This is a genomic window from Aquimarina sp. RZ0 (assembly GCF_008370685.1).
Classification (GTDB): Bacteria; Bacteroidota; Bacteroidia; order Flavobacteriales; family Flavobacteriaceae; genus Aquimarina.
This window is the reverse complement of the sequence record NZ_VTZU01000002.1, coordinates 1-57,671: the sequence shown is the minus strand read 5'-3', so window position 1 is coordinate 57,671 and position 57,671 is coordinate 1. Positions and strand designations below refer to the sequence as shown.

General features: G+C 32.7%; 45 protein-coding genes (1 of these 45 running past the window's edge). 18 read left to right on the top strand and 27 right to left on the bottom strand.

The features are described 5' to 3' along the window. Positions 1 to 665, top strand: partial view of a hypothetical protein gene (locus tag F0000_RS01110; RefSeq protein ID WP_149622853.1) — the 3' portion only. 295 nt of this gene lie to the left of the window's left edge; only the last 665 of its 960 coding nucleotides appear in the window; its start codon lies beyond the left edge, outside the window; it ends in the stop codon at positions 663 to 665. A 107-nt stretch (positions 666 to 772) separates the two neighbouring features. Here the strand turns inward: F0000_RS01110 and F0000_RS01105 are convergent, their stop codons facing one another. Both F0000_RS01105 and F0000_RS01100 read right to left on the bottom strand, forming a co-directional pair. Next, the gene (locus F0000_RS01105; RefSeq protein WP_149622852.1) at positions 773 to 1,879 is read right to left on the bottom strand and encodes a glycosyltransferase family 4 protein; all 1,107 of its coding nucleotides are present in this window, start codon (positions 1,877 to 1,879) and stop codon (positions 773 to 775) included. Position 1,880: 1 nt separating this feature from the next. After that, positions 1,881 to 2,810, bottom strand: coding sequence for a glycosyltransferase family 2 protein (locus F0000_RS01100; protein ID WP_149622851.1), 930 nt, complete (start codon positions 2,808 to 2,810; stop codon positions 1,881 to 1,883). Between the two features lie 224 nt (positions 2,811 to 3,034). Between F0000_RS01100 and F0000_RS01095 the strand changes: the two genes are divergently transcribed. From F0000_RS01095 to F0000_RS01075, 5 genes are all read left to right on the top strand, one after another. Then, the gene (locus F0000_RS01095) at positions 3,035 to 3,859 is read left to right on the top strand and encodes a hypothetical protein (RefSeq protein WP_149622850.1); all 825 of its coding nucleotides are present in this window, start codon (positions 3,035 to 3,037) and stop codon (positions 3,857 to 3,859) included. A 73-nt stretch (positions 3,860 to 3,932) separates the two neighbouring features. Beyond that, complete coding sequence (locus F0000_RS01090) at positions 3,933 to 4,580, top strand: bifunctional 2-polyprenyl-6-hydroxyphenol methylase/3-demethylubiquinol 3-O-methyltransferase UbiG (RefSeq protein WP_149622849.1); 648 nt, start codon at positions 3,933 to 3,935, stop codon at positions 4,578 to 4,580. 2 nt (positions 4,581 to 4,582) lie between these two features. Beyond that, positions 4,583 to 5,380, top strand: a complete 798-nt coding sequence (locus F0000_RS01085) for a lipopolysaccharide kinase InaA family protein (protein ID WP_149622848.1) — start codon at positions 4,583 to 4,585, stop codon at positions 5,378 to 5,380. 44 nt (positions 5,381 to 5,424) lie between these two features. Next, on the top strand, positions 5,425 to 6,447 hold the full coding sequence (locus tag F0000_RS01080; RefSeq protein WP_149622847.1) for a glycosyltransferase family 4 protein: 1,023 nt from the start codon (positions 5,425 to 5,427) through the stop codon (positions 6,445 to 6,447). Between the two features lie 511 nt (positions 6,448 to 6,958). Continuing rightward, positions 6,959 to 7,579, top strand: coding sequence for a hypothetical protein (locus F0000_RS01075; protein ID WP_149622846.1), 621 nt, complete (start codon positions 6,959 to 6,961; stop codon positions 7,577 to 7,579). 232 nt (positions 7,580 to 7,811) lie between these two features. On the opposite strand, the gene F0000_RS01070 is transcribed toward F0000_RS01075, so the two are convergent. From F0000_RS01070 to F0000_RS01060, 3 genes are all read right to left on the bottom strand, one after another. Continuing rightward, positions 7,812 to 8,582 (bottom strand): glycosyltransferase family 2 protein, encoded by a 771-nt coding sequence (locus F0000_RS01070; RefSeq protein WP_149622845.1) that lies wholly within the window; start codon positions 8,580 to 8,582, stop codon positions 7,812 to 7,814. Between the two features lie 138 nt (positions 8,583 to 8,720). Further along, a complete protein-coding gene (locus tag F0000_RS01065; RefSeq protein ID WP_149622844.1) occupies positions 8,721 to 9,797 on the bottom strand; it encodes a glycosyltransferase family 9 protein in 1,077 nt (358 codons plus the stop codon). 75 nt (positions 9,798 to 9,872) lie between these two features. After that, positions 9,873 to 10,688 (bottom strand): 2,3,4,5-tetrahydropyridine-2,6-dicarboxylate N-succinyltransferase, encoded by an 816-nt coding sequence (locus F0000_RS01060; protein WP_149622843.1) that lies wholly within the window; start codon positions 10,686 to 10,688, stop codon positions 9,873 to 9,875. 126 nt (positions 10,689 to 10,814) lie between these two features. Between F0000_RS01060 and ruvX the strand changes: the two genes are divergently transcribed. From ruvX to yidC, 5 genes are all read left to right on the top strand, one after another. Beyond that, positions 10,815 to 11,225, top strand: coding sequence for a Holliday junction resolvase RuvX (gene ruvX, locus F0000_RS01055; protein WP_149622842.1), 411 nt, complete (start codon positions 10,815 to 10,817; stop codon positions 11,223 to 11,225). A 429-nt stretch (positions 11,226 to 11,654) separates the two neighbouring features. Then, the gene (gene def / locus F0000_RS01050; RefSeq protein ID WP_149622841.1) at positions 11,655 to 12,245 is read left to right on the top strand and encodes a peptide deformylase; all 591 of its coding nucleotides are present in this window, start codon (positions 11,655 to 11,657) and stop codon (positions 12,243 to 12,245) included. A 109-nt stretch (positions 12,246 to 12,354) separates the two neighbouring features. Further along, the gene (locus F0000_RS01045) at positions 12,355 to 12,774 is read left to right on the top strand and encodes a DUF5606 domain-containing protein (RefSeq protein WP_149622840.1); all 420 of its coding nucleotides are present in this window, start codon (positions 12,355 to 12,357) and stop codon (positions 12,772 to 12,774) included. A gap of 210 nt (positions 12,775 to 12,984) precedes the next feature. Further along, complete coding sequence (locus F0000_RS01040; RefSeq protein WP_149622839.1) at positions 12,985 to 14,619, top strand: CTP synthase; 1,635 nt, start codon at positions 12,985 to 12,987, stop codon at positions 14,617 to 14,619. 106 nt (positions 14,620 to 14,725) lie between these two features. Further along, positions 14,726 to 16,606, top strand: coding sequence for a membrane protein insertase YidC (gene yidC / locus F0000_RS01035; protein WP_149622838.1), 1,881 nt, complete (start codon positions 14,726 to 14,728; stop codon positions 16,604 to 16,606). Positions 16,607 to 16,672: 66 nt separating this feature from the next. Here the strand turns inward: yidC and F0000_RS01030 are convergent, their stop codons facing one another. Beyond that, positions 16,673 to 17,680, bottom strand: coding sequence for a fasciclin domain-containing protein (locus F0000_RS01030; RefSeq protein ID WP_149622837.1), 1,008 nt, complete (start codon positions 17,678 to 17,680; stop codon positions 16,673 to 16,675). A gap of 248 nt (positions 17,681 to 17,928) precedes the next feature. Here F0000_RS01030 and F0000_RS01025 point away from each other — a divergent pair, with 248 nt between their 5' ends. From F0000_RS01025 to F0000_RS01010, 4 genes are all read left to right on the top strand, one after another. Then, positions 17,929 to 18,615: a toxin-antitoxin system YwqK family antitoxin gene (locus F0000_RS01025; RefSeq protein WP_149622836.1), complete on the top strand. Its 687-nt coding sequence runs from the start codon at positions 17,929 to 17,931 to the stop codon at positions 18,613 to 18,615. 142 nt (positions 18,616 to 18,757) lie between these two features. Next, a complete protein-coding gene (gene mnmA / locus F0000_RS01020) occupies positions 18,758 to 19,945 on the top strand; it encodes a tRNA 2-thiouridine(34) synthase MnmA (protein ID WP_149622835.1) in 1,188 nt (395 codons plus the stop codon). Between the two features lie 120 nt (positions 19,946 to 20,065). Continuing rightward, a complete protein-coding gene (locus tag F0000_RS01015; RefSeq protein ID WP_149622834.1) occupies positions 20,066 to 21,679 on the top strand; it encodes a S8 family serine peptidase in 1,614 nt (537 codons plus the stop codon). Next, on the top strand, positions 21,679 to 22,623 hold the full coding sequence (locus F0000_RS01010; RefSeq protein WP_149622833.1) for a nitronate monooxygenase family protein: 945 nt from the start codon (positions 21,679 to 21,681) through the stop codon (positions 22,621 to 22,623). The genes F0000_RS01015 and F0000_RS01010 overlap by 1 nt, the downstream gene beginning before the upstream one ends. 437 nt (positions 22,624 to 23,060) lie before the next feature. Here the strand turns inward: F0000_RS01010 and F0000_RS01005 are convergent, their stop codons facing one another. Then, the gene (locus tag F0000_RS01005; protein ID WP_149622832.1) at positions 23,061 to 25,058 is read right to left on the bottom strand and encodes an RICIN domain-containing protein; all 1,998 of its coding nucleotides are present in this window, start codon (positions 25,056 to 25,058) and stop codon (positions 23,061 to 23,063) included. Positions 25,059 to 25,206: 148 nt separating this feature from the next. Between F0000_RS01005 and mazG the strand changes: the two genes are divergently transcribed. After that, positions 25,207 to 25,980 (top strand): nucleoside triphosphate pyrophosphohydrolase, encoded by a 774-nt coding sequence (gene mazG / locus F0000_RS01000; RefSeq protein ID WP_149622831.1) that lies wholly within the window; start codon positions 25,207 to 25,209, stop codon positions 25,978 to 25,980. Positions 25,981 to 26,344: 364 nt separating this feature from the next. On the opposite strand, the gene F0000_RS00995 is transcribed toward mazG, so the two are convergent. From F0000_RS00995 to F0000_RS00955, 9 genes are all read right to left on the bottom strand, one after another. Beyond that, positions 26,345 to 29,251: an alpha-amylase family glycosyl hydrolase gene (locus tag F0000_RS00995; protein ID WP_149622830.1), complete on the bottom strand. Its 2,907-nt coding sequence runs from the start codon at positions 29,249 to 29,251 to the stop codon at positions 26,345 to 26,347. A 402-nt stretch (positions 29,252 to 29,653) separates the two neighbouring features. Further along, positions 29,654 to 30,292 carry a class I SAM-dependent methyltransferase gene (locus tag F0000_RS00990; RefSeq protein ID WP_149622829.1) on the bottom strand — a complete coding sequence of 213 codons (639 nt, stop codon included), beginning with the start codon at positions 30,290 to 30,292 and terminating at the stop codon, positions 29,654 to 29,656. 5 nt (positions 30,293 to 30,297) lie between these two features. Further along, positions 30,298 to 32,358 (bottom strand): DUF349 domain-containing protein, encoded by a 2,061-nt coding sequence (locus tag F0000_RS00985; RefSeq protein WP_149622828.1) that lies wholly within the window; start codon positions 32,356 to 32,358, stop codon positions 30,298 to 30,300. 223 nt (positions 32,359 to 32,581) lie between these two features. Then, positions 32,582 to 33,310, bottom strand: a complete 729-nt coding sequence (locus tag F0000_RS00980) for a shikimate dehydrogenase (RefSeq protein ID WP_149622827.1) — start codon at positions 33,308 to 33,310, stop codon at positions 32,582 to 32,584. Then, positions 33,307 to 34,335, bottom strand: coding sequence for a DUF368 domain-containing protein (locus F0000_RS00975; protein ID WP_255452584.1), 1,029 nt, complete (start codon positions 34,333 to 34,335; stop codon positions 33,307 to 33,309). Before F0000_RS00975 ends, F0000_RS00980 begins: the two co-directional genes overlap by 4 nt. A 3-nt stretch (positions 34,336 to 34,338) precedes the next feature. Then, complete coding sequence (locus F0000_RS00970) at positions 34,339 to 35,304, bottom strand: DUF368 domain-containing protein (RefSeq protein ID WP_149622826.1); 966 nt, start codon at positions 35,302 to 35,304, stop codon at positions 34,339 to 34,341. A gap of 145 nt (positions 35,305 to 35,449) precedes the next feature. Continuing rightward, a complete protein-coding gene (locus F0000_RS00965; protein ID WP_149622825.1) occupies positions 35,450 to 36,844 on the bottom strand; it encodes a tetratricopeptide repeat protein in 1,395 nt (464 codons plus the stop codon). 327 nt (positions 36,845 to 37,171) lie between these two features. Next, positions 37,172 to 38,371 (bottom strand): aspartate aminotransferase family protein, encoded by a 1,200-nt coding sequence (locus F0000_RS00960; protein WP_149622824.1) that lies wholly within the window; start codon positions 38,369 to 38,371, stop codon positions 37,172 to 37,174. 88 nt (positions 38,372 to 38,459) lie between these two features. Continuing rightward, positions 38,460 to 40,364, bottom strand: coding sequence for an OstA-like protein (locus F0000_RS00955; protein ID WP_149622823.1), 1,905 nt, complete (start codon positions 40,362 to 40,364; stop codon positions 38,460 to 38,462). 663 nt (positions 40,365 to 41,027) lie between these two features. Here F0000_RS00955 and F0000_RS00950 point away from each other — a divergent pair. Beyond that, complete coding sequence (locus tag F0000_RS00950) at positions 41,028 to 42,203, top strand: PD40 domain-containing protein (RefSeq protein ID WP_188111986.1); 1,176 nt, start codon at positions 41,028 to 41,030, stop codon at positions 42,201 to 42,203. Between the two features lie 130 nt (positions 42,204 to 42,333). Here F0000_RS00950 and F0000_RS00945 read toward each other — a convergent pair whose 3' ends face one another. The 5 genes from F0000_RS00945 to F0000_RS00925 all read right to left on the bottom strand — a co-directional run bounded on the left by F0000_RS00945 (position 42,334) and on the right by F0000_RS00925 (position 48,665). Further along, entirely contained in the window at positions 42,334 to 43,605 is a 1,272-nt protein-coding gene (locus tag F0000_RS00945) for an adenylosuccinate synthase (RefSeq protein ID WP_149622821.1), read from the bottom strand. A gap of 5 nt (positions 43,606 to 43,610) precedes the next feature. Further along, positions 43,611 to 44,072 carry a Fur family transcriptional regulator gene (locus tag F0000_RS00940; RefSeq protein ID WP_149622820.1) on the bottom strand — a complete coding sequence of 154 codons (462 nt, stop codon included), beginning with the start codon at positions 44,070 to 44,072 and terminating at the stop codon, positions 43,611 to 43,613. A 140-nt stretch (positions 44,073 to 44,212) separates the two neighbouring features. Then, positions 44,213 to 46,423 carry a bifunctional (p)ppGpp synthetase/guanosine-3',5'-bis(diphosphate) 3'-pyrophosphohydrolase gene (locus F0000_RS00935; protein ID WP_149622819.1) on the bottom strand — a complete coding sequence of 737 codons (2,211 nt, stop codon included), beginning with the start codon at positions 46,421 to 46,423 and terminating at the stop codon, positions 44,213 to 44,215. Positions 46,424 to 46,560: 137 nt separating this feature from the next. Next, positions 46,561 to 47,793, bottom strand: a complete 1,233-nt coding sequence (locus F0000_RS00930) for a M48 family metallopeptidase (RefSeq protein WP_149622818.1) — start codon at positions 47,791 to 47,793, stop codon at positions 46,561 to 46,563. A gap of 65 nt (positions 47,794 to 47,858) precedes the next feature. Then, the gene (locus F0000_RS00925; protein ID WP_149622817.1) at positions 47,859 to 48,665 is read right to left on the bottom strand and encodes an RNA methyltransferase; all 807 of its coding nucleotides are present in this window, start codon (positions 48,663 to 48,665) and stop codon (positions 47,859 to 47,861) included. Positions 48,666 to 48,919: 254 nt separating this feature from the next. On the opposite strand from F0000_RS00925, the gene F0000_RS00920 reads away from it, so the two are divergent. Continuing rightward, positions 48,920 to 50,596: a T9SS type A sorting domain-containing protein gene (locus tag F0000_RS00920; protein WP_149622816.1), complete on the top strand. Its 1,677-nt coding sequence runs from the start codon at positions 48,920 to 48,922 to the stop codon at positions 50,594 to 50,596. A gap of 31 nt (positions 50,597 to 50,627) precedes the next feature. Here the strand turns inward: F0000_RS00920 and F0000_RS00915 are convergent, their stop codons facing one another. From F0000_RS00915 to thrS, 6 genes are all read right to left on the bottom strand, one after another. Beyond that, complete coding sequence (locus tag F0000_RS00915; RefSeq protein ID WP_149622815.1) at positions 50,628 to 53,420, bottom strand: ATP-binding protein; 2,793 nt, start codon at positions 53,418 to 53,420, stop codon at positions 50,628 to 50,630. A 6-nt stretch (positions 53,421 to 53,426) separates the two neighbouring features. Next, a complete protein-coding gene (locus F0000_RS00910) occupies positions 53,427 to 53,831 on the bottom strand; it encodes a hypothetical protein (protein WP_149622814.1) in 405 nt (134 codons plus the stop codon). 162 nt (positions 53,832 to 53,993) lie between these two features. Continuing rightward, complete coding sequence (gene rplT, locus F0000_RS00905) at positions 53,994 to 54,338, bottom strand: 50S ribosomal protein L20 (protein ID WP_149622813.1); 345 nt, start codon at positions 54,336 to 54,338, stop codon at positions 53,994 to 53,996. A 114-nt stretch (positions 54,339 to 54,452) separates the two neighbouring features. Continuing rightward, positions 54,453 to 54,650: a 50S ribosomal protein L35 gene (gene rpmI, locus F0000_RS00900; protein WP_027394180.1), complete on the bottom strand. Its 198-nt coding sequence runs from the start codon at positions 54,648 to 54,650 to the stop codon at positions 54,453 to 54,455. A 93-nt stretch (positions 54,651 to 54,743) separates the two neighbouring features. Next, positions 54,744 to 55,259, bottom strand: coding sequence for a translation initiation factor IF-3 (infC, locus tag F0000_RS00895; RefSeq protein ID WP_255452592.1), 516 nt, complete (start codon positions 55,257 to 55,259; stop codon positions 54,744 to 54,746). 77 nt (positions 55,260 to 55,336) lie between these two features. After that, the gene (gene thrS, locus F0000_RS00890) at positions 55,337 to 57,283 is read right to left on the bottom strand and encodes a threonine--tRNA ligase (RefSeq protein ID WP_149622811.1); all 1,947 of its coding nucleotides are present in this window, start codon (positions 57,281 to 57,283) and stop codon (positions 55,337 to 55,339) included. Between the last annotated feature and the right edge of the window lie 388 nt (positions 57,284 to 57,671).

Below are 57,671 nucleotides of genomic sequence, written 5' to 3'. Positions count from 1 at the left end.
ATGATGATAATCAATTTATAGTAACCGATAAGATTATCTGGTTTAATGAAGGTAAATTTTATGAACTTGAAGATGATAGAGCAATTGATTTTCAAAAATCTAATATGACTAATCTTAGGGAAGTAGGATCTGTTTCTTACTCACCTGTCAATGTTGAAGGGAGCGATTCATCAAAATCATCTGTGGTTTTAAGTAATCAACATCGTTTTAACAAACAGCGATATGTAGAGGATTGTGGATCGGGAAAGGTACAGGGACCTTCTCCAAGGCAATTTAAATATGTTCATGAGGTTTATCATGAGTTATTGGTTACGCCAGCTCCTCTTCCTATATCTCAATTTTCATTATGGTTAAGAGTAAAGTTAGAATATAATCATAAGCGAAGAAAATGGAGACATTCTGGAGAAGGAAGAGAGATTTCAATCAATATAAACAACAACTCTTTTTTAGAAAATAATCGCCCTTATCCAGATGATTATAATAGAAGATCGGTTGTGTTTTCATCTGATTGTGCCACTCATCAGGTCATACTTCTTAATCGAGTTACGGTAGCCGCTGCACCATATAATAGCCATTGGAATATTAATGTAAGTGGTACTATAACAGAGAAAATGCTGGGAGATGTAGAAGGTAATCGTTGGAAAGATGAAATTTACTGGGATTAAATATTTATAAGCTTAGATCTTTTAGATCTATATTGAGAGTGGTGTTTTCTTAATTGATGATACCACTCTTATATTTATAATTGGTGTCTTGGGAATCATTCAAATTCTCACTCATTGGTCACTTCTCTATAGACATCCAACGTTTCCTTAGCCATATTAGTAGTTGTAAAATTTTTAGTAAGTTTTTCGAATCCGTTTTTGACAAAACTTTTTTGCATCAGAGGTTTCTCTGTAAGGTTTATAATATGTTCTGATAATCTATCATGATCATGCATTGGTGCCAGTAGTCCATTAATATTATGATCGACAATTTCAGGGATACCTCCAACATCTGTGCTGATAACAGGTGTTTTATGATAAAATGATTCGTATATCACTTGCGGAACTCCTTCACTTTGTGAAGTGAGTAGGCTGATATCAAATTGAGGTAAGAAATTAGAAGCATTAGGAGTATATCCTAAAAAAATCATATACTCTTCTAATCCAAGTTCCTTTACGCGCAGTTTTAATGCTTCTGTTCTATCTGTAAAAGTACCTATTTGGATAAAGAAGAATTCTTTTCTTTTCTCTTTATTAATAATCGTATCGGCAACATCAACCCAAGTATCCAGATGCTTGGCACGGATATGATTGGCAATATTACCAATAATCATTTTTTCCTGTGAAATTTTATACTTTCTCCTTAGTGTAAAGGGAGTCTCTGTGCTTTTAGTTTTTAAATTGGTTCCGTGATAAATAGTCATTAGTTTTGTGGAATCATGGATTCCGACAGAAGCTATTTTTCGTGTTTCTTTGGATACACAAAGTACTTTTTTAATTTTAGGGTAATTGTATTTGTAAAGAGTTTTCTTTCGCTGTTTTATAGGGAAAGATGTTTTTTTACTAAAAACAAAAGGGGGGAGTTGATAAAATTTATCCGATAATATTGCTAACAAGATTGCGCTAGGATCATGAATATGTATAAGATCGATTTTTAACTTTTTGCAGATATGACCTAGTTTTATGAAATACCTAGGGTCAAATTTAGGAAGCATTGTCGCAGTTATAAAATTGAGATCCGTTTTTTGTAATCTTTTATGAAAAGTGCCATTTTTAACACAAAAAATAGTGTTTTTTACTTCTGGGTTAGAGAAAGCTAATTCCTGACACAGATTTTCAATATGATTCTCACCACCACCCCAATTTTTTACTGCTGATAAATGTAAAATGTGCATTTTATTGTTTTGCGATGGATTGTTGATGTTTCAATGACTCAGTCAATGGAGCCCCTTTTAAGAATAAAGCCAATAGTTTGAAGTTTTTTGGTTTAATAATACTTTTAAATAAAAACTTTATAGTAAGCCACCATCGAAGAATTTGATAGGGTATAAAACCTGAATTCTTTTTGAGTACATACAATAATGATATTTTAAGTTCTTTTTTCATCAAAAAAGAAGAGCCTGTGCTTTTACCTTTAAAATGCGTATATTTTCCTTTCGGAACTAAATAACAATTACCATGTTTAATCTGTTTGTAGATTCTATAACAAAGATCTGTTTCTTCATAATACAAAAAGATATTGGTATCAAATCCTCCCACTTTATCAAAAGCATCAGCAGATACAACCAAAAAAGATCCAGGAACGCTTTGGACTTTTATGGGTGATGTATAGATTTTTTTTCGTTTAGGATATGTAACAGGATTAATTTTCTCTAAAATTTTTCTTCCAAAAAGCTCTCTTCTCAAACTCAGAAAATGGTCAAAGGATTTTTGAACCTCTTCGTGTTCATTATATTGTTGAGGGCAGCAGATCGCTGCATCCTTATTTTTTTCCAGAAAGTCATATACGATCTGTAGACAATCATTTTGTAATACAGTATCATTATTTACGAAGGCATAATGTGTTGCATTAGCAAATTGTACACCATACATATTACCACCGCCAAAACCAGTATTGATTTTGCTTCTTACTAATTTCAAATGCTCGAAGTCCTTTTCTAGAACAAAATCTTCTAGAGCTTTAAAATCATCCAGGTTAGAAGCATTATCAACAACAATAATTTCATAGTTAAGATGTTTGGTTGTTTTTTCCAATATAGAAAGAATGCATTGAATTGTAAATGAAGAGGAATTGTAATTGATTAATATTACAGAAATATCTTTCATAAGGTATTAAAAGTTATGTCCAAAAGTAAGTCTTGTAACTAGATTTAACAAATGAATTCAAAAATAGCTACTTGCTACAATGAAATATTTTTTTCTCAAAAAATAATATTAATAAATTTCAATTCATTACTAAATAAAAAAGTTGAAATTTGTATTTAATTTTTGAATTCGCAAAACGTATTTTTACAAAAAACACGTTAATTAAAATTAAAGAGGGGAAAATAATGAAATTAGGCATACATATTACCTTTTATTATATAAAAAACAGATTACCATATTTAGAGAAAGTTCTTGATGGATTAGAAAAAATTGAAAAAACTAAAACAATTTTTATTTATACAAATATTGAGTTTGATCTTAATGAAAAATATCAGGATGTAGAGATTGTTGTTAATGATTTTGCCAATAATGGACATAAAAGATTAAGTAAGCTAAGAAGGTTTTATTATCAAACTTTTTTAAAACTAGGAATCACTAAAATGGTTCATCCCTATTACCTTACCTGGATCAATAGGACATATGTTGAAAGTTATATTGATGAATTTGATGCGCAGATGTATATAGAAGATGATATTTATTTTGATAATATATCATTTAATTACTGGTTAAAGAATAAAACAGTATGTATCGAGAACGAATTTAATTTAGGATTTTTAAGAGTCGAAGAAGATGATAGTAAAAATAGATTCCTTACGGATCTCACTTCCATACCAAAAAAAATAATAGAGTTACAAGGAGAGAAATTTCTTTTGAACGATGTGAACCCTTATTATGGTTTTTGGATTTATGATAAGTCTGAGCTTAAAAAATTTATTAAAAGTAAAGAATGGAAGTTTAAGTTTAAAAACTATGGGGTGAGAGAACGTTCTGCAATTGGTTGGCATGGTTTTAAAATGAAAAGATATAAAGGAAGTTTAATACCTTTGATAAAAATTGATGAGGATCTATATCAATGTGATGAAGATTGTGCGGTACATCATCTGCCAAATAATTATATAGGTAGTGATGTGTTTTGTCAATACTCTTTTCCGTTTGAAATAAAAAAATGAGATTAATTCTGTTTGTAGAATTAATTGTTTGTCGGATCTTGAAAAAGATATTCAAAAAAAGAAAAATAAAATAATGGATTACGAGAATAAACCAGCAGGATATTATGATAATATCAGAGATGAGATGATTAAATATCTTCCTGATAATGCAAAAAAAATAATTGATGTTGGATGCGGTAACGGTGCATATGCAGAAGTATTAAAAAACCAAACAGACGCAGAGGTTTGGGGTATAGAATACATGGATAAAGAGGCAAAAGTAGCTTCGGCTAAACTTGATAAGGTCTTCTCTGGTAGATGCGAAGATTATATCGATGATTTACCAGATAATTATTTTGATGCTATTTATTTTAATGATGTATTAGAGCATTTGGTTGATCCTTATATGGTTTTAGATAAAATTAAATATAAATTGGCTCCCGATGGAGTTCTGATAAGTTCTATACCCAATGTGAGATATCACAATACGTTCATACGTGTTCTCATACATAAAGATTGGAGATATGAAGATTTTGGGGTGATGGATAGAACACATCTTCGTTTTTTTACTAAAAAAAGTATAAAACAAGCATATGAAGACGCAGGTTATTCTGTGGTTTTACATGAAGGTATTAATAGAAGTAGATCTATTAAGCCTTATTTGTATAATATCCCTTTACTTTTTACGCAAATGGATATTAGATATCCTCAATATGCAACAGTTGCTAAATTTAATAGATAATAATGCCAAATCGATGTGTAGTACATAATTCTCGGTTAGAATTAAGTTCTGATCTGGATAAGGCTATCAGTAATTTTGATAGTCATACTCAGATATTAGGTGATGCAGAACGTAATGTTATAAAAGTAGTCACAATACATGGGAGGACGTATGCAATAAAATCGTTTAAGATCCCAAATATTATCAATCAAATTGCATATCGTTTTTTTAGAAAATCTAAGGCAGAAAGATCATATGTATATGCAAATAAGTTATTAGAACTAGGAATTGAAACTCCTTTTCCCGTAGCTTATAAAATAAACGCAACACCTTTGCTGTTTAAAAAGAGTTATTACGTTAGCGAATTAGTAAAAAGTGATTTGACTTATAGAGAACTAACATTAGATTTTAATATACCGGATCATGAAAGCATTCTTAGAGCATTTACAAGATTTACTTATAAATTACACGAAAAAGGAATTAATTTTCTCGATCATTCGCCTGGTAATACTTTGATAAAAAGAAAAGGAGATGCATATGAATTTTATTTGGTAGATCTCAATAGAATGGAGTTTGGAGAAATGGATTTTGAAACAAGAATTAAAAATTTTTCTCGATTGACCATTCATAAATCAATGATCGAAATAATGAGTAATGAATATGTAAAATGTTCGGGTGAGGAAGAAGCAATCGTGTTTAATTTAATGTGGAGGTATACAAGGGAATTTCAACATCAGTTTTATCGGAAAATCCGTATCAAAAAACGTGTTTTTTTCTGGAAAAAAAAATATAGAGATAGGGTTTCAGAAAGCCCTATTTAGGTATAGTAGTATAAAAAAAGTCTTAAAGAAATAGTATAGTAGGTATGCCAAAAAAAAGTGGCTTTCAAGAACAATTATATTTTTTAATATTCCATAAATGGAAATATATTGTTGCAATTATATATTCTAAATTCTACAAAAAACCAATTGATAGAATAATTAATAAAGTAGTTTATGTAGCAAGAGAAAAAGATAAAGAATGGATTTTTGGAGCCAAAGTAAGACGTTTATCAAGGTATTCATCTCTGAATGCAGAAGTTTATTATCATAACAAGTTACGTCATTTACCGAATGCAGATGCCTATTATTACATTTATCAAAATTATTTTTGTCGCTGTTTGCGCAGTACTCCAGGTATTTTGGGTAAGAAAAACATAGTAATGTTTACACATCCTACCTGGTCTAGAAAATATTCTAAAACACATGTGGTTTGGTGTCTTAATAAAGCAGATTATGTTATTTGTCTTAACTCTTCAATTAAAAAAGATTTGATAGCTATTGGAGTAAAACCAGTTATACTCAAGGTTATTCATATAGGTACATCTTCCAGTTTTTTTTATAAACATAAAAGAGGCGCAGGCGCAGTAGGTTTTTGCTCTAATTTTAGTTCAAGAAAAAATCCTGATTTACTTTTTGATATAGTTAAAAACATGCCAGATAGAACATTCCATTTAATAGGGAATAACTGGGAAGATTATGACAGGTTTAAAGAGCTTTCTAATTTACCAAACTTTATCTATAATACTAAAATGTCTTATGAATCATATCCTGATCTTTATAGTAAAATAGATGTTTTTGTTTCTCCGTCATTATTAGAGGGAGGTCCCGTTCCCGTGCTTGAAGCTATGATGTCTAACTGTGTTCCGGTAGTATCAAAAACAGGTTTTTGTCCTGATGTTGTGTCTCACGGAGAAAACGGGTTTTTATTTGATATAGAAGCTGGATATCATGAAGTTGTTCCATTAATAGAAAAAGCCTTTCTACTTCAGAAAGATATAAGAGAAACAGTACTGGAGCATACATGGGAAAACTGTTCTAAAAAAATTGATAAGCTGTTTTTGAATTAACCTGATTTCAGAACAAGAAAATAGATAGATAGTATCTGGTCTGAAATAGATGATTTTGATAATTTGAAAGATTTTTGATGAAATTTAGACTTTATTCGTTGAAGTAAATGTCGTAGCATCAAGAAATTAAAAATAAATCAAAATTTCGCAAAAAGATACAAATTTAATTTTACTGTATTTCCGACCAGATACTAGTTGATATACAAAAAAACCTATCGTTTTTATTTTACATTTTTATAATCTTCAAAACTTTTGTTAAAAATACGATTAGATTCAGAAAAGAAATAAGTATTTGTTGTTTAGCTAGATAAGAATTGTTGTGTTTTGAATGCTTGTTTTTAGATATAAAAAAAAGGGAATTTTCACCTATTTTTAAATTAACTTAAGGTTGTTATTTTTCTTTAGGTTTTATGATTTGTTATCATTGGTAATGGCTCATAACAGCATTGTTGTCGCTATTTTTGATTAAGAATTTAATTTTTATTCACTTTTCTAAACAATTTTTAAAACTATGAATTTATTAAAAAAAAACGCACTGATTTTGTCCGCTACACTTGTATTTACACTTTTTAGTTGTGAAAAAGAAGAAGAGGTGTCACCTCTGGAAGTAGTTTTTGAAACTGTTGTTGTAGATGATAAAGAAGAAGCAGCTTCTAAAAATTTTAATGGATATTGGGCTCCCTGGATGACCAATAATCCTAGAGGAGCAGAACGCAATTCTCATTTTCTTTCGGGATTAGATCCTAATGCAATTGGTCTAAAAGTAAGAGAACAATCAGGATACGGAATTATAAATATGTCTATGATTGGAAGAACAGAAAATAATGCTTTGGTTCAGACCGATTGGACGACAACAAATTATAGAGGGAGTGTTAAAGAAAAGTCTTTTTCAAGTAGAAATGATTATGCTACCAGTATTGAGATAAAAGAACAACATGGATATGGTGTAGTTGATGCCAGGTTGATAAGTCAGAGAAATATATCTACGGGTTGGATAACTCAGAATCCAAATGTAAATAGATATCATAGGTATAATTGCTTGGCAGGATACAAAATTGTGGGTATAAGTAATAGAGAGCAGTCTGGTTATGGAGTTATAGATGTGAAAATATTTGTTAAAAAAGTAGAGTAATAAAAATACTTGTACTACAATTGTTATAAGAAGGAGGCATGTACGTGTCTCCTTTTCTATATGAGAAACTATTGTTGATTTCAGGTAGGATATATTGTTTTTTGAACATTTTGTTCTGCGCGTTGTAACTCAATTCTCAAATAAAATTACCTACTGAAATCATTTCTTTTTTAATTCAACTAGGGGTAATTTCATCTAAGAACTAGTATAATATGGATTTTTATGGGAGAATTTATTTAGATTTGAGAGTTTGATTTTTAGTGATCTCTCTTAGTTTAGTGTATTTTAGAAAGGTAAGATTTGCTGTTTGGATACAAATAACGAATCCGTTAAGACCATCCAGAAATCCTAATCTCAAAATATAAGCTTTAAAAAATGCCCAGGAAGGGTTGAATACTATCTTCCAAAGAGTTGCTTTCTTTCCCAGCTTGTAATAAGAATGAGCAGAAATTGTAGAGAATTTCTCTATTTGCCGATTGTATGCACTATAGTTGGGATAGTTCCAGTGTAGAATATCTCCTTTTAATTTTCCACAGCTTTTTGGGTTATATAATTTGTAAGAATCATGTGGGTTGATGCCTTTCCATTCTCCTTTTCCTTTCTTGAATATTCTGAGTTTTTTATCAGGATACCAATCTGAATATTTGATCCATTGCCCACAAAAATTATTATATCGATTGGTATAATAACCATCGTAATTCCAATTTGATTTTAATCTAAGCAAGGACTCTCTTAGTTCTGTTGATAATGCTTCATCTCCGTCTAAGGAAACAATATAATCGTACGAAGCTTGATGGATTGCAAAGTTTTTTTGTTCTTTGTACCCCAGAAATTTTTGTTGAATAAACGTTGCATTATATTTCTTGCAAATTTCTTCGGTTTTATCAGTAGAAAAAGAGTCGACGACAATAATCTCATCAACTATGTGTTCAAGTGATGCCAGGCACTTTTCAATTTTTCTTTCTTCGTTATAAGTGATGATTACTCCAGAGAGCTTGATCATTATTATTGGTGTATTTTGTTTACTCTTTATGCAAAAGTAGTTTTTTAAAATGGAACTCATCTTGAGTAATGCTTTGACCTACAAAAGCCAAACTTTTCTGTTGAAAACCACTACTCAGGACGAGTTCATGAAGTGATTTTATGTTTTATGTAGTTTTTTAACTTGATTTAGATACGTATTTAGTTTGGGGATGATTAATTCTGTAGAGAATTGTTGATACAATTCCAGTGTTTTATCTTTCATTTGTTTTGGAGTTTTATTTCCGTATAAACTTGGTTTAAAGTCAATTAAATGAACAGAATCATGTTTTACGCTATCTTCAAACATATTCCAGTCTTTTTTAATAATCCAGGGAGAGAAAATTGTAAATGTTGGTATATTTAGTGCCTTCGCTATATTTACAGCACCACCTTCATTTCCAATCAAAGCATTACAATGAGATAAAATACCTATAAATTCACGTAGACTCTTCCCAAAAACATTGAATCGAATATGTTTTTGTGTGTTTTTTGTTGTCAGGTTATAAATAGCCCTGGCATCTTTCTCTTGATTAGGGATATAGTTAAAGAGAATAGTAGCTTCAGTGGTAATTACGATGTTATCGATTACTTCTGCCATATACTCAAAAGGCAATGTTTTGGTTATACCGCTACCTAGAACACTAATCATTATCAATGGTATTGAACTTTCAATTCTATTTGCTTCCAGGTATGTTTTAGAACTATTTTTTTCTTCTTCAGTTAAAAATATTTTAGGGCTAACCATATTAGAAATAATATCTTTTTCGGGATAGACCAGACGAAGCCTGTTTTCTATAGCAGTACTGGCATTTGTAATAGGCTCAGCTTTCCTGCGGATGACCTTAGAGTATAAAAATTGAGTATACCACTTATAAAAAGATACTCTTTTTGGAGCTTTTGAAAAGTAAACAATCAGATTACTTTCTAGTTTTCCATAGGCATCAATTACAAGATCATATTTTGAGCATTTTATTTTTTTTAAAAAAGCATAAAATGCTTTTTTACTGTTTCTGTACTCATTTTTGAATTCAACTATATTGGTAAAGAAAGGGTTTTCCAGAAGAACGGGTATGGTACTGGAGTTTACAAGGTAATCAATACTGCTGTTGGGATATTTTTTCTGCAATGCTTCACAAATAATAGTGCTAGTGAGTACATCTCCGATCATTTTTTGTTGAATGACTAATATCTTCATTTCCTGGATATTGATTAAAAGTGTGAGCTTGTCAAAAAGACAAGCTCACACGCATGCATATTTTAGTTGTAAACATTATACAGCTACATCGTGCTCCCTAAGCGCATCGTTTAGCGAGGTTTTTTTATTAGTGCTCTCCTTGCGCTTACCAATAATCAGCGCACAGGGAACATTATATTCACCTGCAGCGAATTTTTTGGTATAGCTTCCTGGTATCACTACAGATCTGGCTGGGACAACTCCTTTTCTTTCTACAGGGGTTTCGCCGGTAACATCAATAATTTTTGTAGAAGCAGTTAATACAACATTTGCTCCCAATACAGCCTCAGTTTCTACACGAACGCCTTCCACAACGATACAACGAGATCCAATAAATGCATTGTCTTCTATAATGACCGGAGCAGCTTGTAATGGTTCTAAAACACCACCAATACCAACGCCACCACTTAAATGTACGTTTTTTCCAATTTGAGCACAGCTACCTACAGTTGCCCAGGTATCTACCATAGTGCCTTCAGCTACATATGCGCCAATATTAACATAACTTGGCATTAAAATAGTTCCAGGAGAGATGTACGCTCCGTGGCGGGCAACAGCATTTGGGACCACACGGATTCCTTTAGCTTTATATCCTTTTTTTAACGGAATCTTATCATGATATTCAAAAATACCAGCTTCTAGAGTTTCCATTTTTTGAATAGGAAAATATAAAACAACCCCTTTTTTGACCCACTCATTTACTTGCCATCCGTTTTCTATTGGTTCTGCAACACGTAATTCTCCAGCATCTAATAAGTCTACAACTTTTCTTATAGCATCCTGAGTGTCTGATTCTTTTAAAAGCTCTCTATTATCCCAAGCTTTTTCTATGGTTTCTTTTAGTTGATTCATTTATTAAAAAATTTTGGTAAAGATAACAGCTTACTTTTAAAAATATAGGTAGAATAAATATTTTTGGTTACTCTTAATAATTGATGTGGTTTTATAATAATATCATACTTTTGCAAAAAAGTAATTATGGCAAGAATTTTAGCAATTGATTATGGAGAAAAGCGATGTGGAGTAGCAGTTACCGATGAGTCTAAGATTATTGCTTCTGGATTAACTACGGTAGCAGCCAAAGAGTTATTGGTTTGGTTACAAGAGTATGTGAGCAAAGAAGAGGTAGAGCTTTTTATTGTTGGTGAGCCAAAACGATTACACGGAGAAGCTTCGGAGATTGAAAAGGTCATACGACCTTTCTTAGAAAAATTACATAAAACCTTTCCGGATATTCCTGTAAAAAGAATGGATGAAAGATTTACTTCTAAGATGGCTTTTGATACGATGCTTGCCAGTGGTATTTCTAAAAAGAAAAGAAGAGATAAAGCGTTGGTTGATCAGATTAGTGCCACTATCATACTTCAGGATTATCTTTATAATTTATAAGGGATATTGTATGACGAATACTATTCTTCAGTTATGGATTTAAAGATAAGATCAAAGGAGTTTAGTTTGCTAATTAATGTGTTGCATTAGCGTTACAATTTCTGGATAGTAAACTGGTGTATGCAGAGAGAGAGAGAGAGATAGTTTATAAAATGTTCTATTGCGGTAGTAAACCATAGAGCAGGCTGTTTATGATATATATGGATAGAGTTTGTCTCAGAGTTTAGTTTTATTATGACAGCAGCAAGTAAGTATGTTTTTTTGATTAATTTCATGAAATATGAAAATTTAAAAAAGATTAGGGAGTTTTAAAAAATTTTGAAAGAAGCAAAAGAGTTGATTGCACTATTTATTTTGAATAGGATGACTGCTTCAAAAAATGTATAAATTAGTATATTATAAAATAAAAAATATTCATTATCCAATTATATGATTTTACCCATTGTAGCATACGGTGATTCTGTATTAAAGAAAAAAGGAAAAGAAATTAGTGAGGATTACTCTAAATTGTCAGAACTGCTTGACAATATGTTTGAGACCATGTATAATGCTCACGGAGTAGGACTGGCCGCTCCACAGATAGGACTATCAATACGGTTATTTATTGTAGATGCAACACCTTTTTCTGAAGATGAAGATTTGTCTGATGCAGAAAGAGAAACCTTAGAAGGATTTAAAAAAGTTTTTGTCAACCCTACTATGCTAGAAGAAACTGGCGAAGAGTGGGCGTTTTGTGAAGGCTGTCTTAGTATCCCCGAGGTTAGAGAAGATGTGTTTAGAAGAGATACCATCAAGATTCATTATTTTGATGAAAATTTCAAAGAGTACACAGAAGTGTACAGTGGTTTGGCAGCACGAGTGATACAGCACGAGTATGACCATATTGAAGGAATTTTGTTTACAGATAAACTATCCAGCTTAAAAAAGCGTTTGATCAAAGGAAAACTTACAAATATTTCTAAGGGTAAAATTAATCAGGAGTATAGAATGAGATTTCCGCAAGTAAAAAAAGGGCGCTAAAAAAAATAAAATACCTTACGAATAGGTTAAATAATACATAATTAATGTTGGTCAATGTTTGATTTTTTTAATTAACGTTGGATATTTACCAACTTTGAAAAATATATATATGAGCTTAGACAAAATATTATCAATCTCAGGAAAACCAGGTCTTTACGAACTGAAAACACAAACACGTAGTGGGTTTGTTGCAGAATCATTAGCTGATGGAAAGAAATTATCAGTAAGTATTCGTCATAATGTTAGCATTCTTAGTGAGATTGCGATATACACTTTTTCAGAAGAAGTACCCTTAAGAGAAATTTTTAAAAGAATTCAGGAAAAAGAAGGAGGAGAGCAGGCTATAAATCATAAAGAACCTAAAGCTGTTTTAGAAAAATACTTTAGAGAAGTATTGCCTGATTATGATGAAGGCAGAGTATATGTTAGTGATATGAAGAAGGTAGTACAGTGGTATAATATATTGCAATCCAAAGGAATTACAGATTTTAATGAACCAGAAAAAGTAACTTCTGAAGAAGAAGAATAGAAGATGTTGCCGGTCAATAGTAAAAATCCTGTCTTTACGAGATGGGATTTTTTGTTGATAATTCTTTTATGAATTCATTTTCAGTTTTTTATGCTGATTAAGAATTATAAATAACTTCTGTAAATATTGCCATATTTTCAATGTACTGTTTGGGTTCTTCTTCGTATTTTTGCGCAAAATTTAAATACAACGACAAATAGTTAAGTTTACATGGCTAATACCAAATACGTTTTTGTAACAGGAGGTGTTTCTTCTTCATTAGGAAAAGGAATTATAGCAGCTTCTCTGGCAAAATTACTACAAGCAAGAGGGTACAGAGTTACAATTCAGAAACTTGATCCATATATTAATGTGGATCCGGGAACACTAAACCCCTATGAACATGGAGAGTGCTATGTAACCGATGATGGAGCAGAAACAGACCTTGATTTAGGTCATTATGAGCGTTTCTTAAACACACCTACTTCTCAGGCTAATAATGTAACTACAGGACGTATTTATCAGAGTGTCATAGAAAAAGAAAGACGTGGCGAGTTTCTGGGAAAAACGGTTCAGGTTGTGCCACATATCACAAATGAGATAAAAGAAAGAATTCAGATTCTCGGAAAAAGTGGTAATTATGATATCGTAATTACCGAAATAGGAGGAACTGTGGGGGATATAGAATCTTTACCCTATATAGAAGCAGTTAGACAATTAAAATGGGAGCTTGGAGATTCTAATACGCTGGTGATTCATCTTACATTAATCCCATACCTTTCTGCTGCGGGTGAATTAAAAACCAAGCCAACACAACACAGTGTAAAAACGTTGATGGAGAGTGGTATAAAAGCAGATATTTTGGTATGTAGAACAGAACATGAATTGTCTGATGATCTGCGTAAAAAATTAGCTTTATTTTGTAATGTGAAAGAAGAAGCAGTAATACAATCGATCGATGCTTCTACTATTTATGATGTTCCTAATTTAATGTTGGAAGAAGGTTTGGATACTGTAGTACTTAAGAAATTAGTGCTAAGGGATGATGATTTGCCTAATCTGGATAAATGGAATGATTTTTTGTTAAGACATAAAAACCCAAAATGTGAGATTACTATCGGGCTTATTGGTAAATACGTAGAACTTCAAGATTCATATAAGTCAATTCTTGAAGCTTTTATTCATGCGGGAGCAGAAAATGAAGTAAAAGTAAATGTAGAAAGTATACATTCAGAATATATTGATGATGATACGATTACAAAAAAAATAGCACATCTGGATGGTGTTTTAGTTGCTCCGGGGTTTGGAGAACGAGGGATAGAAGGGAAAATTAAAGCAGTTCAATATGCAAGAGAGAATAATCTTCCTTTCTTTGGAATTTGTTTGGGCATGCAAATGGCTGTAATAGAATACTCGCGTAATGTGATTGGTCTGGAAAATGCATTTTCTGTAGAGGTAGATGAAAATGCTATTCACCCAGTGATCAACTTAATGGAGGAACAGAAGAATATTACAGAAATGGGTGGTACAATGAGGCTGGGTGCATGGGATTGCGAACTGGTTAAAGATAGCAAGGTATTTGAAGCATATAAAGAAACATTGATAACAGAGCGTCATCGTCATCGCTATGAGTATAATAATGCATATAGAGAGCGACTAGAAAAGGCTGGGCTAATTGCAACAGGCATAAATCCAAAAACGGGATTGGTAGAGATTGTAGAAATCCCGGAACACCCTTGGTTTGTAGGAGTTCAATACCATCCAGAATATAAAAGTACAGTAGCAAACCCGCATCCACTTTTTGTAGCTTTTGTAAAAGCTTCAGTAAAGTATTCTAAAAACAAAAAAAGTGCCAAAGTGGCATAAGGATAGTAACTGGCTAGATAATTGACAGTAAAAGAAGTAATATAATTTAGAAAGCCTTTCTGGATCATCAGGTGAAGGCTTTTTTATGCACATATCAATCATATCAATGGAAGAAAAGAAATTTGACCTTAATTCAATAATTGGATTCATACTTATTTTTGCCATCATGGCTGGAATGTTTTATTTTAATAAAAAAACACCAGAAGAAATTGAGGCAGAAAAAGCAAAACAAGAGCAGATTAATGCAGCACAAAAAAACGAAAAAGATACCACAACAGATCTTGTAACAAAAAATGAGGCAATTGTTGTAAACCCAAAAGATTCACTAGCTATGGTAGCAGCAAAATCGCAATTGGGTGCTTTTTCATATGCTGCTAGTTTGCCGTCTGCCGTAGACAATTTTACTAAAATAGAAAATGAAGTTTTAAGTTTAAAAATTAATAATAGAGGTGGTTATATTCAGGAAGCTTTACTCAAAAACTTTAAAACCCATGATTCTGTTCCTGTATATCTTATCAAGGATGGTAAGAATGCTTCGTTTAATATTAATTTTGGAACTACTGATAATAGAAATTTAAATACTAAAGATTTATTTTTTGAACCTGCTGTTTCTAAAAATGGAAATAACACCATTTTATCAATGAAATTAAAAGTTTCGGAGTCTAAGTTTTTAGAATATCGATATGAACTGAAACCGAATGAATATATGGTGGATTTCTCCATACGCTCTCAAGGGTTACAACAGGTGATCAATAGTAGTCAAGCTATTAATTTGGATTGGAAATTACAAGCATTTAGACATGCAAAAAGTGCCTCTTATGAAAACAGATATACTGAAGTTTTGTACGAATACGAGGAGGGTAAAGATGATTATTTAGGGCAGGGAGAGTTTGCAGATGATACAGAAGAAGATGTAAGCTGGGTAGCATTTAAGCAGCATTTTTTTACTTCTATATTGCTAACAGATACCCCATTTAAGACTGCTTCTTTTACATCAAAAAATATAGCAAACTCCAGTGATTTAGATGATAAAGATATTAAAATAACCAAAGAGTTTTCAGCTTCTATTCCTTTAGAACTTCAAGGAGGAGAGTTGAACTATAACATGGATTGGTATTATGGACCGACAGACTATAAGATTTTAAATAAATATGAGCGTAATCTTGATGAAGTCGTACCACTGGGATGGGGGATATTTGGGGTTATTAATAAATATTTATTTATTCCGTTTTTTGGTTTCTTGAGTGGTTTTTTACCCTATGGAATTGCTATTGTAGTGATGACGGTAATCGTTCGTATTGTATTATCTCCCGTAACCTATAAATCTTATGTGTCTCAGGCAAAAATGAAGGTGCTAAAACCAGAGATTACAGAGATCAATGAGAAATATAAGGATAATGCGATGAAGAAGCAACAGGAGACGATGGCATTATACAGTAAAGCTGGAGCAAGTCCTATGAGTGGATGTCTGCCAGCTTTGATGCAGATCCCGGTATTTTACGCGTTATTTAATTTCTTTCCAAGTGCATTTGATCTAAGACAGAAAAGCTTTTTGTGGGCAAGTGATTTATCAAGTTATGATACGATTGCACAATTGCCATTCGAGATACCTTTTTATGGTGATCATATCAGTTTGTTTCCAATATTGGCATCTATCGCCATATTTATTTATATGATGATGACTACAGGTCAGACCATGCAAACTCAGCAACCTGGAATGCCTAATATGAAATTTATTATGTATTTGTCCCCATTGATGATGCTAATTTTCTTTAATAATTATGCGAGTGGATTATCTTTATATTATTTTATTTCTAACTTGATTACTATCGGAATTATGTTAGTTATTAAAAATGTAATTATAAATGAAGATAAAATTCATGCTAAGATTCAGGAAAATAAGAAAAAGCCAAAGAAACAAGGGAAGTTTCAGAAGAAGATGAAAGAGTTGATGGAGCAAGCAGAACAGCAGAAAGCTAAAAAATAATAAAAAAGCCTGTTTTAATAATAAAACAGGCTTTTTTTTACAATTGTATTCCGGGTTTATAATGGTTTATCTGTTTGATATAGCAGATAATAAAACGGTATCGATTACATGAATCACACCATTAGTTGCTTGAACATTAGTAGAAACTATGGTACTGGAAATCGCTGGATCAGATCCGTCGGTTATAGTATTATTAGTAGTGTCTACAGCAATATTACCACCTAATGTAGTAACTTCTCCATCAGTAAGATCTCCTTCTCTTACATTAGAACCGCTTATAACATGAAGGTTCAAGGCAGTCTCTAATGTTGCTTCAGGAATATCACTGGTAGCATTCCAGTCTGCATTGGAGTCTAATAAAGTATCAAATGCAGCATTATCTGGAGCCAGTACCGTAAAAGGACCTGCACCTTCCAGCGTAGTAACATACTCAAAACTATAAGCCGTTAATCCTTCTACAAGTCTTGAAAAATTAGGGTCAGCAGTAGCAAAAGTAGTAACCTTAGGAAGTTGAATTACTGCATCCACAGCATGAATCACTCCATTAGTGGTTATAATATCTGCCTGGCTAACAACAGCACCAGTGTTCTCTCCAGAAGAGCCTCCATTGATAGTTACTGTATTATTCTCTACAGTAAGATACATACTCAGGAATTGATCCACAGTATCACCATATGTTGCCTGTGTATTGATATACCCTGTACTTAATGTTGCAGAAAGATTACTTCCATTCACGACATGATTTAATAAAATACTTTTTACAAGCGCAATTTCTTCATCGGTATCTACTTCACTTAAATCGGCAAAACCGGCATCAGTAAGAAAGCTGGTAAATGCACCATTATCAGGTGCAAATACTGTAAATTGCTCTGTTCCACTTAGAATAGGAGTAAGTTCAGTAAGATCCAAAGCAGCTTTGAGAGAACTATAATTACTCTGACTGGCTACAAATTCTGCAATTGACTGGGTAGGCGCAACAACAACGTTTCCGTCATCATCATCACTACAAGAATACATACCAATTGTAAGCGTAAGAATGGTAGTAATTCTAGTGATTTTTGAAATAATTTTCATGTTTTCGAGTTTTAAAAATTAAAATTTTGTTCAAAGCCGAAAACGAGATAAGGGTTTTGTTATTCCTTAAGTGTGTGTTAAATAATGGTTAATTGATTGCTTTTTTGAAGTAATTAGATAAATGTTCTGAAAATTTTAATATTTATTTTGTAAGTTTTATAATATTCATAAATAGCTCTGGACTCAACTATATTATGATTAATTTGGCATGCTTTTTGGAAAAGTATTATATATAAATTGAATTTATCATGGGAAGTAATTTTTTATTCTACATTTTTATAATTAGCTCATTTACGAGTTTTGCGCAGGAGTATAATGCTTTTGATAAAAATGGGAAAAGACATGGGAAGTGGCAAAAAAAATACGAAAATACAGATCAGTTACGATACGAAGGGACGTTTGAACACGGTAAAGAAATTGGAGAATTTAAATTTTATAAACCTAAAGGAGGAACAAAACCTACAGCTATCAAGTTATTTTCTAAGAATACGGATACCGCAGATGTAAAATATTTCACAAATAATGGTAAGGTAATTAGTGAAGGAAAAATGATCGGTAAAGAACGGGTTGGAGTATGGAAATATTATCACAAAAATTCTTCAAAGGTAATGATGAAGGAAGAGTATGTATCTGGAAAACTAACAGGAGAACAGCTTACATACTTTGAGAATGGTCAACTTACTGAGAAAACTTCTTATAATCACGGTAAAAAGCATGGCAAAAGTATGATGTATTCTGAAAAGGGTATAATGATTAAAGAATTTACTTATGAAAATGATAAACTACACGGACCTACCAAGTATTATGATACAAAAGGAAAATTAGAGATCGAAGGTTTCTATAAAAGGGGAAGAAAAGATGGACTCTGGAAATATTATGAAAATGGGAAATTATCTGAAGAAAAAGTATTTCCGATTCAAAAAAGAGGTTCTTAAGATCAGTTTTTAGAATAAATCCATAAAAAAAACCTTGAAGCGATGCATAAGCATTGCTTTTTTTATTTAGTATTTTTGTAAAAAATTAAAGAGTACTATATAGCATTTGTCTAGAGGCGTATAGTTAATAAACCTAGTTTTGATGAAAAGAGTAATTGTAGGATTATCAGGAGGTGTAGACTCTAGTGTAGCAGCATATTTATTAAAAGAGCAAGGGTATGAGGTCATTGGTTTATTCATGAAAAATTGGCATGATGATTCTGTAACTATAGCTGATGAATGTCCTTGGTTAGATGATAGTAATGATGCATTGTTAGTTGCAGAAAAATTAGGAATACCTTTTCAGACAGTAGATCTTAGCGAAGAGTATAAAGAACGTATAGTTGATTATATGTTCGATGAGTATGCAAAAGGAAGAACTCCCAACCCTGATGTTTTATGTAATCGTGAGATAAAATTCGACGTTTTTATGAAAATTGCGATGTCTCTGGGGGCTGATTATGTCGCTACTGGTCACTACTGTAGAAAAGATACTATTATAAAAGATGGCAAAGAAGTTCATCGGCTCATAGCGGGAAAAGATCCTAATAAAGATCAATCTTACTTTTTATGTCAATTATCGCAGGAACAATTGGCAAAAACCCTTTTTCCCGTAGGAGAATTATTAAAACCCGAAGTAAGGGTAATTGCCAAAGAACAAAATCTTGTTACAGCAGATAAAAAAGATTCTCAGGGACTTTGCTTTATTGGTAAAGTCAGATTGCCAGAATTTCTTCAACAAAAATTACAACCAATAGAAGGTGATATTATAGAGGTTTCTCAATCTGAAGAAAGATATAAACGTATAGTGCCGGATTTTGGATCTAAAAAAGAAGAATTAGAATTTTTTTCCTCAAAATTTAGTTACAATATCACCGATGGAAAAGTAGTGGGTAAGCATCAAGGGGCACATTATTACACAAAAGGACAAAGAAAAGGACTGGCTGTAGGAGGAACACCAGAACCTCTATTCGTTATCGAAACCGATGTAAAGACAAATGTAATCTATACAGGACAAGGAAAAAACCATCCAGGTCTGTACAGAAAAGCACTTTTTATTAATGATTCAGAATTGCATTGGATACGAGAAGATCTTGCTTTACAGCTGGATCAGGAATTAGAGGTGCAAGCTAGAATACGATATAGACAACCACTGGATGCTGCTACCTTATATAAAGTAGATACCGGAATGTACATAGTTTTCCAAACGAAGCAAAGTGCTGTGACCGAAGGACAATTTGTTGCCTGGTATATTGATGATGAATTAGTAGGGTCTGGCGTGATTTCTTAAAATTGGGAGGTTAAATAAACCTTAAAAGAGTGTGAAGAATAAAGTTGTTTTTTATAATTAAATTATATTGGTTGTAGTCAGAATATAATAATTACTTTTTAAACTTTAAAACCTTATAAAGTGAAAAATATTACTCTATTAATCTTTATTGTTTTTAGTAACCTGATATCATTCGCACAGGAAGAAGATGCCTGGGTGTATTTTACAGATAAAGAAAACGTAGCTGATGCTATTGCAAATCCCTTAACAATTCTTACTCAAAAAGCTATAGATCGAAAAAATCGACATGCTGTGGTAATAGATGAAAAGGATGTTCCCGTTAATGAAAATTATATTACTCAAATAAAAAACGCAACAGGAATTACTGTGTTGGCAAAGTCTAAGTGGTTCAATTGTCTATATGTAAGAGGAACACAAACAAATATAAGTAATTTACAGATTTTGAGCTTTGTAGCAAGTATAGACTATGCCGATAATTCTTTGGATTCTACCAAATCAATTAGAACAAAAAAGGAACCCGTATTTACAGAAAATAATAAATTTGAAATAAAGACTGATTTCAATTATGGAGCCGCTACTCAACAAATCGAACAGTTAAATGCAGAATATTTACATCAACAGGATTATACAGGTACAGGAATGACAATTGCTGTTATGGATTCAGGATTTCCTGGGGTGAATACTATGGATGGATTTAAGCGAGCGAGGGATGAGGGAAGACTACTGGATGGATATGATTTTGTAAGGAGAGACGATAATGAATTTTCTTTTTCTGGTAGTTCTCATGGGACTCAAACTTTTAGTGATATTGCAGGGTATATTGATGGTGAGTTTGTAGGTACAGCCCCAGACGCAAATTATTACTTGTTTATAACAGAAGATGTTGCTACAGAAGGCCCAAAAGAGGAAGCTTTGTGGGTAGAAGCGGCAGAACGTGCAGATAGTTTGGGAGTTAATGTTATTAATACATCTTTAGGATATTCTACGGGATTTGATAATCCTGCTTATGAATATAAGACATCTGATATGGATGGTCAAACGGCTTTTATCTCCCGAGGTGCTAATATGGCTTTTGATAAAGGAATGTTATTGGTAGTATCTGCGGGAAATTCTGGAAATAGTAGTTGGGGGATTATTACAGCACCAGGAGATGCGCCAGGAGTATTGACTATTGGAGCCATCAACGCAGCAGGTAATTATGCTTCTTTTAGTTCCAGAGGCCCTACTGCAGATAATCGAATGAAACCAGATGTGGTGGCAAAAGGTTTTGGGGCAGCAGTAATTCGCCCTGATAATTCTGTATCGACCAGTAGCGGAACTTCTTTTAGTTCGCCAATAATGGCAGGAGCTGTAGCCTGTTTGTGGCAAGCTTTTCCATCGATGACTAATGGAGAGATTATGCAATTGATCCGAGAATCAGGCTCGATATATAATAATCCCACAAATCAGTTAGGATATGGTATTCCTGATTTTAAAGTAATTTTATCAAGTTTATCCCTTACCGATACAGAACGTTTTAAAATGTACCCTAATCCTGTCCGCGATAGATTATTTTTTAATACAACTAATAAGTCACTACAGATAAAAATTTCTACCTTAGAAGGGAGAATGATAAAATCAGAAGCATTGGTAAATACTGATTATGTATCTTTAAATGATTTGTCATCAGGGATTTATATAGTTGAAGTAACCGCTGATGATGTACGTCACGCATTGAAGATTTTAAAATATTAATGAATAAAATTAAAAAACTTTTTAATGTACAATATCCTATTGTACAAGGTGGAATGATATGGGCTAGTGGCTGGAGGTTAGCAAGTGCGGTTAGCAATACCGGAGGATTAGGATTGATTGGAGCAGGTTCTATGTATCCGGATATTCTTAGGGAACATATCCAAAAATGTAAAAAAGCAACAGATAAGCCTTTTGGAGTAAATATTCCGATGTTATACCCTAATCTGGAGGAAATTATTCAGATTGTTATTGAAGAAGAGGTAAAAATAGTTTTTACCTCTGCTGGAAATCCGAAGACCTATACCTCTTATTTAAAAGAAAAAGGAATTACTGTAGTTCATGTAGTAAGTAGTGTCAAATTTGCCCTAAAAGCTCAGGAAGCAGGAGTAGATGCTGTGGTTGCTGAAGGTTTTGAAGCAGGAGGTCATAATGGAAGAGATGAATCGACTACATTAACATTAATTCCGATGGTTAAAGAGAAGATTAATATTCCTTTGATTGCTGCCGGAGGTATAGCAACTGGTAGTGCCATGTATGCAGTTATGGCATTAGGAGCAGATGGAGTACAGATAGGGAGTAGATTTGTGGCAAGCACAGAAGCTTCTTCTCATGCAGATTTCAAGCAATTGATAGTAAATGCAAAAGAAGGAGATACACATCTTACCTTAAAAGAATTAGCACCCGTACGATTATTGAAAAATAAATTTTATCAAGACATCACAGCATTATATACTAAAGGACCTTCTGTAGAAGAGCTAAAAACGCTATTGGGAAGGGCACGAGCAAAAAGAGGAATGTTTGAAGGAGATTTGGAAGAAGGCGAGTTAGAAATCGGACAAGTTTCAGGGCTGATTCACGATATAAAATCAGTAGCTGATATTATGCTTGACCTAATTTCTGGTTATCGAGAAACTCAAATCTATATGAGTAAATTGACTCTGTAGTTATTAATGGTTTAATTTTATTTTAGAGTTTATACGATTTATAACTAAAAATTTCGCATATTCATCGTTTCTTTTTCCTTTCTACTTCGTTTAAAAAATAAACCGTAGCTATAGCTATGCTTGATTTTTTTGCCTTGCATAAAGAAAAAATAATTCAATGAATTTATACGAATTTTTTAATCACAAATCGTATTAGACTATTTTATTTAAAAATTATTTTTAAATAAAATAGTCTAAACTCATAATAATAGGTTATCTATAGCACACTGATCATTTGAAGTTATATCACTTTGGGTTTTAAAATACTCAAATAAAATACGACCATTTCTTGTTTAGATAAAAATGAAAATTAAGAGATAGTCATAGCCATAGTTTCTTTTTGAAATACAAACGAAATAGCGCAAATTTTAATGAATATTTTAAAAACAGAAATGGACTTATCTGTTGATCATCAGTAACTCAGTTGCTAATACATTATTGCTGTTGAAAATTTTTATGATATATGAACCAACTGGGAGATTTGATATATCCACAGTAGCAGTTTTATCTTGTATTCTTATTTCTTTATCATAAGAAAGAGCTCCCTGGATGTTATATATATGCAAATTATATTTTTCATTCGTTAATCCCATAATAGTAAGTTGATCCGATACTGGATTAGGAAACATAGTAATTGCTCCATCAGTTATCGTATCAAAATTATTAGATCTGTTATTTACAGAGGTGAATTTCCAATGCTGGTTTTGGTTGTTATTATTAGAACTCCATAGATATATATTTTGCCCGGCATTTCCTCCATTATTCCCATCAATACTATAACCAGGAGCATTTCTTTTCTCGAGACGATAGTTGTCGCCACCAACACTTATTTTTTTCCAATGTTGATTTTGATTGTTAGCACTACAGGACCAGAGATATATATTTTGTCCATTATCACCACCATTTCCTCCATCAAGGCAAAAGTTGGTTCCTTTCTTTTTATAGGAATAAAACCCATTTCCTCGGTCTATTTCTTCCCATTGCTGATTATTATTACTGCTATTTTGGTTCCATAAGTAAACATTTTGTCCGTTGCTGCCACCGCTTCTGCCATCAATTGCAAAATTTCCTGCATTACGTTTTCTTATATGAACCAAGTTGCTGTTTCCTGTTGGGGGAGGAGGTGGTGGAGCACTCCCATTAGAAATGTAATATTTTACATCCTGCAAAGTGTTATTTTTTGGATTTCGTTTGTGAGCACTATTTTCTGTCTGCCAAACAAAATTATTATTAAATGTAGTAGATCCTTTATCAATTACACGCTGTGGATGAAAAGAAAACCCCTGCCGATATGCGGTGCCGTCAGCATAAAAGACATGATTATTAGTCCATTTATTCCTGGCTGTTGGGCTTTGTCCGTTTTCACTTCCATTTTCCTGAAAACCACCATCTGTTTTGTTTACGTGGATGCCTACATTTGCATCAATTTCACAATCTGTTGTTACAATTTCTGTCCATACCTGATATCTGCTTCCTGACTTAACCAGTACATTTTTTCTTACTTTAGCAAATTTAGAAAATGCATCAAGGTCAATGCCATCTACATCTGCGTCATAAATGAAATTCTTTTCAATTAAAACATCTCTGGAGGCTTTGATATGGATGGCTCTGCGGGTAGAGTTATGAATAATATTACCCCTTACTACACTAGATCCAAAGGTATTATTAACAAAAACTACATTGCGGCATTTTACAAATTTAATCCCCTGAATCGTAAGATTTCTAGCGAATCTTGTAAAAATACCTGCAGCTCGATCATTTGTTTCTATTTTCCCCCTTCTTGTTCCAAAAAATTTGACATTATTTTTGGTGTTACTATTATTAGAACCACGTACTTCAAAGGCTCCGTTGATAACATCGCTAACAGAAAAAATATCAGGTGTAGTGCCAGGGATTATAGGTCCTGTATATTTTACCGTTCCATCAATCCATATAGTAGTATTAGATCCTACCTGAATCAATTTGCTTTTTGAAGGAATATTAATGGTTCCTCTAAAAATAAAGGTTCCTCCATTGGCAGCAATAGCTGCTCTTCGGTTTTCTAGGTTATTAGCATTCACTACTTGTCCAGTTCCTGTATATGTTGCTGGTCTGTTATTTGTGTTACTAATAAAAGAAGCAGTTTCTTTTACAGCCGCTGTTTGCGCAATATTTCTAGAAAATACTCCATTGGTAAGTCTGGAATTAATGGCCTCTGCCGGAACTCCGGCAGCAGTTAACTTGTTTCTTATGTCCTGAACATTTCCTGTTCCTCCGGGAGCATTTGCGCGAAGAACTTTTCCTCCATTGCTGGCATTGATTTCAGTAAATTGTGCGTTGATTTGAATATTCCATTGAAATAGCATAAAGAGAAATGCTATTTTCCCTAATGGAATAGTTTTTAGTGAAAATTTCATAATTCTGATAGTTAAATTTGTGTTATTTATAAAGTTACTTAAAAATGTTAAAAAAACAGCTATAGTTTGATAGTTAAGATTTTAACTTGTTTTCTTTTTTAAGAATGATAGTTCTCATAATGCTTATTTTTGACAAAAAGTAGATACCATGAATTCCAGAAAAAACCAACTAAAAGCGATCGATCGTTTATTATCAATAATGGATGAGCTGCGCGAACAATGTCCTTGGGACAAAAAACAGACACTACAATCGTTACGACATCTCACTATAGAAGAAACGTATGAATTGGGCGATGCCATTCTGGATAATGATCTTGTAGAAGTAAAAAAAGAATTGGGAGATTTATTATTACATATTGTTTTTTATTCAAAAATTGGCAGCGAGACGAAGGATTTTGATATTGCAGATGTAGCCAATGAGATTTGTGAAAAATTAATTAATCGCCACCCACATATTTATGGAGATGTTCAAGTTACGGATGAAGAAGAGGTAAAGCGTAATTGGGAAAACTTAAAGCTAAAAGAGGGTAAAACGAGTGTTCTACAAGGTGTTCCAAGATCTTTGCCAGCATTAGTTAAAGCAAGTAGAATACAGGATAAAGTAGCTGGAGTAGGTTTTGATTGGGAAGAACCAGCACAAGTATTTGAGAAACTGCAAGAAGAATTAGGAGAATTGCAGCACGAAATCAATGAACAAAATCAAGATAAGATTGAGGCTGAGTTCGGAGATGTATTGTTTTCTATGATTAACTATGCACGCTTCCTGAACATAAACCCGGAGAATGCTTTAGAACGAACGAATAAAAAGTTTATAAAACGCTTTCAGTATTTAGAGGAAAAAGCAAAGGAAAAAAGTAAAGATATTAAAGAAATGACCTTGGCAGAAATGGATGTTTTTTGGGAAGAAGCTAAAAAAATATAAGCCCAAGATGAGTTCATTATCTCATTACATATTCTGTGTATTCTTAAAAACTGAAAATCTAACTTATGGATATAGTGTAAGATTTAATAAATTACAGCTTCAATCGATGGGTTTTATGATAATATCTCAAGGATATTTCAAAAAAAATAAATAGACCGATATTGTTTTTTGTTTTTAAGTGTTTATCAATGAGTGTTAGGTTGTATTTAGAATTATTTTTGGTCATTCTTCTGAGCTTTTATTTTGAAGTATAAACGAAAAAGAGCAAATTTTAAATCAAAATAGTAGTATTATAGCGAGAAAATTACCCACTAGCTACTGCTAATGGGTAATTAGTATAAAAAGGGGTGAAATGGAATCGGTTTTATCTTTTTATAATTTTTTTAGTAATTGATGTATCATCAATGGTGATCCTACAGAAGTATATGCCACTTGCTAATGAAGATGCATTTTTTTGCAGCTCAAATTGATGGTTTCCTTTATCAACTTTTTTATCAAATATAATTTTTGATTTTCCATAGACATTTATAAATTCTATTTTGATTTGACTTTTTTCATTATAAGTGTGCAATGCTATTATAGAATTTTCTATAATAGGGTTTGGGTAAATTTGAATACTATTACTACTCTGTGGATTAATACTGTTTAATCTTAATAAGTCAGGCTTTTCATCAAACCAAGTTCCATTGTAAAACCATCCATTTTTGCATCTGTTTAGATCAGATGTTTGCGATGCACCATTATTACTGAATATCAGATTAGCACAGGTAGTATTTGATAATGTATAACGATACCACCCATCTGCATCTGATAACATAGGTTCTCCAGGCCAGGCTGTTGATAATCCAGATGGTGTTACTTGCCAGAAATAAATGCTGGGTAAAGCAAAAGAATCAGATTTAAAATATATGGTTAAATCTTGATTCGGAGTGTCTTCTGGATTGCTATCATACCAAACACCATTATAATACCATCCATCACGATTTCGGGTAAGATCATCAGTTTTAGTACTTCCCTGATCATTAAACAAAAGGCTTGTACTCTCTACACCTTCAAAAATGTACACATACCAATCAGAGTTATCAATTCTGTTCATTGATGGTCCAGGCCAGTTACTAGTAGATAATACATTAGGAAACTCATTCCAATAGTGTACATTTACTTGTGACCAAGTAGGTGGTTTTTTAAAATAAACGTGCAATCCTTCAATAGCACCAACCCGATAATTTTTAGTAACGATATCTGATGCCGTACCTTCTTTATCATAAGTTATGGCATTAATGGTTGTAGATTCTGTAATGGTAAAAGGAGCACTGTATTGTGTGCTAGATATGGTAGGAATCGTTCCATTGGTAGTATAATATATATTATAAGGTGAACCCGCTCCTCCGGCACTTTCTAAGGTTACCCGGATAGGATCTTCTGAATTTGTAGTAGTAGGGTTTATAATTACTACAGGGGTACCAGGTTCATTAATACAATTCTCAAAAAAACCAGCTCCACAGCTTCCTATGATCCCTGGGCCATTTAGAACATAAATTCCGGCAGAACCAGATGTCACTGTAAAGTTTAATACTCCATTTTGGGAAGTAATTTCTCTACCAGTAACAGCATCGCGGTATAGGCCGTTAGTCATACCAGAAATACTGAAGGAGGCATCGCCATCTTTAGCTAGTCCAACAGCAACTTCGCTTCCCTGATAGACTCTTCGATATGATACAGCATTTCCAGGAGCTTCTTTCCACGCCCAATTTCCCTTTTGTAATGCTGGGATCGCTTTTCTCATAGCATTTAGTTTTTTTAAATGCTTGTATATTTTATGATTGCGAGCTTGCCCCATTACATCACCATAATAGGCTCTTCCAGTTTTATTAATAGATTCTCTAATTCCTGCGGCATCGTGAATATCATTAAATTCTCCTGCCTTAAATCTCATTTCGGTACCATAATATACTGTTGGAATTCCTCGCCAGGTAAACATGAAATTCATGCAGGCAGCTAGATTTTCATCAGATCCGCCATAGCGTCTATTCCAGTCATTATTTGGTCCAAAATCATGATTGTCTAACCAGGTGATTAGGGTAGAGGGATCACTATATAAATGATCATATCTTGCTGCTGCTTTTACAGTAGGGAATGATTGCCCTTCTTCAAAAGTACCGTGAAAAGTAGCTTCGCCAAAGAAATCAATAACGGCTAAGTCTAGTGGTGCCGAGTTGTTTACAGCTCCTCTCCAGGTGTAGTAATGAGGGTTGGTTTCTTCTACAGAATGGAGTTCATGACGCTTTTGAGCTACTTCTCCAAAAATGAATAAATTAGGGTTTACCGCTTTAAAAGCATCATAGAAATATATAATATCTTCTCTACTCATATGTTTCACTGTATCCCATCTAAAAGCATCTACTCCCATATTGATATATTTGGTATAAGCATTTATTAAATAATCTCTAACAACCGGACTTCCTGTATTAAGATCCGGAGTATCTCCGGCTAGTGCTCTGTTTTGTAAATTCTCGACATCATCAAAGCCTTGTGCAAAACCATTACCAGAATGATGATACCAATCCGGATCAGAAGTATCTACATAATTTTCCTTACTTGGAAAATTAAACGCAGCTAAGTTTTGATTATATGGAGGAGGCATTTTAGCAAGATTAGCTCTACTCCAGATAAGACCATCTTCTGGATTTGTAGTTATACCATCATATTTCCAGTTTGGATTATCTGGGGTAAACCAAGGTTTTGCAGGATCCGTATTATATTTAATCTCAGCAACGTCTTTTATACCAAAACGACCGGCATGGTTGGTTACTATATCTAATACAATTTTCATATCGCGGGCATGAATTTCATTAATTAAATCCTGAAATGTGGCTCCAGGAGATTCTAATCTTGGATCTACTTTTGTAAAATCCCAGGCATGATACCCGTGGTAGTCTAATGGGCTCCGATTATGCACAATGGGAGTTATCCAAATTGCCGTAAATCCTAAATCTTTGATATAGTCCAATTTTTGGATTAACCCTTTAAAATCTCCTCTCCAGGTAACATCATCAGGATCTGTGATAGCAGGGTTAATATTGGGATCAGAGTTATACGATGACCATTCTGTAGGAACATTGTTATCAGGGTCACCATCAAAGAAACGTGTTGTTATTAAAAAGTAAATAGTTTCTTCTCTAAAATCTGTTTGTGCCTTTAGTATATAGGAGCTGGATAGGGTAGTCACTAAGCAAAAAATACTTAGAATCTTGAGTAATGAGTTTTTCATGAGTTGTAGCGTTTGTGTTTTTATAAAGAATTACTGGTGTTTTTTAGTAAAAAAAATATGAATACAGCAATTTATAGAATAAATTATTGCTTATGCTGTATTATTTTTAACGCAAACGTTTTCGTGTTGATAAGATTTTAATTTAGAGAGGATTAGATGCGTTATAACCGTAAGAATAGTAACGATTACAGTATGACCATACCATTTCTGATTTAAAATTACCTATTAAAATTTGCTCTTTTTTTATTAGTGTATTTTAAAACCAGAAATGGGGTTTAATCATTAGAATTCCCCGAGGCAGAGCCTCGGTGGTCAAGAGGAAAGTTTGAAAACCTGATGTTTTCATAAAACTAAAAAATAAACTTTCTTCCTTTGAATACTCCGATGGCTCTGCCTCGGTGATTATTTATTTGTTTCGCGTTTGAAAGTAATAAGATTTTCTCTGATGAATACGGTATTGAAATTGTATTCTTTCTTAATCCAGTGTATTGTTTTTTTTGTGTAGAAAAATACGTGAGTAGCATCATTTTTATACCACCAGGTATCAAAGTTTATCGTGTCATTATATACGTTAGTTTTACAATATAAAGTTCCATTCGGGTTGAGTAAAGAACGTAAGAGTTTAAATTCCTTATCAGGGTGATAGAAATGCTCCATGACTTCACAGCAAATGATATAGTCATATGTAGTTTTGAGAGCTATTGTATTGGGGTCAAAAAAAGGATCAAATGTTTGAACATCAAATCCTTTATCTCTTAGCATCATTGTGACAACTGGTCCGCTACCACTGCCAAAATCCAATCCCTTATGAGTTTTATCATAGTCTATAACTACGGATTGGATAATAGGTGATACAAAACTTTGATAACCACTATCATTAACATCATTATGATGTGCATCGTATCGTTGTTTTTCTAATTGTTTAGAAAGATAATAAGATGGATGCAGTGATATACCGTCACATTGCACACATCTGGAATATGTTCGCTTATGGGTGACCGAAAAATCTCGGGTTTGTGAACCGCAAAGGGAGCAACTCATAAAAACTAGAGTTGCTTAATCTTCCTTAATTTTGCTTCCCAAACATTAAGACTTTCCTGATGTTTGGCAATATTCTTTTTAACATCTAATACCATTGGATTATCATCCTTTGCGTGTTTGAAGAACTGAAGATTATTCTCTAGTTGGCGGATTTCAGCTTTAACTTCATCTATTTTTTTACGGATAAAATTTTGTTCATTTCTCAGTACTCTATCATCACTCTGATTAGACATTGAACTAAGTTTGTTGTCATATTTTATCATTTCAGTCTCCTGGCGACTTAAATTAAGTTGCGAAAAAAGAGAGTCTAAGATTTTGTTGTAATCAGATTCTATGTTTTTCTTCTTATAAGGAACTCTTCCTAAGGTTTTCCAGATATTGATATTTTCTTTAATAGTTGTAAGATCAGTTTCCGGATCTCCAGATAGTTTTAGTGATTTGATATTTTCAATATGTGCTAGCTTTCTTTCATAAGCTTCCATCTCTTCTTTGTCAGCTTCATTTCTCTCTGCATGGATTCTATCAAAATACGAATTACAAGCATCTTTAAAACGTTTCCATATTCTGTCACTATCTTTTCTGGGGACGTGTCCAATCTTTTTCCAATCAGATTGAATCTTTTTCATCAATGGAGTCGTTACAGAAAAATCATCACTATCCTTATTGTCTTCTGCAATTTTGATCAATTCCATTTTTTTATTAAGGTTGTCAAATTGATCTTTTTTAAGACTTTTATAAAAAGCGTTCTTATTTCGATTAAATTCTCTAACGGCGCTTTTGAACTGACTCCACGTTTCTTCATTCACACTAGAAGGAACTTTACCTGCTTTAAAAAATTCTTCTCTAAGTGCTTCTATTTCTTTGATTTTTTGCTGCCAACCACTATGGTTTTTAGGATGAACAGAAGCTGTTTCAACAATCTTATCGATAATATCTTGTTTTACTTCAAGATTTTTTTCGTAAACTTTATCCTGATCTTTAAAGTGTTGTTGTCGATTTTCGTGAATTTGTTTGGTAAGCGCACTGAATTTCTCCCAGATCGGTTCTCTATATTCTTTTGCAACAGGGCCCAAGTCTTCTTTCCACATTTTATGAAGAATTTGTAATTCTCTAAAAGCTCTATTGACATCGGTTTCCTGAGCGAGTTCTGTGGCTCGTTCTATTATTTTGAGTTTCTGCTCTAGATTGTGCTTAAAATCAAGATCTCTAAAATCTCTGTTCAGGTGCAGGAAATCATAAAAATTCTCAGTATGGTGATGGTATGTATTCCATACAGTATTGTATTTATCTCTAGGAATTGGCCCTGCATTATGCCATTTTTCCTTGATTTCCTTAAAATGATTATAGGTCGTATTTATATTTTCTTCAATATTAAGAAGTCCTTTAAGTTCCTCAATGAGGTCTAATCTTTTTTGTAAATTAGCTTGTAGGTCTTTTTTGAGATTTTGGTAATATGCATTACGTTTTTCTTTATAATCAAAATAGACAGAATTAAATTCTTTCTTTAATGGAGTAGAGTAGTAGAAATCAATAATATCACCACCTTCGGTTAAAAACTCATCTTTTTTCTGTTCTGCCTCTTCATTAAATTTATCATTAAACTCGTTTTTAATTTCTTCAACATGTTCCTTAATCGCCTGAATTTTCTCAGTACTAACAAGATGGCGTAACTCTTTGATAAGTTCTTCTTTACTCATAGAGTGGTAGTCTTTCTTCTCTATATCATGACGTTCGAGTTTAGCCTCATCCTCACTGTCTTTTGCCACTGCCTCATCCATCTCATTCTGAATTTTATTACCAGATTCAGTAGTGGTTTTTGCGACTGTTTGTTCTGTAGTAGTGTCAGACTTTTCTACATCAGTATTAGACGCTTTATCAGGAATATTTTCCTCAACAGCTTTTTCAACAACCTCAGGAGTTTCTGTAGGTTCAGCATCTTTTAATTCATTATCATTAGTGCTAACTTCTGATGTCTCAGATACTGTGTTTTCAGTATTTTCTTCCAAAGTTTTGATCTTGTTTTCTTCGTTTCCATCTGCCTCGGGCAGGTTATCGTGTGTGGACATTGTGTGAATGTTTTTGTTTATCTGAGCTTAATACCTTTTTAACTTTTTAAATATAGTAATCAAAAAAACTTTTTCTGCTTTTATTATGAATAAACTTAAAATTTTAACAGGTATAATACATGAGACTAAGATACTAACATCTGGTATAAACTCAAAAATAATATGAGATTTTAGGGTTTTACCATATAAATTTATGGTAAAAGTTCGGTTTAAAATTGCTACATTATTGATTCCAGATTTCCCAGGATTTTTCTGCTTGTAAAATTAGCATTTGTAGTCCATTAGATACTTTTGCACCGTTTTCTTTTCCTTTTTTCATAAAAGTAGTTTCGTCAGGGTTGTAAATCAAATCATATAATACGTGATGTTCTCCTAGATATTCATATGGAATATCCGGATAGTTGTCTGTATTAGGATGTGTTCCTAATGGAGTACAGTTTATGATAAGTTTAAAATCATGGATGATATCTTCATCGATGTCGGTATAACTTAGCTCATTAAAGTCGGGATTTCTGGAAACAAAAGTATGATCAATATCTAAGGAGTTCAATGCATATGAAATAGCTTTTGAAGCTCCTCCAGTTCCTAAAATTAATGCTTTTTTAATTGAACTATTAAGCAATGGTTTTAATGATTTTGTAAAACCGTAGTAATCACTATTGTATCCTTTTAGTTTTCCATCAGGACTAATTTTTATTACATTGACAGCACCAATTTCTTTGGCAATAGGATCAAGATCATCTAAATAGGAGATTACTTCTTCTTTATAAGGAATTGTAACATTCATTCCTTTTATATCTTCATTTTGAAATACCGATTTTAGTGCTTCTATGTTTTGAAGATCAAAATTTTGATAGGTATTAGGTAGATTGTCTTTTTCAAATTTCTTCGAGAAGTAATTTCTCGAAAAGGAATATCCAATATTTCTTCCAAGTAATCCGTATTTGTTCATTTTGGTAAGGTTTTTATGGTTTTTTTACCGTACCATTCCAGCCACAAAACAATGGCAATTCCTATACAGATATAAAAGAATCCGATATATGTTGATGCCGAGGTTAAATCTGGCAGGTAACGGTCATAATTATCTAATATGGGGTTTCCCTGAGCATCGATCATTATTTCCTCTAGTTTATTTAATTTATAAACTTTGTTTTTCCAGGGCCAGACAACACCTAGTGATCCTGTAATAAATCCGATAATTGCAGCAAAAGTAGCATTCTTATAATGTTTTAAAACATAGCCCAAAAGATGTGATAATGTAACTAAACCTGTTATTGATCCTAAGCTAAAAACAAGTAAAACTTTGAGTAATCGTGTACGTTGTACATTATATATAAAGGAAAAATCCCATTTTATTAAGTCTGCGATTGTATCGTATAAGGCATTTACAGAATCGACTAATAAGAGCACGTAATTCCCGAAAAGGATAAGTATAAAAGAACCTGATAAGCCGGGTAGAGTCATACCGGATACGCCAACAATACCACAGAAAAAGACAAACCATAGATTGTCATTTTCATGTGCGGGATCCATAAGGCTAATGCTTACTCCGATAATAATTCCGATAAGGATAAAACATATATTACGCCTGCTCCAGTCATCAAAATCTTTTACGATATAATAAATAGAACCAATAATCATCCCAAAAAAGGAAGCCCATACATATAGTTCGTAATGCATAATGAAGTAATCCAATATTTTGGAAACACTAAAATAACTAATAAGCATTCCTAAAATGAGGAGCAAAAGAAAACGACCATTGATATATTGCCAGAAACTTTTAAATCTAAAATTGATAAAGAGTTTAAGAGCTTTTAGGTTTATTTTTTGAAGAGAATAAATAAATTCTTCATAAAAGCCAGCTACAAAAGCGACTACTCCTCCAGAAACACCAGGTACTTTATTTGCAGCACCCATAGCCAATCCTTTAATAACTAAAAAAAACTTATCACTAAAGGTTCTGGTATTTTGAGGCATATACTAACGTTCTTTTTTTGTAGCCAGACGCTCTAAAGTGAGTATTAATAAAAAACCAATACTGATAAAAAGAAGTACCCACAAAATTTGGGGTTCACCTTTAAAATGATTGGGTAATATACTTTTTTCGATAAAAGGAACTTGAAGACCTTCTGAGTTTTTTCTCCAGGAGATTACTTTTTTCCAGGGCCATAATTTGTTTAATGAACCAATCATAAACCCTGTGAGAATTCCTAAAGTAATATTTTTATGTTTAGAAAACATCCAGTTTAATACTTTAGAAAATATCTTTAGACCAACAATAGCGCCTACAGCTATGATTAAGATTTTATAGAATGCTTGCCAAATCATTTCAAAATTCATACTTGTTAATCCTTCTCTAAATTGATTTAAAATATCAATGAAGGTCTGGTAAGCTCCCAGAATTAATAAAATAAAAGCTCCGGATACTCCCGGGAGAATCATCGCTATGATAGCTATAAACCCACAAAATAGCAAATACCATAGACTTTCTGGGGAAGCTATGGGCTCGGCAATAGTTATAAAATAAGAAACAATTGCCGCCAGGATAATGCTTAGAATAACTTTTAGATTCCAGGCACTGATCTGTTTACCAATATAAACAATACTGGCCAATACTAATCCAAAGAAAAAAGACCACAATAACAAGGGTTCATTATGTAATAACCATTTAATGATTTTGGCAAGAGATAGAATACTTATTGCAATTCCTGTAAAGAGCGCGAGAAGAAACGATACGTTATATTTTTTCCAGGAAGCGATGAATCCTTCGTTTTTCCACACCTTAAAAAAAGCCAGGTCTAATGTATTTATAGTAGCAATTAGCTCTTCATAGATTCCTGAAATAAAGGCAATAGTTCCTCCAGAAACTCCAGGAACAACATCTGCTGCTCCCATAGCAAGTCCTTTTAATGAGATTACTAAGTAGTCCTTAAGACTTCGTTGCATTCTTTTTCTTTTTATATTTGTTATACAAACAAATGTATGTATTTTTTGAATGAAAATACGAACTTAAAAAGAACGATTTAGAAAGAATCAAGGGTGTCTCCTTCTTATTTTGTTTGTAACAAGATAGTAATAGCTACTAAGGTAATTATTTATATTCAGAAATGATGTTTTGTACTATGGTAAGGTTATATATTTTTTCAAATAACTCTTCAAGAACAATGATATACTCAACATCTAGTTCTAACGCTTTTCTAAGGTGGTATTCTCCTGTTGAGTATTCTCGTTTTTCATAATGCAGACCGGCAAGTCGATACTGTACTTCAGCATTTTCCGGATAAAATTCAATAGCCTGATGTATGTTTTGAATAGCAGCATCCGATTCTCCTATAAATCTAAGAATATCAGAGCGGTTTAACCAGGTTTCCAGTTCATAATTGCCAAGTTCTAATGCTTTTCTATAGCCGCGTTCTGCTTCTTCAAAAAATGCAAGTCTATTATTAATTTTAGCATATCGTTTCCAGTATAATACATTTTCTGAATCTATGCTGATAGCTTTATTCGTATAATATAGTGCTTTCTGATAATTACGCTTTCTCATATAGAAATCCGTAATTGCGATCCATCCTTTATCTAATAATGGATCTTCATGTACTGTCTTAGAATAATGCTGTATGGCAAGATCATCACTGCCTAATCGTTCAAAACATTTACCTATTCTCAATAAGGCAAAAGAGGTAGGGTCATCTAATTCTAAAGTAATTCGATAATTCTCGATAGCCTCATTATATCGCTTTAATTTTTCTAATACTTTACCTTTCTCCAGATAGGCACCTATAAAATATTCATCACTGATGATGGCAAAATCAAAGGCAGCCAGTGCTTTTTCATATTCTTTGAGATCAAAATATTGCTTACCTACCTGATGCCAAGCGACTTCGCAATAAGGGTTTGTATCTAAAAACATATTGAGATATGTAATAGCTTCCTCATGTTGTTCCAGAAAATCAAAGCAATAAATAATATTATACAAGGCAGAATAATCTTGATTATCTACTTCTAGACACCTCATGAAATTTTCTTTTGCATTTTCAAAATCATCCATAAAAAGATATTCCATTCCGATCAATGAATATACATCGGCTTCATCTGCTGTGTAGTCAAGAGCTGTGCTTAATAATTCTATTGCTTTTATATGGTCATTCTGTTTAGAAAGAATATTTGCTTTCTGGATATAAATTTCTTCATTTTCTGGTTCAATAGCGTGGAGTTGGGCAAGAAGGTTGTCTGCTTTATCAAGACGATCTTCAAAGACCAATACTTCTACACGTAACAATTTAAGGTTAACAGAAGATGGATGTTGAGAAAGACCTAAAGAGATTGCTTTCTTTGCCTTTGCAATCTTCCCGTTCTCCAGATAATGATGAATAATAGATTCAAATTCATCAGAATCAAAAAACTTAACATCATTAGATTTCAACATAGACTCATACCGAGTAATAGAGAAATTATTTTCTTCGAATTCGTCGCGACTAAACTTCATACACGTTGATTATAAGTGCTCAATAAATCGTAGAAGCCTTGTGAAAAACTTTTTATGTTTTCCTCAACTAAATATATAGTCTTACAAAATTTCTTTACTTAATTTATTTTTGCATTATTGATTTCCTCAGTATTAAAATTACAAATGAAATCGGGTTATACTACTTCAAAAATCAATTGTTTTTAACAAACTAATTAACAAAATACATACCATTAATGTTTAACGGATTAACTTTTGTTATATTTTAAAATTATTGAATAGAATTGAATGTGTAAAAGGATAAGTTGTATTCTTACAATATATGATTTTTATACAAATTACCCAAATTCATACGTATTCAGTTCTATTCTGTTGAATTCCATCTAGTATCTCAATAATTATCTGGCAACCTTCTTTTATTTCTGCCTCTGATATGGTTAAAGGCGGTGTGATTCGTACTGCTTTTGGTTCGAATAGTAACCAAAAAAGAATTAATCCTTTTTCCTGACAACCCAGAATAACTTCATTAGTAATGTCTGTAGACTCAGTTATTAAGGCGAGCATTAATCCGATTCCTCTTATTTCTTTGATCAAAGGGTGCACTAATAGAGTTCTAAAGATTTTTTCTTTTTTTAATGCCCCTGCCATTACGTCACTTTCTGTAATTTCCTGTAATGTTGCCAAAGCGGCAGCTGCTATTACGGGATTTCCGCCAAAAGTAGTAATATGTCCTAATTTAGGATGATCCTGGAACAGATCCATCATCGCAGCAGATGCTGTAAATGCTCCAATGGGTAATCCTCCTCCCATTCCTTTACCCATGACTAAAACATCAGGTTGTATATTATAGTTTTGGAATCCAAATAATTTTCCAGTTCTACCAAATCCAGGTTGTATCTCATCCAAAATAAGGATAGCTCCTGTTTGGTAACAACGTTCACGAACTTTTTTTAAGTAGTCATTTTTTGGTTCAATAAAACCAGCTCCTCCTTGTATGGTTTCCAGAATAACTCCAGCTGTTTTTTCTGTAATATAGCTTAAGTCTGATTCATTATTAAAGGAAATAAATGAGATGTCCGGGATTAGAGGTCTGAATGCCTGTTTTCTTTCTTCATAGCCCATAACACTCATAGCTCCCATAGTATTTCCATGATATGCGTTCTTGGCTGCTATTATCTGGCTCCTTCCTGTTGTTCTTCTGGCTAGTTTGAGAGCGCCTTCTATTGCTTCTGTTCCTGAGTTAGTAAGGTATGTTTTTTCTAAAGGGTGGGGTAGAAGGGATGCTAATAATTTAGTAAGTTCTACTGCGGGTTTTTGGATATATTCACCATAAACCATGACGTGTAAGTATTTATCTATCTGCTCTTTTACAGCATTTACAACTCTGGGATGTTTATGTCCCAGACTGCAGGCAGAGACTCCTGCTACAAAATCAAGATATTTTTTGTCATTGCTTGTATATATATAGCTTCCTTCTGCATAAGCTATTTCCAGTGCTAAAGGATGTGATGTTGTCTGTGCCTGATATTTATAAAAATCTTCTTTCACAAAGCAAATTTAAGTCAAATATTGAAGTATTTATGGCTTTACTAAAAATGATCAGGAGGTTGTATGTTTTGAAACTAGAGATAATGATTTATATTTTGTTTTTTTTACTATTGATACTGTCTTTTACTTTTTGATTATCCAGCGTTGTTACAGTAATACTATCACGTTCTCGGGCAGTCCGGCTCAGATCAGGGTCTGTAAATGCAGTTTTCTTTGCTTTTTTTTTCTTTTCAGAAGCGTTCTTTTCTTTATCAGATTTAGGTTTCTTTTTTGGTCCCTGTTTATTAGCAGGGATCGTATTTAATTCTTCATTTGTTTCCTTAAGTTCTGCATCCTCTAGTTTTTGTTCTAATAAACGAGAGCCTTCAGATTTATTTTCTTCTAAACGTTTTACGGTCTCTTCATCAAAGAAATCATCATCTTCTACTGGTAGTGGCAATCCTTTTATTTTAATCAACTTGGGAGGAGCTTCTCCTCTGAAAAGATCTTTTTTGCTTAGTATTTGTTCATCGCCTCTCCATTGAAAACCAGAGAGTTCCCTGGCACTCTGTGGTAAGTCAATTTCGCGATACAAGGTGCCATCCACATTTTGATAATAAAAGACATCAACTATTTCTCTTTGCTCCAGCAGAAGTTTTATAGAACTAGAGAGTACTTTATTGATCCCGATAAGTTTTAGTTCCCCCTCACTTTCTCGCTGATAAAAAATAGTTTCTGTGTTTTTGTCGATATCTATTTGATAAATCTCATTATCCTCAAACAGTCCATACAAGGTCTGTCCTTTAACTTGATTATACCCTGCTTTTAGGGTGTCTTCCTGGACGAGAAAAGCGTTTTGATATACAACCAGCGAATCTAGTTTTTCGGTTTCAGTATTAGATATAATTTTTATTGTGTCCCCTGTCATCTGGTTTCTCTGCGACCATAAAATTGGTTTGCCAATCATTTTGGTATAGCCCGATGTTTGATCAACATTAATAGAGTCACTTTTTCCACTCATATTACTTTTATAAATCCGTACATCATAAAACCCATTCATAATTCTTCTTTCAGGCTTACCCGTCACCATAAGCGTATCACTATGAATGTAGATGGAATCTTTTTCTTGTAGCGTGGCAGCCAATGCTCTTTTTGTTATAAAAACAGAATCTTTGTCTTTAAAGACTTCTGCATAATGCCCGGTGATTACAGATTGATTGGCAGTATCTAATACTTTAATATTATTAGTTGCAGAGGCAAACTGGATGGCACTATTGTAAAAAATGCTATCCCCAAAAACAGTGCGATTATCATAGTCAATACGCGAATTTTTTATTGCATATCCTGTTTTGACTTTTGTATCATAAAAACCTCGTTCGCAATAAAGAGTACTTTCTTTTCCTTTTACTGTGGATGGTCCATATAAATATGCGTGACCGTTCTCCTTGAAATAATCAAGGCGATCAGAATCTACAGTGTTTTCTGGATTTACAATTTTTACATTTGTATTAAAAGAAAACATACCTCTATCAATAAAATAGCGACCTATTCTACTGGTTAGTGTATTTGTTCTGGAGGAATCCTTTACTGTTCCTCCACTACGATAATAGGCTTGTTGGCGCAAACGGTCAAAAAATAAAGTATCTGTGCTTAGCGTATTTGATGGGGTTTCCATAAATACTTTTTCTCTGGCATATGCAAATTGCGTATTACCATTATACTCAGCATAATTACTGGTCATATTCAGCGTGTCGCCTTGTACCATTTTTACATTACCAAAAGCTCTGACAAATTTATCTTCGCTGTAGTGTACCGCTTGATCACACCAGATCTCTATCCCTTCATGCTTCATGTATACTTGTTTGTTCACCTTAGCCAAAACAGTAGCACCAGGGAAACGATTTTCGTCTTTAATAGTACGATCAGATTGTACATTTATCTTTTTACCTTCTTGCGCAAGCAGAACATTAGAAAAAAGTAAAATAAAGGCTAGATAAAAAAAAGTATTTTTCAAGTATTAGATATTTATTTGCAAAATAACGAAAATTGTATCTAATGATTGTAGCTCATTAGATAAAATAAAAACGTTGTTTCCTTATTTAATGACCTCATGTGTATTCTATTGTTGCATCTTGTAGTATTCTAATTAATACTAATATCGAAAAAGTTAATGGTTTTCTATCGGGGATAACGGATATCATAACTTAAATTTTATCAAATTACTTTAACCAGATTGAGATTCGATACAATGTTTACTTCTTTGTTAACTTGGACATTTTGGATTAAAAAGTCTAACTATGTGTCAGATTTTTTTCTAGCTCAGTGAGATAATTATGTCGCTTTTTATAATTAAAAAGTCTTCTTAAACCCTTTATTTATTACGGTTTTAAAGCATATTAGATGTGCGCAATTCTAAATAATTTATTTTTATATACATCTTGTGTGAAATATTTTTTGATTTTTTAACACTTTATATATTTATGTATCAGTACATTGCATTCTGTAACACACAAAGAGCACGATTAATGCTATGGGGATAGCATCATCTTAATTTTTATATTAAAGCATGTACTCACATTCTGATAAGTCTATGGGGGATTATTAAGAATAAAATATGGTTTCTTGAAAAATGAAGATAAAGGTCGTAGCACTATTGACTAAAAAATAATAGATGTTAATGAGAAAAAACCTTTGGGGGCTGTTTTTTTTCTTTTTTTTGAATACTGTGTTTTCTCAGGAAAAACGATTAGAAATAACAAGTCAAGTCAGAAAAGAATCTACATTCGTAAAAACAGGTGAAATTGATGTAAACGCAAAGAAAGAGAGTGAGGAAGAATCAGGAGATAAAGAAAATCTAAAGAATACTGAGGAAAGTAACTTCTTATTTAATGAACCAAGATCGCTAGAAAAAGAAACTGAAAATTTTAGAGTGGATATTTTAGAAATTAATTCTAAGTATTCTGATTATGCTCCAAGTTTTTATAAGGGAGAGCTGGTATTTGCTTCTTCTCGAAATAAAGGTAGATTGACTACCATACTTCATGACTTGAATAATCAACCTTTTTTAGATTTGTATACAACAAAACCTGCTACTAAGGGAGGGAAAAGTGTGATACGATTAAAAGGTAGCATAAATACTAAGTTTCATGAATCTTCTGCGATTTTTAGTAAAGATGGAAAAACAGTTTATTTTACAAGGAATAGTTATTCTAACAGTACTCCTGTAAGAAGCTCAAAAGGAATCGTTTTATTGAAAATGTATAGAGCGACTTATCATAACGGTAAGTGGATTGATATAGAAGAATTGCCTTTTAATAGTGCAGAATATTCGATTGCACACCCTGCATTATCACTTGATGAGAAGTTTTTATATTTTGCAAGTGATATGCCAGGTAGTTATGGTGAATCGGATTTGTATATGGTAGAACTATATAAGGATGGGAGCTTTGGAACTCCTCAAAATATGGGAAGTGTTATAAATACTTCTGGCAGAGAGACTTTTCCATATATTAGTGATAAAGGAAAATTATTTTTTGCTAGTGATGGACATCAAGGCTTAGGAGGTTTGGATATTTTTATGGCTGTGCCAACTGAATACGAAAAGATAAAGGTTTATAATTTGGGAGCACCAATTAATAGCTCTGAAGATGATTTTACATTTATTATCAACGAAGCAGATAAAAAAGGATATTTTGCAAGTAATCGCAAAGGAGGCAGGGGAGATGATGATATTTATAGTTTTGAACAGATAGGTCCTTTATTAGAATATCGTAAACGTATGCCAAAAGTTAAGAAAAAATTAGAGCAGCATATGAAGTTTAAGCCTAAGAAAGTAGAGACTACATCACTATAATATCAATATTTTTTATATAGTGAATAGGGCATAAAGCTTTTTACTCAATAGTACTACTAAAGTAAACTGCAAGACTTTAATTTATCAAAATTAAAGTCTTGCAGTCTCTTTTTATTGCTATATTTAAATATTATCTATGAATAGTCTGTGTTCTGTCAGGACCAACAGATACAATAGTAATGGGTGTTTCCAGTTCTTTTTCTAAGAAGGTGATATACTCATTTAATTCTTTTGGAAGTTGTGCTGTATCACTCATCTTCGTAAGATCTGCTGACCAGCCTTTCATTTCAGTATAGACCGGTGTTACATTTTCTGGTTCTATAGTATAAGGTAGGTGAGTGATAGTTTTGCCTTGGTATTTATAGGCTGTACATACTTTTAATGTATTAAAACCGCTTAATACATCACCCTTCATCATCATTAATTGTGTAACTCCATTTACTTGTACAGCGTACTTTAAAGCAACTAGATCTAACCATCCACATCTACGTGGTCTTCCTGTAGTTGCACCAAATTCCTGTCCCACACTAGCCATTGTTTCTCCATCTTTATCAAAAAGCTCGGTAGGGAACGGACCGCTACCTACTCTTGTCGTATAAGCTTTAAAAATCCCAAAGACCTCCTTTATTTTATTAGGAGCTACTCCCAAACCGGTACAAGCTCCTGCCGCAGTGGTATTAGATGAAGTGACAAATGGATATGTCCCAAAATCAATGTCTAATAAAGATCCTTGAGCACCTTCTGCCAGTATTTTTTTACCTTCTCTTTGTGCCTGATACAAGTATTCTTCACTATCAATAAATGTAAGTGATTTTAGTGTTTTGACCGCTTCAAAAAATTCGTTTTCCAGTTCTTCAAGATCATATTCTATCTTAGCGTCATAGAAATCGATCATAGCTTCATGTTTGTTTGCCAGATTGCGATAACGCTTTTTCCAATCACTTAATTCCAGATCTCCAATACGAATACCATTTCTTCCGGTTTTATCCATATATGTAGGTCCTATTCCTTTTAGAGTAGAACCAATTTTGGCCTTTCCTTTAGAAGCTTCAGAAGCAGCATCAAGAATTCTATGGGTCGGTAGTATGATATGTGCTTTTCTGGAAATTAATAGTTTAGATTTGTAATCTAAATTAAACTTGGCCAGATTATCTAATTCTTTTTTGAAAATTACAGGGTCAATAACGACACCATTACCTACTAAATTAATTGCTTTATCATGAAAAATTCCACTTGGAATTGTATGCAACACATGTTTGATACCATCAAATTCCAACGTGTGCCCGGCATTAGGGCCTCCCTGAAATCTAGCAATGATGTCATAATTTTTTGTAAGAACGTCTACAATTTTGCCTTTCCCTTCGTCTCCCCATTGAAGACCAAGTAATAAGTTTACCGCCATTAGTTTTATTGATTAGTTGGTTTTTTCTTAGTTCCGTAGAAATATAAAGAATGATTAGTAATGTCTACATCGAATATTTCTTCGATTGTTTTTTTTATGGATTGAATTCTCGGATCACAAAACTCTAAAACCTCACCACTATCAGTTAGAATCAGGTGGTCGTGTTGTCTGTCAAAATATGATTTTTCATATTGTGCCTGACTTTGACCAAATTGGTGTTTGCGAACTAATTTACAGTCCAATAATAATTCTATCGTATTATAAAGTGTAGCGCGACTTACACGATAGTTTTTGTTTTTCATTTTGATATATAAAGATTCTATATCAAAATGCTCTTCACTCTCATAAATTTCTTGGAGTATAGCGTATCGTTCTGGTGTTTTTCTATGTCCATTTTCTTCCAGAAAACTGGTGAAAACATTTTTAACAATGTTTTGGTCGCTTTGCGTAGTTGTTTTGGTACTCATACGTTTAAAAAAGCAAATTTACATTATTTTCTAACGTTATTATTTATTTTTTGATGTTATTATATATTTGGAGTTAATCATTTATTAACAATAAAGAAACGAGTAGTTTATAATATAGATATCATATAACGTGTTTTTGTCTACTCCCTTATTACCTTGTCAATTCCATTTACTTTAGAAAGGTTTTGGATGACAGTCTTTAATGTGTTTTTATTTTTTACGCCTACAGTTAACTTACCTGTAAATACACCATCATTAGTATCAAAATTCATATTATAAATGGCGAGATGCATATTATTAGATATAATCTGTGTTACTTCATTTACGACACCAATGTTATCAATGCCATTCAATCGGATCACAGCTTTGTATACTTCCTGACTAGAATCGATCCATTTTGCAAGGATGATACGGTATGCATAATTGCTCTGTAATTGTAATGCATTAGGGCAATCTTTTTTATGAACTTTAATGCCTTCATTTACGGTGATAAATCCAAAAACATTATCTCCTGCTATAGGATTACAGCAGTTAGACAGCTTATACTCTAGCTTTTCTGAATCTTTACCAAAAACTAAAAGGTCATATTTAGAAGTGATCTCATCTTTATTAAGATCCTTAGGGTTATTACCTCTACGAATTCTATTTTTAATAAAATTCATAAAGACATTACTACGTGTTGTAGCAAATTCTTTGATCTTTTGATTATCAATAGTTCCGATGCCTACTCTATAAAAGAGATCTTGACTTGTTTTAAGTTTGAAATATAATACAAGCTCATTTATAACCTTTTCATTAAGTGTAATTTTTTGAGAACGTAGTTTGCGTTTAAGTATTACCTTTCCTTCAGATGCTATTTGCTTCTTTTCGTCACGTAGGGCAGATTTAATCTTTGATCTTGCTCTGGCGGTAGTTGCATAATCTAACCAGTTGGAAGAGGGTTTTGATTTGGTAGAAGTAATGATTTCTACCTGATCTCCACTTTTTAATTCGTGACTAAGCGGCACTAGTTTACCATTTACACGGGCGCCTCTTGTTTTAAGGCCTACTTCCGTATGTACACTGAATCCAAAATCTAGTGCAGTAGCACCTTTTGGTAAGGATTTTAAATCTCCTTCCGGAGTGAAAACAAAAATTTCTTTGGCATATAGATTAAGTTTAAACTCTTCTACAAAATCTACCGCATTTGCTTCAGAGTTTTCTAATGCTTCCTGTAGTCTGTTTAACCATCCATCCAGTCCCTGGTCTTGTTTTTCTTCGTTATTTTTATATTTATAATGAGCAGCATATCCTTTTTCTGCTATCTCATGCATTCGTTCACTGCGAATTTGTACCTCTACCCATTGGCTGTCCGGACCAATTACGGTAATATGTAGCGCTTCATATCCTGTAGATTTGGGTTGCGATATCCAATCTCTTAACCGGATAGGGTTAGGGCGATAATAATCTGTAACAATGGTGTAGATTTTCCAGGCAATAAACTTTTCATTTTCTATATCATCCGATTTATAGATGATTCTTATAGCAAACTTATCATACACTTCCTCAAAAGTAATATTCTGCTTAATGATCTTACGCCGAATAGAAAAAATTGATTTAGGTCTTCCTTTGATTTCGTAGTCAAGATCTTCTTTATCAAGACCTTCTTTAATCTTATCAGAAAATCTTTTTATATAAGAATCCTGTTCTTCTTTACTTTCTTTTATTTTCTCTAGAATGTCTTTATATACTTCGGGTTCAGTGTATTTCAGACCTAAATCTTCTAATTCTGTCTTTATATTATACAATCCGATTCTATGTGCAAGAGGTGCATATATATACAGCGTTTCTGAAGCTATTTTTACTTGCTTATCAGGACGCATGGCATCCATCGTTTGCATATTATGAAGGCGATCAGCTATCTTAATGATAATAACTCTGACATCATCATTAAGGGTGAGAAGCATTTTTCTGAAATTTTCTGCCTGTAATGAGATATCTCTATCTTTTTTTAAGGAAGATATTTTAGTCAATCCATCTACAATTCGAGCAACTGTTTCTCCAAACATTTGCTCAATATCTACAAGGGTGTACTCAGTATCTTCTACAACATCATGAAGTAATGCAGCAGCTATCGATGTGGCATCTAATCCAATCTCACTAGCTACAGTTTTTGCAACGGCAATGGGGTGGAATATATATGCCTCTCCACTTTTGCGACGTTGATCTTTATGCGCATCAACAGCAATATCAAATGCTTGTCGTATTAGTTTTTTATCTTCTTTACTTAAATCTCGATAGCTAATACGAAGCAACTCTTTATACTGCTTGGCAATCTGTTTATTTTCTTCTTCAATAGCGGCCTCAGTCATACTGTACAGTTTTCTTGGGAAGCCCTGTTTAATCTTTTTGTGTTCATTATTACTAACTTAATCAATCGTGAACTCATAAGCTGTAATAGCTAAAAATACAATTAAGAATTGTAACAACCAAGTGTATCTTTATTGATTTATTTTCGTAAATTTTTAATTCGTTGTAAAAGCGTTGGGTGTGAGTAATGTATAAATACCATTGCTGGATGAGGTGTTAGATTACTCAGATTGTTTTTTGATAATTTTTTTAAGCTATTAATCAATGCTTCGCCATCATATGAATGTTTAGCATAGTCATCTGCCTGATATTCGAATGCCCTGGAAACTACATTCATAATCAGTCCTGTTATTTCTGAAATAGGACTATACAAAATCCCAAATGCAACTAATCCTATATGAAAAGATGGTTGTGTTACCTGTAATGCTTCTGATAAAAGTGGGTTTGCAATAAAAAGGGATAAAAACCAAAGTGTAATTCCTGTTAGTATGATCGATAATAACAAGTTTATAATCACATGTCTTTTTTTATAATGTCCTACTTCGTGTGCTAATACTGCTACGATTTCTTCTTTACTTAGATCTTTTATTAATGTGTCATATAGTGTAATTCTTTTTTCACTCCCCAAACCAGAAAAATAGGCATTAGCTTTTGTACTTCTTTTAGACCCGTCAATAACAAATATATCTTTTAATTGAAAACCTACATTTCTAGAGTATTCCTCTATAGTATTTCTAAGTTCTCCAGGTTCCAGAGGTGTTTGTTTATTAAATAGTGGTACTATAAGTTTGGCATAAAACATATTCATTGCCAATGTAAATATAGACACCAGAGCCCAGGCATATATCCAGAAATATTTACCTGTAATTTGATAAAACCATATTATTAGAGCCAGTAATCCTCCTCCAACGACAATCATCATTAAAATACTTTTTAGCTTGTCTATAAAAAAAGTTTTAATAGTCGTCTTGTTAAAACCAAATCGCTCTTCGATAACAAAAGTTCTGTAATATGTGGCGGGTATCGAAAGGATATCACTACCAATCATAATAATTCCAAAAAAAATAAGACCTACAGTAATTGGATTTTTAGAAAAACTTCTCGCAATTGCATCTACCCAGGCAAAACCATCAAAGTAAAAGAAAAGCAGCATAATGCATAAAGAGACAGATGATGAAACTAATTTAAATCTAAAATTCACTTTTTTGTATGCGATAGATTTTTGATATTCTTCGTGTGGATATACATCAGAGAGTTCGTCTGGGATGATATTATTGTAATGTCTTGCATTAAGGATATCTAACAAGGAATCAACTAAGAATACAATTATAATGATAGCAATTAATAAGTAAAAGAGGGCGTGTGGTGTCATTTTTTTTTTGAATTTGAAGCGTTGGGGGTTTGTAGGTTAAAAGTAAGTTAATAAATTAAAAAGTACTAGACAATAAAATTACGCTGCCGCTTGGCTTCAAAGATTAAAATCCCTGCTGCTACTGAAACATTCATAGAATCTATAACTCCACTCATAGGGATTTTTATATTTTGAGTAGTGTTGTTTAACCATTCATCGGTTAAGCCTGTATTCTCTGTACCAACGACAATTGCAGTAGGTTTAGTATAATCCTGAGTGTAATAATTCACGGATGTTTGAAGTGCAGCACCATAAATGCTTATTTTTTTAATTCTCAAAAAATCAATAATTTCTGATGTAGTACCAGATGCCACTTTATTGGTGAAGACACAACCTACACTGGATCGAATAATATTTGGGTTATAGATATCTGTTTTTGGGTTTGCAATTAAAACAGCATCTAATTGTGCGGCATCAGCAGTACGAAGCAAAGCCCCTATGTTTCCAGGTTTTTCTGGTGCTTCGGCAACTAAGATTAAAGGTTTTGATGAATCAAATTTTAAATCTTTTAATGTTACTTTTTTGGATATAGCTATGGCCATAATGCCTTCTGTTGTTGTACGATAAGCAATTTTTTGATAAATATTAGTTGCTATTTCATATAGCAGTGGAGAAGAGTCTATTATTTCTAAAATATGGTTGATTTCACCTTCAGAGATAATGGAAGTGCATATGTAAAGCTGAGATATCCTGTAACCTCCTTTGACTGCAAGTTCGATTTCTCGCTTTCCTTCAATAATAAATTGTTGCTCTTTTTTTCTTAACCTAGACTTTTCCTTAAGCTGCTGTAAAAATTTAATTTTAGGATTTTGTAGACTCGTTATTAGACTCATTCAATGTAAGGGTTTCCGTATTTTTGTAAAATAAAGCTAAATATTGGTATTTAGCAATTCTGAGTTCTACAATAATTCTTTTCTAAAAAATCTATAGTACACGAATCCTCAAAATATTACTATTTGTCCACAAAAGATTGTAAGTATGCGTGCATTTGTTACTTTAGTTTAGCAAATTTGAATTATCTTTTAAAAATAGTCTGAAGTTATCCATTTAACCATAATATATATTGAAAATAAAATACATTGGAATTATGAATATACCCGATAAAACGTTACTGTATGTAGCTGTTTTTTTATGTACCATACGAATAGGAACATCACAAATATGTGACTCTTTTGTTGTAAATGTACAATCTGTTACAGATGTAGCTTGTGTTTTTGAAGCAAGTGGTAGTGTTACTGTAGAAATTTTTGATGGAGCAGCTCCATATGTGTATTCAATTTTTGATAGTACAGATACAGAGATTACAAATTCAGGTACTGTATCAGATGAAAATTTCACATTTACAAACCTCCTGGCAGATACGTATAGAACAGAAGTAATGGATGTAAATAACTGTATTATTGAAGTAAATACAACGGTTTCAGAACCAGAAGGATTGGTTTCTACCGTTACTGTTTTTTCAGACATAAGTTGTTTTGGTAATAATGATGGGGAGCTAGGTGTAACTGCTACAGGAGGAACTCCGCCGTATATGTATAGCTTGCGTAGAGGAGGGGTAGAAGTTATTCCAGCATCTACCGATGCTATTTTTTCTGGTTTGTCTCCTGCTGATTATGAAGTGATCGTCACGGATACTTTTGGGTGTCAGGTTTTTGCTTCTGTCGTGTTACAAGAACCAGATGTTTTAACTCTTCAGATTATTGAGATACGTGATCTATTTTGTTTTGATGATCAAAGCGGAAGTATTACAGCCGAAGCAATGAGAGGCGTTCCGCCGTATGAATATTCAATAGACAATTTTGTTAATCATCAGGTATCACCTTCTTTTGCTAATTTACCAGCTGGAAATTATACTATTAGTTGTAGGGATAGTAATGCTTGTATTGTAAGTTTACAGGTGACAATTATAAATCCAGTTCCAGTACTGGCAGAAGTTGAGATAGACTATTTTTCCGTTTCTGATAACACAATTGAAGTTATAGGAAACGGAGGAACACCTCCTTTTTCTTATTCTTTACAACAAGAAGCTACTGTTATAGAGACGAATACATCGGGAGTTTTTAATGTGCCTGCTGCTAATTATACGCTGCAATTAACGGATGCTAATGGATGTATATTTGAAGAAGAAATAATCATAAGTTATGAAGATACTAATAGTGACGGGATTGCGGATAATGATGAAGATGTGAATGGTAATGGAGTGTTAGATGATGACGATACAGATGGAGATGATATACCAGACTACCTGGATGATGATGATGACAATGATGGGGTAGATAGTGCTGGCGAAATTGCAAATTTGAAAAAGTTTTCTACTCATTTCAATGCTAATTTTTTAGATACAGATGAAGATTTGATACCTAATCATAGAGATACTGATGATGATAACGATGGTATCCCTACTATAGAAGAAGACTATAACGGAAATGGTGATCCTACAGATGATGATACAGATAATAGCGGTATTCCAGATTATCTCGAACAAGGTGTAGCACTTTCGGTTGCAGAAAATATAGTGTCGAATAGATTTTCTTTTTATCCTAATCCGGTAACATCAGAACTGTCTATAGAATTTAATGATCTTGGAGGTGCTACGATAGAAGTGTCAATTTTTGACGTTTGGGGTAATAAAGTATTTTCAAAAGATGGAGTGGCAACTGATCAGATGCTATCAATTAATGTTTCTTCTCTATCAGCAGCTATGTATTTTGTAGTAATTGATAACGGAGATATAAAAGGAATTAAAAAAATGTTTAAAAGATGAATAAGCTATGCTTACGACAACATAGCATGTGCTATTTTTTAGAGTTCAATGTTAATTCTTTAATTTTTGTTTTTATCTCAGTAATAATTTTTGGATAAGCATTGTCAATAGAATTAATTAATTGCAAAAAATATTCATGATCTCTTCCTTCTTTTGCAGCGTGTTCAATTTTTTGAAGAAGAATAGCTTGCTTAATTCCGAGTGTTTTAAAGCTGGATTTTAATTTATGGGCTTTTTGTTGAGTTATAGCCAAATCATATTGTTTAACTGCCGATTGAAGACTAGTGTAATCTTGTGGAGTTTCATCAAGGAAAATTTGTAAAACAGATTGAATTATTTTCTTATCATTTTCAAATGTTTGATTTAATATAGAAAAATCACAACATCTTTCTTGAGAAGGGATCATTTCATTTTTACTATGGCGTTCATATTTCTTAGTTTTTTCAATTTTCTTAGTTTCTTTGCTAGTGAAAACTGTTAAACTATACAAAATCTCTTCCAGTGCTTTTTCACTGATAGGTTTAGTTAGGAAAAAATTCATTCCAGATTCTATAGCGATTTTTTTGGATTCGGGAAAAACATCGGCAGAACAAGCGATAATTGGAATAGTATTGATTTTGGTATTGTGAGAATTTCTAATTAATAATGTTGCTTCAGGACCATCCATAACTGGCATGTGCATATCCATTAAAATCAGGTCGTATAATTTGTCGTCTAACTTTTGGAGGGCAACCTTCCCGTTTTCAGCAATATCTGTATTAATATTCCAATTAGTAAATAATTGCTTAATAAAAAACTGATTCATTTTATTATCTTCAACAATTAGTACATTCATACCTGAAATATTATGACTTTTATCTATTGTGCGAGTTTTATGATCAATGAATGTAGAGGATGTTAATTTGCTTCTGTTGTATGTAATCGAAAACTCAAAACAGGACCCTATATTTGGCTCACTTTTAACTTTTAGGATTCCACCCTGGAGCTCAATAAGTTGTTTTGATATAGAAAGACCTAGTCCGGTTCCTTCTATTTTGTATTTTCCCGGTTCGTGTACCTGATAAAAACTTTGAAAAATATTATGAAGTTTATCTTCGGGAATTCCCACACCCGTATCGATTATTGAGAAATTTGTGGTAATAGTATCAGGGTCTTTTTTTTCTACATTTACAGTAATGTTTACTTCACCTTTGTGTGTAAATTTAATGGCATTACCTAGTAGGTTCGTGAGAATTTGGTTTAGTCTGAATTGATCACCAATAATAAATTTAGGCAAAGAATTATCAATATTTATATTATATGTAAGGCCTTTTTCATCAGCTTTGATCTTAAAACCTCTGGACAAATTGGTGATGAGCTCATGAATATTAAAATCTGTTTTATGCAATGTTAGTTTACCTGCTTCTATTTTAGAAAAATCCAAAATATCATTAATCAAAACGAGTAAATTTTCTGCAGAAAATTGAATACCGTCCAAATTTGTTCTGTCAATTTTGGGATCAGTGAAATCACTTTTTTGTAGAATACTTGTTAATCCTAAGATCACATTAAGAGGAGTTCTAATCTCATGACTCATATTAGATAGAAAAATAGATTTTGCCTTAGCTGATTTTTCAGCAAATACTTTTGCTTCTCTAATTTCGTTTTCAATAATTCTTTTATTGGTTATATCCCTGAAAAAAGCATTGAATAAGTAACCTTCTTTGGTTTTGATGGCAATGATAGTGAGTTCTACGTATACAATTGACCTGTTTCGTAGTGGAACAGAAGTTTCTACTCGCTTATTAATTAGTTGACCTTCTCCTTTTTCTATATAGCTGTTAAAACTGTTTTTTAATTCTTGTCTTAACTTATAAGGTACTAATGGGTAAATACTATGTCCTATAGTTTCTTCTTTTTTTACCTGTAGAATTTTTTCGGCTTTTTTGTTCCAGTCAAGAACAATTCCGGTTTCATCTACCAGGATAATACCGTCCATAGCGGTATCCAGGATTCTTGTTTTTAGGTGTTCACTATGTTTTAAATCTTCTTCTATTTTTTTTCTTTCAATGATTTCTTTCGTGAGTTTCTCGTTAATTTCTTCAAGACTATATAATTGCTTTTGAAGCATTTTTTGCATTTGCTGCTTACTTGGGAAATTAGTGAGCTCTTTAGAAAAAATATCTTCGGGAATTACATGCAAGGTGGTCGTAAAAGATTCTAGTAAATGATAAGCTTCGAAATGTTTTTTGTAGACAATAAGATAAATATTAGCAATTGCATTTTCTCCAAGGCTATCTTTTATTTTTGTGAAAATCTGATTCGAAAAGTCTAAAAGCCTCTTTTTTTGTTTAATTAGGTTTTCATTCTCAAAATAATTAGAATTTTCCAGATGTCTTTTTATATATATAATATTAACATCATTAAACTCTCCAACCAATTCTGCAGATTTCTCCAGAATTTTTATAAGAAAGATTCTACATAATGTTAGTTCTTGTTTTTTTAGATCCTGAAATATGGGTTCACAGTTAGAATATGTATAGATAAAACGATAATCAGAGGATATTTTATCTCGTATTTGTCGTTTGGTGTATTTGTATATCGTGTTTTTCTCGGTAAGGTATTCTTCAAGAATCAGATACAAGCTGGGCAGTAGTTCTATTTTATCTTCGAACGAAGATTTGCTAAAAAAATCAACCTGGGTTTTTAGTACTGAAGCATTCCTACTGGTTTCAACTTTACTCCATAAAAAAGTGATTAGATTTGTGATGTCTCTGTCCTCTTGATGTATGAAAGAGTGTGTTTTCTTCTTTTTGAATATGGTTTTAAACCAGTTTAAGATCATGGAATGTCATATTTTACTGGCTTTATATATTTTGTAGAATCCTAATGCTGATAATCCCCAGGTAAGTATTAATGCGATAAACCATATATAATTACCAATGGTTTTGCCAAAAAGATTGTTAAAGATGTTATAATCAAAGATTTGCGCTATTTGCATATGTAAATGACCTAGTGCCATAACAGCAAAACCCCAAGCTAATAAAATCATTCCGGATCCAAATTTACCACCTTTTAATCGAGTGGCAGTTAGCAGACTAAAAACTAATGCAATGGCAAGAAAAGGCATTTCTAATAGTCCGAAAATTTGTTCTGCCTGTAGTGTATGGTCATTGTGACCGGTATTCTGCTTAGCATAAAATACTTGACAGAAGAGTAGGGATACTATAACTATTGCGAAGTATTTTTTTTTCATGGTAGAATACGTTTAAGTAAAAATAATGAAAAAAAGGAACTTCGAAAGAAATTTGTTGGATAAAACGATTGTTTTTGTCGTTTAAAAACGTTTTATAAATAAAAAATCCTGCTTTTATGCAGGATTTTTTTGTAAGTGAGATGTATTTTTTATTTTTAAAAATTACTTTACTTTTTCTACAATAGCTTTAAAAGCTTCTGGATTGTTCATAGCTAAATCAGCAAGAACCTTACGGTTTAATTCGATATTATTAGCTTTTACTTTACCCATAAACTGAGAATAAGACATACCATGTAAACGGGCACCCGCATTAATACGTGTGATCCATAAAGCACGGAATGTTCTTTTCTTATTTCTACGGTCTCTATAAGCATATGATAGTGCTTTGTCTACCGCATTTTTTGCTACTGTCCAAACATTTTTACGACGTCCGAAGTAACCTTTTGCTTGCTTAAGAACTCTTTTTCTTCTAGCTCTTTTCGCAACTGAATTTACTGATCTTGGCATAATTTAAATTTTTTAGTAGTAGGCGATTCAGTACTTTTGAATTTAAAATTCTGAATTCTTTTTAAATAGCCTAACTCCTGGGTTTATAATAATTCTAACCTGATTAAAGAATAATTATTTTAAACGTAATTGTTCTTTAATACTATTTTCATCGCTTTTATGCACCAATGTAGAGTGCGTCAAAGCTAGCTTTCGCTTTTTAGATTTTTTTGTCAAGATATGACTCTTAAAAGCGTGCTTCCTTTTGATTTTACCGGTACCCGTAAGCTTGAAACGCTTTTTAGCACTGGATTTTGTTTTCATTTTAGGCATTGTATCCTTGTTTTTATAATAATCTCACTTATTATTTATGATTAAATTCTACAAAAAAATAGAACTCTCTCTTAGTTTCTTAATTACAAACAACTATTTTGTTTTCTTTGGCGCGATGAACATAATCATTCGCTTACCTTCTAGCTTTGGCATTTGCTCTACCTTACCATATTCTTCTAATTCTTGGGCAAGTCTTAATAGTAATATTTGTCCTTGATCCTTGTATATGATAGAACGCCCTTTAAAGAAAACATACGCTTTTAGCTTAGCCCCCTCACTTAAAAACTTAACTGCGTGTTTTTTCTTAAACTCGTAATCATGTTCATCAGTGTTAGGACCAAATCTAATTTCCTTGATAGTAACTTTTGTAGCTTTGGTTTTAAGAGCTTTATCTCTTTTTTTCTGTTCATATAAGAACTTTTTATAGTCCATTATTTTGCAGACAGGAGGTACAGCCTTTGGGGAAATTTCCACAAGATCTAATTCTTGCTCTTCCGCAAGTGCTAGTGCTTTTTTAGTTGGATAAACACCAACTTCTACATTATCGCCTACAAGACGTACTTCCTCAACCCTTATTTTATGATTGATTCTGTGAGCATCTTCTTTGATTACTCTTAGTGGTTTCTGAGACCTTCTTCTTCTTATTGCTATGACTTAAATATTTAAATTAAACTTAATTATTTTATTTATCCGTTAAACTGTTTTAATGTTTTATTGATTTCGTCTGTTACAATTTCAGAAAATTGAGAGATGCTTAGAGCTCCTAAATCTTTTCCTCCATGCTTACGAACAGATATAGTATTATCTTTTTCTTCTTGCTCCCCGACAATGACAATGTAAGGAATTTTTTTCATTTCTGCCTCTCTGATTTTCTTGCCAATAGTTTCATTTCTGTTATCAGAGAGGGCGCGAATTTCGTTAATTTCTAACAAATTTAAAACTTTTTCAGTGTATTTTTCATATTTCTCACTGATAGAGAGTATAATAGCTTGCTCTGGCATTAACCATAATGGGAAGTTACCACCAGTATGCTCTAATAAAATGGCAATAAACCGTTCCATACTGCCAAATGGAGCTCTATGAATCATTACTGGTCTGTGCATTTCATTATCACTCCCTTTATAGGTAAGCTCAAAACGTTCTGGGAGGTTGTAATCTACTTGTATTGTACCTAATTGCCAGCTTCTACCCAATGCATCTTTTACCATGAAATCTAATTTAGGTCCATAAAAAGCAGCTTCACCACTTTCTATAACATACGAAAGACCTTTATCTTTTGCTGCATCGATGATTGCATTTTCAGCTTTTTCCCAATTAGTAACATCTCCAATATATTTGTCAGGATTGTTTAAATCTCTAACTGATACTTGAGCTGTAAAATTTTCAAAACCTAACGAACCAAAAACATATAAGACTAAGTCAATTACTTTTTTAAACTCTTCATCTAGTTGATCAGGAGTACAAAAGATATGAGCATCATCTTGGGTGAATCCGCGTACTCTTGTGAGTCCGTGTAATTCTCCACTTTGTTCATATCGATATACTGTTCCGAATTCTGCATAACGTATAGGTAAATCTCTATAGGACCACGGCTCACTATTGTATATTTCACAATGATGCGGACAGTTCATAGGTTTTAACAAAAATTCTTCACCTTCAGCCGGAGTATTTATTGGTTGGAAGCTATCCTCACCATATTTGGCATAATGACCAGAAGTTACATATAATTCTTTCTGACCGATATGAGGTGTAACTACCATTTCATATCCAGCTTTTTTCTGGGCTTTTTTCAAAAATTGTTCCAGGCGATCACGTAATGCAGCACCTTTGGGTAACCATAAAGGTAATCCCTGACCTACTCTTTGTGAAAAAGTAAAAAACCCTAATTCTTTCCCTAATTTTCTATGATCCCTCTTTTTTGCTTCCTCTAACAATTCAAGATATTCTTTGAGTTCTTTTTGTTTTGGAAAAGAAGTGCCATAAACACGGGTAAGTTGTTTGTTTTTTTCATCACCACGCCAGTATGCTCCGGCAACACTCATAATTTTGACTGCTTTAATAAGCCCGGTATTTGGGATATGACCTCCTCTACATAAATCGGTGAATATATCATGGTCGCAAAAAGTAATTGTGCCATCTTCTAAATTCTCTATAAGTTCTACCTTATATTCATTACCTTCATCTTTATATTTTGATAAAGCATCTGCTTTAGAAACAGATCTCATCCTGAAATCATGTTTTCCTCTTGCAATCTCAAGCATTTTGTTTTCAATGGCTTTGAAATCTTTTTCAGATATAGTTTTATCACCGAGATCTACATCATAATAGAATCCATTATTAATTGCAGGACCAATAGATAATTTAACTCCTGGATATAATTCTTCTAAAGCCTGTGCTAAAACGTGTGATGTAGAATGTCTAAAAGCTTTCTTACCTTCGTCATCTTTCCATGTATATAGGACTAAATTACCGTCAGTGGTTAATTCTGTAGATGTTTCTATGATTACTTCATTGAATTTTGCAGAAATAACATTTCTTGCAAAACCTTCACTAATATCTTTTGCAACATCCATAGCCGTAAGACTATTGCTGTATTCTCTAACCGAACCATCCGGTAATGTAATATTGATCATTATTTTCTAATTAAAGCTGCAAAGATAATAGGATAATAAAACCCACACAATATTTATAGTCTTCATTTAAATAAAATATGATGTGGTGCTATAGCTTTAGGTATGATATTGATTTCTTACCAATTCTGGAGGAATCATTCATTAAAAAACTTTCTTATTATATGGCCTATGTTTTCTTGAAATTATATATGGAATATTCACTTTTTAAGGATAATCTTGTTTTTTTTTAATGCTAACTTATTACTTGTCAGTCTCTCTGGGATTATTTCAAAAAAAGGGTTTTAATTATGCTTGTTTAGTTGTAAAAAGGTTGTAGTTTTGCGGACTCAAAAAAACGGTTATTATATTTTTTTGTTACGTTCATTGTTTTGTTGTGCTTAGTTTAAGA

Excerpts from the sequence above, each read along its gene's own strand:
- thrS (WP_149622811.1), bottom strand. The coding sequence starts at position 57,283 with ATGATCAATATTACATTACCGGATGGTTCGGTTAGAGAATACAGCAAT.
- F0000_RS00930 (WP_149622818.1), bottom strand. The coding sequence starts at position 47,793 with ATGACACCACACGCCCTCTTTTACTTATTAATTGCTATCATTATAATT.
- F0000_RS00940 (WP_149622820.1), bottom strand. The coding sequence starts at position 44,072 with ATGAGTACCAAAACAACTACGCAAAGCGACCAAAACATTGTTAAAAAT.
- mazG (WP_149622831.1), top strand. The coding sequence starts at position 25,207 with ATGAATTCCAGAAAAAACCAACTAAAAGCGATCGATCGTTTATTATCA.
- F0000_RS00920 (WP_149622816.1), top strand. The coding sequence starts at position 48,920 with ATGAATATACCCGATAAAACGTTACTGTATGTAGCTGTTTTTTTATGT.
- F0000_RS01085 (WP_149622848.1), top strand. The coding sequence starts at position 4,583 with ATGCCAAATCGATGTGTAGTACATAATTCTCGGTTAGAATTAAGTTCT.
- F0000_RS01070 (WP_149622845.1), bottom strand. The coding sequence starts at position 8,582 with ATGATCAAGCTCTCTGGAGTAATCATCACTTATAACGAAGAAAGAAAA.
- F0000_RS00910 (WP_149622814.1), bottom strand. The coding sequence starts at position 53,831 with ATGAAAAAAAAATACTTCGCAATAGTTATAGTATCCCTACTCTTCTGT.
- F0000_RS01095 (WP_149622850.1), top strand. The coding sequence starts at position 3,035 with ATGAAATTAGGCATACATATTACCTTTTATTATATAAAAAACAGATTA.
- def (WP_149622841.1), top strand. The coding sequence starts at position 11,655 with ATGATTTTACCCATTGTAGCATACGGTGATTCTGTATTAAAGAAAAAA.
- F0000_RS01105 (WP_149622852.1), bottom strand. The coding sequence starts at position 1,879 with ATGCACATTTTACATTTATCAGCAGTAAAAAATTGGGGTGGTGGTGAG.
- F0000_RS01005 (WP_149622832.1), bottom strand. The coding sequence starts at position 25,058 with ATGAAATTTTCACTAAAAACTATTCCATTAGGGAAAATAGCATTTCTC.
- F0000_RS01010 (WP_149622833.1), top strand. The coding sequence starts at position 21,679 with ATGAATAAAATTAAAAAACTTTTTAATGTACAATATCCTATTGTACAA.
- rplT (WP_149622813.1), bottom strand. The coding sequence starts at position 54,338 with ATGCCAAGATCAGTAAATTCAGTTGCGAAAAGAGCTAGAAGAAAAAGA.
- F0000_RS00970 (WP_149622826.1), bottom strand. The coding sequence starts at position 35,304 with ATGCAACGAAGTCTTAAGGACTACTTAGTAATCTCATTAAAAGGACTT.
- F0000_RS00965 (WP_149622825.1), bottom strand. The coding sequence starts at position 36,844 with ATGAAGTTTAGTCGCGACGAATTCGAAGAAAATAATTTCTCTATTACT.
- F0000_RS00950 (WP_188111986.1), top strand. The coding sequence starts at position 41,028 with ATGAGAAAAAACCTTTGGGGGCTGTTTTTTTTCTTTTTTTTGAATACT.
- F0000_RS01030 (WP_149622837.1), bottom strand. The coding sequence starts at position 17,680 with ATGAAAATTATTTCAAAAATCACTAGAATTACTACCATTCTTACGCTT.
- F0000_RS01065 (WP_149622844.1), bottom strand. The coding sequence starts at position 9,797 with ATGAAGATATTAGTCATTCAACAAAAAATGATCGGAGATGTACTCACT.
- F0000_RS01090 (WP_149622849.1), top strand. The coding sequence starts at position 3,933 with ATGGATTACGAGAATAAACCAGCAGGATATTATGATAATATCAGAGAT.
- F0000_RS01060 (WP_149622843.1), bottom strand. The coding sequence starts at position 10,688 with ATGAATCAACTAAAAGAAACCATAGAAAAAGCTTGGGATAATAGAGAG.
- F0000_RS00915 (WP_149622815.1), bottom strand. The coding sequence starts at position 53,420 with ATGATCTTAAACTGGTTTAAAACCATATTCAAAAAGAAGAAAACACAC.
- rpmI (WP_027394180.1), bottom strand. The coding sequence starts at position 54,650 with ATGCCTAAAATGAAAACAAAATCCAGTGCTAAAAAGCGTTTCAAGCTT.
- F0000_RS01025 (WP_149622836.1), top strand. The coding sequence starts at position 17,929 with ATGGGAAGTAATTTTTTATTCTACATTTTTATAATTAGCTCATTTACG.
- F0000_RS01100 (WP_149622851.1), bottom strand. The coding sequence starts at position 2,810 with ATGAAAGATATTTCTGTAATATTAATCAATTACAATTCCTCTTCATTT.
- F0000_RS00975 (WP_255452584.1), bottom strand. The coding sequence starts at position 34,335 with ATGCCTCAAAATACCAGAACCTTTAGTGATAAGTTTTTTTTAGTTATT.
- F0000_RS01075 (WP_149622846.1), top strand. The coding sequence starts at position 6,959 with ATGAATTTATTAAAAAAAAACGCACTGATTTTGTCCGCTACACTTGTA.
- F0000_RS01040 (WP_149622839.1), top strand. The coding sequence starts at position 12,985 with ATGGCTAATACCAAATACGTTTTTGTAACAGGAGGTGTTTCTTCTTCA.
- F0000_RS00985 (WP_149622828.1), bottom strand. The coding sequence starts at position 32,358 with ATGTCCACACACGATAACCTGCCCGAGGCAGATGGAAACGAAGAAAAC.
- F0000_RS00925 (WP_149622817.1), bottom strand. The coding sequence starts at position 48,665 with ATGAGTCTAATAACGAGTCTACAAAATCCTAAAATTAAATTTTTACAG.
- F0000_RS01080 (WP_149622847.1), top strand. The coding sequence starts at position 5,425 with ATGCCAAAAAAAAGTGGCTTTCAAGAACAATTATATTTTTTAATATTC.
- F0000_RS00990 (WP_149622829.1), bottom strand. The coding sequence starts at position 30,292 with ATGAGTTGCTCCCTTTGCGGTTCACAAACCCGAGATTTTTCGGTCACC.
- ruvX (WP_149622842.1), top strand. The coding sequence starts at position 10,815 with ATGGCAAGAATTTTAGCAATTGATTATGGAGAAAAGCGATGTGGAGTA.
- F0000_RS00980 (WP_149622827.1), bottom strand. The coding sequence starts at position 33,310 with ATGAACAAATACGGATTACTTGGAAGAAATATTGGATATTCCTTTTCG.
- F0000_RS00945 (WP_149622821.1), bottom strand. The coding sequence starts at position 43,605 with ATGGCGGTAAACTTATTACTTGGTCTTCAATGGGGAGACGAAGGGAAA.
- mnmA (WP_149622835.1), top strand. The coding sequence starts at position 18,758 with ATGAAAAGAGTAATTGTAGGATTATCAGGAGGTGTAGACTCTAGTGTA.
- F0000_RS01045 (WP_149622840.1), top strand. The coding sequence starts at position 12,355 with ATGAGCTTAGACAAAATATTATCAATCTCAGGAAAACCAGGTCTTTAC.
- F0000_RS00935 (WP_149622819.1), bottom strand. The coding sequence starts at position 46,423 with ATGACTGAGGCCGCTATTGAAGAAGAAAATAAACAGATTGCCAAGCAG.
- yidC (WP_149622838.1), top strand. The coding sequence starts at position 14,726 with ATGGAAGAAAAGAAATTTGACCTTAATTCAATAATTGGATTCATACTT.
- F0000_RS00995 (WP_149622830.1), bottom strand. The coding sequence starts at position 29,251 with ATGAAAAACTCATTACTCAAGATTCTAAGTATTTTTTGCTTAGTGACT.